The organism is Ignavibacteriales bacterium, assembly GCA_020635255.1.
Lineage (GTDB): Bacteria > Bacteroidota > Ignavibacteria > Tepidaquicellales > Tepidaquicellaceae > JAEYVS01.
In genome coordinates this window covers 346,029-403,699 of sequence record JACKAC010000002.1, presented here as the reverse complement: position 1 = coordinate 403,699, position 57,671 = coordinate 346,029, and the positions used below count along the sequence as shown (strand labels likewise).

The window sequence follows — 57,671 nt, the reverse complement described above, 5'->3', positions numbered from 1 at the left end:
TTCCTATTCTGGAAAGAAACAAACTCTCTTCAGAGTATGCAGGGTATTTATGGGCAGAAATTCAACGCATCCGGCGTTCGCCAGTGGACCGATAACGGAAAAGTATTTCTTCCAATTGGAGGCACTGAAGTAGTAACAGGACTTAGCACGTCACTCGATACAAATATCTTTGTTTACTATAATATGAATCTTGGAAGCAGTACTAACAATATAACCGCGTTTAAAACCGGTCCCAGCGGAGCAATGCATTGGGGTGGAATTATAACGCCCGCAAGCTCATCCAGCGGTAAAGGCAGTCTCGTCGGTGTGGTTACCGGCAATGGCATGTCCATAGTCTCCTGGTATGACAACAGGCTCGATGGGGGAGGTATCTATGCCCAGAATATCAATCAAAACGGGACTTTCGGCGTTCCAACCGGAGTTATAGGTAATAACTCAAATCCGGACGAGTTCAGTCTTTCACAAAATTATCCGAACCCGTTCAATCCCGAAACTGTGATCGGGTTTGCTTTACCGCAAACGTCCGATATCCTTTTCACTGTATATAATTCTCTCGGACAGAAGGTATACTCCCTGACACAGAGAGGAGTATCAGCCGGCTCTCACCAGCTTAGCTGGAATGGCGCGGGTTATCCTTCGGGTGTATATTTTTATAAGCTTGAAACGAATGGTTTCTCGGAAACAAAAAAGATGTTGCTTGTTAAATAGCGTAGCGATTGACAAGAAATCCCGCTATAGCGGGGCTGTTAGTAAAATAGTTAAATAGATTATAAGCCACTCTAGCTTTGAGTGGCTTATAATCTATATTTGGCTAACAAAATTCTTTCCATTTCAGAAATAAATATTTTCATCTTTAATTTAATCTGTATGTTATTTCCTGGGTGTTTAATATCGTCTTTAGGAATATGTAATGAATGTACTCCATTTCCCCCTTTTCGTTGAATAATTACACAATTGCCAATCTGAATATTTCCTCTAGTTGTAAAACTAATTTCTTTATTTATCTTCTGAAGAACTTCCTTCATAGGATAAATTAAAAAGGATCCTGTCTCTTGCTCAAATAAAACTAAAATTTCTCTACTTTTCTTATAGGAAAATGACCAAGATAAAATTTGTCTTGAGATCGGTTGAAATATGGAAATAAGATGGGACTGAATATTATCTGGAAAGGTTTTGGTTCTTGAATTTCTGGACTTTTCTAAAAATAAATCTGTTAATGTGCTTTTTAATTCTAGTAAATTAAATATTTCACAAAATTTTGAAATTGTGGTTCTAGTGATTTGATTAAAGGCAGGTCCAGAAGCCTTAAATGCTTTTATGTTTGCATCAACATTTCTACCATCCGAAAATCCCATTTTGATGTCTGACTTCTCTCCGTGGATACCAGTACTTAACGCTCCTTCAAAAACACCTTTAATTTTGAAATGTGAAATGATTTTACCAAGAATAGAGGATTGATCGCCAATACTATTTTTAAATAATTGCTCAGCATTTCTGCCTATAAAGGCATTACGGTTCATGAAAAGGATATTGATTCATAAACTTTTTGAATCATTGTAGGGATAACTGCGTTTCCTAATTGTTGATAACCTTGAGTCCCTTCGGTAACATAATGGCTTTCTGAAAAACCCATTAACTTTTTACATTCATTTTGAGTTAGTTTTCTAACCCTGTCTCTTACATAATATAAACCAGTTCTAGCACCAACTCCTCCACCATAAGCTGATAAAGTTACTGAATGCCCTTTAGCACTATATATTCTTTCGCCCTGACCACCTTTGTTTACTATGCCGATTCGTATAGGTTTTAAACTATAATCATGATCTTTCTTATTAATATGAATGTCCTTTCTTTTAATATACATTTTTTCGTCAACATCCGGTTCTAATAAATTTTCTAAATATATTTTTTCGTTTAATTCCTTTGGAGCATTGTAAGTTGCTAAAATATCTCTTCTCAGCCCAACAAAATATACTCTCTCTCTCCTCTGTGGAACACCAAAATGAGAAGAATTTAAAATGTTTACATGTAATTTATATCCAATTTGATCAAGTTTTTTCCTAATTATTTTAATTACATTACCGTTATCTACTGTTAAAATATTTTTTACATTTTCAAGTATTAGAATTTGTGGATTGTGGTATTGTGCAATTCTAACTATCTCGTAAAACAATCTACCCCTATTATCATCTAAACCTTTTCTATCGCCTGAAATGCTAAATGATTGACAAGGAAAGCCAGCGCATAGAATATCATGAGTCGGAATTTCTCTTTCATGTATTGAGGTTATATCCCCCTCGGGTTTCTCTGAAAAATTTTGTTCATACGCATCTTGAGCCTTTTCATCTATGTCTGATGAAAAAACACATTTAAGACCCTTACTCTCTAATGCAACTCTAAAGCCGCCGATACCACAAAATAAATCGACAAAGGTCTTCATTTCTTAAATTTATTTATAATTTTTTTTATACCTTAATAATATAAGGGATATTATTTAATTCTTCAATTGATTTCACTTAATTTTTTACGGTTTTCATTATATTTTGAAGAATGAAGAAAGAAAAATCCCAAAAAGTCTCTCCTAAAAGAAGTGCTACCATGAAAGCCGTAAAGTCCCAAGATTCTAAAATAGAGAAAGAAATTAGAAAGCGATTATTTGGTTTAGGATATAGATATAGAAAAAATGATAAAGGGTTGTATGGAAAACCTGATATTTCTATGAAAGGGAGAAAAGTAGTAATTTTCATCGATTCATGTTTTTGGCATGGGTGCAAAAAACATTGTAGAATGCCAAATTCAAATAAGCAATATTGGACAAAAAAAATCGAAAGAAATATTCAAAGGGATAAGGAAGTAAACAGATACTACCGTAAAATTGGATGGAATGTCATTAGGATATGGGAGCATGAATTAAAGAAAATAGATATTCTAATGAATAAGTTACAGAAAAAAATAAATTTGAAACATTAAAAAGCCCTCCTTCCGGAGGGCTTTTTTTTTATTCGATTGTTATCCTCACATCCTCGCCCTTGCCCGTCTGAAGGTCCATTATTGTCCCCTCTGCCTCACTCTCTATCGCCGCGGCAAAAGCTTCCATATCTACCTTATGATCGTTTACATGCCCTTTAATATCCACCGGCAGCTTGCCAAATGCCTTCACGCTTGCCTTGATGAATTTCAACGGGAAGTTTATGTTGACGTCTTCACCGTCTTTTTTCTTTACCCTGATCACCAGCTTCTTACCCGCCTTCGGAGTTGTTTCTTCCGTTGACTCACCGCTCTTTAAAACGTCTATCATCTCGGCGGCTTTTTCGGAGGACAGCTTGCCTTCCTCCACCATTTTCAAAATACGCTTGATGCTTTCATCCATTGTTAGTTATCTCCTTGAACTAAGTTTTTTAGATTTTTGTAAATTATTATTGTCATGACGTTATTTCTTTTTGATCTTGTTTAGAGCCTCATCGGCATCTATCTCGCCCTTCTCGAGCTTGTCTAATATATCATCCACGTCCTTGCTTACCGGCTCACTCTCCACAGTGTAACCCAGAGCTCTTACCACGTCGTCCAGTTTTGACCTGACCGTAGGATATGAGATCCCCATCTCCTTCTCCACGTCCTTTATACTTCCCCTGTTCTTCAAAAATATCTCTGCGAACTTTAACTGCTCATCATTCAGCGACTCGAATTTTGAGAATGAAAAATCGCTCTCCACCACAGTCCCGCACGTATCACACGACAATTTCACTACCTTTAGCTGTGAACTGCAAACAGGGCATTTATTTAATAGTTTATATGACATTTATTGTGTTTTTAATGATTTACTTAATATTCTTTAGTATTTTTAATTTCAATATTAATTTTCTTAATATATAACTTAATTTATTTAAGTGATACGGTCAATACAATTAATAAGTTTCATCCTGGAATAAATTTTTTGTGGGGAAACTTACCTTGAGCCAAACCCCTGCCTTACTATGACGTAAACCTAATTGTCTTTAATATCAAAACGTTTTTCAATATTTTAAAAAATTAAGGAATTATATAGTATTTGCAGAAAGAACTTATAAATACGGCACAAGAAAGAGAGAGGACCGTACTGGTCTGCTTTTCGGTAAAAGGTGACCCAAAACACTATCATCCGGAGGATTCCCTCGATGAACTGAAATTTCTCGCGGAGACCGCCGGCGCTGACGTGATAAAAACATTTTACCAGCAAAGAGAAGGATTCGATTCTGCGTTCCTAATCGGTAAAGGTAAGGTGCAGGAGATCGCGGACTACGTCGATTCTCACGAGGTCAAGCTCGTCATTTTTGAAAACGAACTCGGCTATTCACAGCTCCGTAACCTCGAGCAGAAAATAAAGTGCAAGATCATCGATAAGTCTAATCTTATCCTCGACATCTTCGCGCAAAATGCCCGCACCTCGCAGGCGAAGCTCCAGGTCGAACTCGCGCAGCTGGAATATTTACTTCCGAGACTGACACGGCAATGGACTCACCTGTCAAAACAATACGGTGGTATTGGTACGAAAGGTCCCGGTGAAACTCAGATAGAGACTGACCGTCGAATGATCCGCACGCGCATAGCTTCATTAAAAGAAAAGCTACGCAAGATAGATACGCAGGCTAAAACACAATCCGCCGAGAGGAAAAATTATTTCCGCATCTCGCTCGTCGGTTATACTAACGTGGGTAAATCCACTTTACTGAATACGCTGACGAATTCCGAAGTCTACGTCGAGAATAAACTATTCGCGACGCTCGACACCTCGACCAAGACGCTCCGGCTCAGCGATGTAAAAACACATGGTGAAACGAAATTCCCAAAGAAGGTACTCATCTCCGACACGGTAGGGTTCATCAAAAATCTCCCGCACGGGCTGATAGAATCTTTTAAATCTACGCTGTCCGAAGTGGTGGAGTCCGACATACTGCTCCACGTTATTGACGTTTCCAATCCGCATTACGAAGAGCAGATAGAGACCGTAGAAGATACATTAAAACAGATCGGCGCCGATAAAAAGCCTGTCATAAGAGTTTACAATAAAGTGGATAGTTTCCACGATCCCGAACTTTTCGCTCACATAAAAGAGAACTATCCCCGCTCGGTATTTATCTCAGCGGAGAAAGGCATCAACGTGATGGCGGTTATCGAAATGATAAAGTCGATCCTCACTTCCGATAACAAGCTCCGTACAATAAACATAGAACCGGGCGACTACAAACGTCTGAGCGAGATCTATGAATCGGCTGAAGTGCACGACGTGAAGTATCATCCCGACAGCATCGAGATAAAGCTCCGTACCAACAAGGAAAATTTTAAAAGATTAGCTAAACAAAATTAAATATAAAGAATGCAGGACGTTTCAGTTTACAACGGAGTGGATTATTATCTGCTCGACGATCACTTAACAGACGAAGAAAAAGCAATAAGGGACACCATTCGTGACTTCGTCAATGAAGAGGTGCTTCCTATAATTGAAGAATATAACCAGGAGATGCAGTTCCCTGCCCAGCTCATTCCAAAGATGGCTGAGCTCGGTGTTTTCGGACCTACTCTCCCGGAAGAGTACGGCGGCATGGGCGTTAATAACGTCGCTTACGGATTAATAATGCAGGAGCTCGAGCGCGGCGACAGCGGTGTGCGAAGCTTTGCATCGGTGCAGTCATCGCTCGTTATGTATCCTATCTATTCTTTCGGAAGCGAAGAACAGAGAAAGAAATATCTTCCTAAACTCGCGCGCGCTGAAATGATCGGATGCTTCGGTCTTACCGAACCGGATTACGGTAGCAACCCCGGCGGTATGATCACCAAAGCGGAAAAAGTTGACGGCGGATACCTGCTAAACGGCGCGAAGATGTGGATCACTAACGGTACCATTGCTGACGTTGCCGTGGTATGGGCTAAGCTCGATGGAAAAGTCCGCGGCTTCCTCGTAGATAAAGGAACTAAGGGCTTCACCGCTCCCGAAATGAAAGGAAAACTTTCTCTCCGCGCATCGATAACGTCCGAACTCGTTTTTGAAGACTGCCTCATCCCTGAAGAGAACATTCTTCCCGAAAGCAGCGGACTTAAATCTCCGCTCTCATGCCTTACGCAGGCACGCTTTGGTATAGCGTGGGGTACGCTCGGCATGGCAATGGAATGCTATCACACTGCATTAAAATATACGCTCTCACGTAAACAATTTTCAAAACCGCTCGCAGGTTACCAGATCACACAGGAAAAACTCGCTTACATGCTGACGGAAATAACAAAAGGACAGCTCCTTGTTTGGCACTTAGCCAAGCTGAAAGACGATGGCAAGATGCGTCCCCAGCATGTATCCATGGCTAAGAGGAATAATTGCGAGATAGCAAAGAATATCGCCAGCATGGCTCGTGAGATGCTCGGCGCGAACGGGATACTCGACGAATACCCGATCATGCGTCACCTCAATAATATAGAGTCGGTAAAAACATACGAAGGTACTCACGAGATGCATACGCTTATACTCGGTGAAGACGTCACCGGTTTAGCGGCATTCGACTCATAAATAGCTTTAGCTTGATTGCGATCCAATCACAAAACGTTTCCAAATCTTTCGATGGCAAAACCCTCGTCCTCGATGACATTAATTTCGAGGTACCGCAGGGCGAGGTCGTCGGTTTTCTCGGACCTAACGGCGCCGGTAAGACAACTACAGTCCGCCTGCTGAACGGTGTCCTCTCTCCCGATAAGGGAAAGATGTTCATACTCGGCGAAGAGGTAGACCCGGAAAAACCCGACATACACCGCGAATGCGGAGTTATGACCGATACCGCGCACTGCTACGAAGACCTCACAGGCACGGAAAATCTCGTCTTCTTCGGACAGCTGTACGGCATGTCAAAGAACGAAGCGCTCGACCGGGCAAACCACGCTATGAAACTTTTCGAGATCTTCGACTCCAAAGACCGGAAACTGAAAGAGTACAGCACCGGGATGAAGAAACGCCTCTCACTCGCGAGAGCTTCCATCCATAATCCGAAGATCCTGTTCCTGGATGAACCTACATCCGGGCTTGATCCCGAAGCCGCGAAGAAGGTTAACCTGCACATAAAAGAAATTGCATCCGAGGAAAAGGTAACCGTCTTCCTATGCACGCACCAGCTAAAATATGCCGAAGAGATATGCACATCATATGGATTTATCGATAAAGGAAAGATACTCGGTTTCGGCACGTTCGATGAACTGCTCAGCAAAAAAGACCAGTCGGTGATACTCGATATACGAGGCGAAAACATTCCTCCGATATACCGCTCTGAATTTTCCGACGGCAGATCTTCACGCATAAAAATAAAAACCGACACGGAAGCAAACGACATCATCTCCTCCATTCTGCAAAACGGCGGAAAGATATATGAAGCAAAACAGACCGGCTGGGACCTGGAAGACCTATATTTCGCTTACCAGAAGGGGGACAACAATTGAAGGGACTGTATAAAATAATCCTCCGCAAAGACCTTAAGGTAGTCCTCGGCAATAAGATGATATGGCTGCCGATGCTCATTCTTCCTGTTATATTTGCTGTGATATTTCCTACAGTCTTCTTTATTATAGCGCAATTCCCCGACAGCACAAACGACCTCGGAGGTCTTGCGTCGAAGCTCGGCATAGATACGGGGCAATATAATGACTCCCAGCTCCTGCTCCTGTTCGTTTTTAATTACATGATGCCGACGTTCTTCCTGCTCATTCCTATTCTCTCGGCAAGTGTACTGGCGGGAAGCAGTTTCGTCGGTGAGCGAGAGAATAAAACTATCGAGACACTGCTTTATTCTCCGATAAAAGTGCGCGACCTCTTCCTTGCAAAGATATACGGCTCGTTCATTCCTGCATACGCGGTAACTTTATTCTCGTTCATTTTGTTTTCAATAGTTACAATGATAGGACAGGGTTTTTACTTCGCGGAATGGTTCTTCCCGAATCTCAAATGGGCAGTGCTGATACTTTGGGTAAGCCCCGCGATATCAATATTCGCAATTCTAATAATGATAATTTCGTCAGCAAAGTCGAAAAATTTTCAGGAGGCACAGCAAAAAATTGCGCTCATAATCCTTCCCGTGATAGCGCTCACGATAGGACAGGCGACGGGATTATTCACGCTTGGGACTCTCGTGCTTATAATTCTCGGTTTGGTTATATTTATAGTAAATTATCTTTTATTGACCGCCGCGGCAAATAGCTTTGTCCCGGAAAAGTTAATTAAATAGAAACGATTAAATGAAATCATTCGACATACCGATTTTCTACAGAAGCCCGCTGATTACGCAGATAAAAAATTCGCGAAAGGTCACCGATCCGCGTAAAAAAGATTACTCCCCGACGGAACTCGACTTCGGTCCGGTAAAATTTTACATCGCCCGGCACTTCGGATTTTGCTATGGTGTCGAAAATGCCATCGAAATTTCCTACAAAGCCGTCGAGGAAAATCCCGGCAAACGGATATTTCTCCTCAGCGAAATGATACATAACCAGCACGTAAACGCCGATCTTAATAAACGCGGCGTGAAGTTCATAATGAAAACCACCGGCGAGCAGATAATCCCCTGGGACGAACTTAAACCCGCCGACGTTGTCATTATTCCTGCTTTCGGCACGACACTGGAAACCGAGAAGATCCTTTCGGACATCGGCGTGGATACCGTTAAATACGACACCACGTGCCCATTTGTGGAAAAGGTATGGAACCGCGCTTCCGGGCTCGGTGAATCCGGCTACACAATTGTCGTTCACGGCAAATACAAGCACGAAGAAACGCGCGCAACTTTCTCGCACAGCAAGGAGAACGCCCCGACAATAATCGTCCGCGACATTAATGAAACAAAGGTACTCGGCGATTACATGCTTGGCAAGATATCGCTCGATGAATTTAATGCCATTTTTAAAGACCGCTGTTCCGCTAATTTCGACCCGGTATCATCGCTCGACCATATAGGCGTCGTTAACCAGACCACCATGCTTGCCACCGAAACACAGGAGATAGCAAATTACCTCCGCGACATTATGGTTCAAAAATACGGTGAAGAAAATATTAAGGATCATTTCGCCGATACACGCGACACGCTTTGCTACGCAACGCACGATAACCAGCGCGCCACATACGGCTTGCTCGAACAGAATGCGGACCTTGCGATAGTGGTAGGCGGTTATAACAGTTCCAATACGTCTCACATAGTCGAGCTTTGCGAAGAGAAGCTTCCGACTTACTATATCTCTTCCGCCGATAAGATACTTAGCGATAATCTTATCAGCCATTTTAATTTCCACACGCACGAAGAGCTCACTACGGAGAACTTTCTCCCGGACAAAACACCCGTTAAGATTATACTCACCAGCGGGGCATCATGCCCGGACGCACTGGTCGAGGAGGTCATGATGAAGATCCTCTCCTTCTACGATAATGTCCGTCCCGCAGAAGAATTACTCAAAGAATTTAAATAAGGATCTTAACTCTATTTCCCATTTTTTCAATTTCTCTGTATCAAAGAATACCGGGAATTGATATAGAAATTGATTGGATTTCTATACATATTTTTTGATACAATTTACCACATCCAAAAAAACAGAAATGGGATCTTCTACTAAAATTCACCTAAAAAAGCTATTATCCTTTCTGTCAAACCCGGGAATGGATTCCGATGCCTTAAATCTTTTGAGGACAAGACAGCGGATTGCTTGCGAAAAAACGGCTGCATACATTGAAGAAAAGCTTCCTCTTGCAAAACCATTTAAGAATGGAAAAGATCTATTAGAATATGCTCTTTCCAGCACACTAAACGATGGACTTTATTGTGAATTTGGGGTATATAAGGGTGAGACTATAAATTTTATCGCGGATAGGATTAATGGCAGAACAGTTTACGGCTTTGACTCATTCGAAGGTCTCCCGGAAAACTGGAAATTTGATATGCCGAAAGGAACATTTAAGATCGATGGACCTCCCAGAGTGAGAAACAATGTAAAGCTGATTATCGGCTTATATGAAAACACTCTTAATGATTTTTTTAGCCGGCAAAATGATGATTGTGCTTTCGTACATATCGATTGTGATCTATATTCCTCTACCAGGACAGTATTTGAATCTCTCGGAGACAAGATCAAGAATGGAACAATAATAGTTTTCGACGAATATTTTAATTATCCGGGATGGGAAAATGGCGAGTTTAAAGCTTTCCGAGAATATGTAAAGCAAAAAAATATCGAATACGAATATCTTGGTTACTGCTATTTATGGCGGCAAGCTGCGGTGATAATAAAATAGCGAATAAAAAAGGCGGGTAAACCCGCCTCAATTGTCTTTCCCGCGAAAGCGGGAATCCATATTCAAATTAATAACTACGCCGTCGTCACTTCCTTCAGGAACATCTTCTGAAATTCCCTCTTCTTCCTATTCTTCCAGTTACCCTTGTGGTAAGCGTAACCTGATATCAACGGCATCGCCAGCGTGGCTTCAGAATATACCATCTGCTCATAGGTCATATCTACCTTGCCCCATGAACTCGCTTCCTTGAGCGTAGATCCAGAAAGCGCGCCGTCCCTGTCGTCAGCCACTGTGATCTGAACCGCGTACTTATGCATCGGCACGTCCTTATCCAGTATCTCCGCCGCGACTACTATGTCCTGTGCAAAGTTCTTCGGTACGCCTCCGCCTATCATGTATAGCCCAGTCTCGAACGCTTCCAGCTTTATCTTCGTCAGTTCCAGGAAGTCCTTCGCCGAATCGAGTGACACATGTGAGTCCGGATTATTATACTGGTGATGCACGAAGCCGAATCCCGCCGAGCAGTCCGAAAACGCCGGGCAGAAGATCGGCACGTTGTTTTCGTAACACGCCAGCACTATCGAATCCTTGTTCTTACCGTGTTCGGAAAGATACTTACCCATTTCCCAGATGAACTCGCGGGAAGAGTAGGGTCTCCTCTCCAGAGTGTCGCAGATGTTCGCGATGGTCATATCGCACTCGCGCAGGTCTTCCTCGTCGATGTATGTATCGTATATCCTGTCTATCATCAGCTCGCGCAGTTCGTTATCGTCTGCGAACTGTGACCCCTTGTAATGCTTATATCCCAGCCCTTCGAAAAAATCCTGGTCCACTATATTCGCGCCGGTCGATACGATAGCATCCACCATATTATTCCTCACCATGTCCACGATGACGTTCTTCAGCCCCGCGGAGATCAGCGATCCCGCCAGGCACAATATCACGGAGCATCTCTCGTCGCTCAGCATCATATCATAATACTCAGCCGCCGTAGCCAGGTCTCTTGCCGAAAAAGCCATGTTCTTCATGTCGTCCACTATAGGCACAACATTATGTTTTTTTATGTCTATATGTTCGATGGTCTCCTTTAGATAATCCTGTTTCGTTGCCATAATTTGTCCTCTTTTTATAATTTATTTTGGACTCACAATATAAATAAATTCGAGGGGTTTTTAAATGGGATTTAAATCCTCAGTAGCTCTGAATGAATCCACCGAACTCCACTTGAGTTCATTCTATGTGGCATTACAATTAATAAACACAGGTATAGTATTGGAAACTTCTTGATTAAGTCCGGGATTTCATCACCGTTTGATTCAAAAGCTTCATTTTTTAAATCGCTCCATAAGTAAGTTGGCTTGATTAATTTTGAAACTTCGGTTCCTTCTTTACATCGCCATAAATAAAAATGCCATTTTTTATTATACTTAAAATATTTCAAAACCATTTTACTGTAATCATCCCAAAATGGTTTGGTATGCTGTTTCCAATTTAACCTAACGAAAATATGAAAGATGCCTTCAAGAGTATAAGAACTGCCCGAAAAATCTTCTTTAATCTTTTCATCTTCAAATCCGAATAATTTAGGTAAAACTGAATAATCATAATACGGATTAGGAAGATTATCTTTCTTTGATCTGATTTTGTTAAATTTAAGAATGCTTCTAATCAATCTATACAAAACTAAAAAATCAGGTCTTGGTGTTGCATCTAGCTTTCTATAGAACAAATAAAACGCAAATAACTGAGGAACATTGTATTCACCCCATAATCTTAATTTATTAGAATTCGTTAGACAAAATTCTTTAACAAATTCATCATGATGACTCGTTTCTTTTAAAATAATTTCCATGTCTGTTGAGGTTCCATCTAATCTTCTCCATAAACCATAAATACTCATTAAACCTAACAATAGTGTCAATCTCATTCGGTAAATAAAAACTTCTTCCAAACTATGAGAATATCTATCCACTCCGTCGGGATTTTCAATTAAGTCATTACATAAATTGGAAAGTGTATTAAATATGGATATCTTAATTAAATTTAATTCCCCACTAATATGCCTTAAATTAATTGAATATTTCTCACATAATGATAATGCATGACTCCAATATATTATCCAAGCTTCAAATTCAGCGAAGTAGTTTTTCTGATTTGAATAGTTCAATATAGCCGACGAGCAAATTAAAGCAGTTGACGATAAGGATCTTTTGAGATTTGCTATTGTTAATCTTGATTGTTCAAAAGGTAACGACGAGTATATAAGTTTGCAAAATTTCTCTTTATTGAGTAAATCGCTTCCATTACTTATGTAGATTTCCAAATAATTCTTAATGTTAGTTAAGTTATTTGGCCATAAATTCTCGCGAAGTTTTAAGAATTTATCAAGTAAAGCCCCCCTATTTATAACTTCGACTTTATTTTTCCCTTCTCTTTCTAAAACTACATTGAAGTTATTAATTTCTCTTTGAACATCTTCATCAAGATCACCATTAATTACAACAACAGGTATATGTGGCTGTCTTGTATTTAAGCCCGGATGGTCTATTGCGGTGTAAGCTAAGGGTATTAATTGATTCTGCAAATCCCTCCTATACTGACTAATTGTGAGTCTTCTTCCAGTAACATTTTTTAATTGGTATGCGTAAGGTATTCCATTTTGATTTACCGCAATAATATCTTTACCCATTTCCATTGAACTGTGCCTCGTCATATGCAAAACTTTATAACCTTCATCTATAAGGGTATAGCAAAATGGAATTTCGTAAGATCTTTCAATGGCATTATCCAACCAATTTTCTATGACTCTCTCTATCATGATATTCTATTCTCTTTTTTTCAATGATTTCATCATGTTTTTTTAACAATTCGGGTGTATCCTCAATAGTTTTTAAGATTTCTAAAATTTTTTGTCCTGTATTAGGGTCAGCCCAAAAACCGGGTTTAATAGGATTATCCTTCTCGTCAAAATCTATTTGAACTTTTTCAAGCATTTCAAATATATGCTCTGGGCCAAGAACATTTTTGTATTCTACAATATTGCCAACTTTTTCAACAGCCTTATTTATTATATTTCTAGCAAAATTTGCTTGCTCTGAACCTAATCTATAGCCTATATCAAAAACCTTTTCTTGGAATAATCCAACATTTTCATTAATTATTTCCTTCTTATCAACCGTAATTGTATCGGCAAACTCTCCTATTTCAATAATTTCAATTACTCCGTTTTCTCTCTCAATTGCTGATCTGTCTCCTTCATGGTGCAGTGTGATTTTTATTTCAGGCATTCCCTTTTCTCTAATATTATCAATATAGTCTATTACTCCATTGACTATTTTGGATCTTATATTTGACATTCCAATTAACATAAGTTTTTTCATCAAATATATATATTTCAGTATAATGATTAAATGAATAATAGTTTTAATTTTTTAATAAAAAGTATAGATACGTATCTAACCCTTTCTTCATTTAATCTATACCGGCATTATGAAAATCGGCGTTTAAAAATTTCCCGCTTCAAGCGATTCCGGCGAAGCCGGAACGAAGAAAAACTGTCTGAGCGAGGTCTTTTCGAGCGAGTTTTTTTCTTCGAGCGAAGAACACGGGGAATTTTAGACAATTTTCATTAAGCCGGCGCGTTTTGGTACTTTTGCGCGGTCAAAAGTACATACATTCTAAAAGAAAATAAAAAGTATAGATACGTATCTAACCTTTTCTCCATTTTAACTAACTTGACTACATCCTATCTTACATCAGTTATTATAATAACTAGTTCATTGACTTGAACCCGGAACCGCGCAGAAGCGGAAGATTCACACGCCCGCGGTAATGCGTTATCCCCTGCTGTGACGCCATAGCCAGCCATTGCTAATTTGTGGAGAGATACCCCTAAGCCCATGGTTATAAAGATTATGGATCACGACCCCTTACTGATGGAAGCATTGTATGAAGGGATAACGGGTATAAACGGGAGCAGACCTGTCTTTTTTCGTCCGCATGGTCAGGGAAGGCACGGAAACTTAACCGTTATGTCACTCGGCAGTACCAATGGGATCACACCTGCACCTCCACGTCGTATGTACACAGGTGGCGTAGGACCGTTGCGCCTGAATTCCCGTATGATGGCGTGTAATGGCGTGTTGCATGAAAGGTCCGATTTTTAATTCGGACCGCGCTTCATGACGTGCTTGCTTGGTTCACCGGAAAATCTATAGTGCATTGCCTAAAATCAGGCTAGCCTGTTTATATTTGTCATTCTGAGCAAAGCGAAGAATCTCATAAACTAAAAACGAGAAAAACAAAACACAAACCCGCTGCCACTACAAAATATTGCCAATAAAAAAGGCAGCCGAAGCTGCCCTTTAAACCCGATGTGACTCGATGAACTCTACTTCACCAGCACCATCTTTCTAGTCTGCGTGAAGCCGTCCGCCTCGATCGTGTAAAAATAGACTCCCGCGGAGAAATTCTGCGCCTGCCAGTCCACCTCGTACGTGCCCGGCGAGAGCGGTTTCTTCAGCAGTTCGCTGACCTTTTGCCCGAGAGCGTTATATACATTGAGCCTTACATAGCTCGACCTCGGCACAGCAAACCGTATTTTGGTCGAAGGATTGAACGGGTTCGGATAGTTCTGCGAAAGCTCGTACCCGTCCGGTATTTCCGACGATATGTTATTTATTCCTATCGATGTTGGGGTTACATACACCGCGTATATATTTCCGTTTGTGGTGCTGTTACCAAAGTTAGCGGTATCGGCGAGGATACCCCCATAGAAATAGCCGACGAGTGTCCTGCCCGTGAGCGATGCAAATTTTATTACCCAGTTGCTGTAGTTCGGAACCGTCGAGTCGGTTATCACGCGTGCTTCCGTGCCAAGCAGGTCCGGCATTCTTACGGGAAGTATGTTCTGGTTAGATGTACCGTCCGACAACCTGGTAATGTAAGTAATATCATGCACGAAAGGAACAGCCGAGTCCTGCACGACCTGGCTTATAACGGTGTCATAATAGTAATAGCTAAGTCCGCCGAAAAATACCGTGTACAGACTTCCGTTAGTGCTGTCGAACATCGTCAGCGTACCGCAGTCGTACTGCTGGAATAGTTGCGAAAAACTATTATCCACGGCGTACCCGGTATCATTCACGTAAACGGGGTCCAGCCACGGCAGTGTGGATTCGGTAAACACCGCGCCGTAATTCGCGAAGTAGGGCGAACCGTCCGGGTAGATCGCGTCCAGAAAATTAAGATCGCGCCGCCGGAGATTTGCCGTATCGGTGTATAAAGTAAAGTTGGTTATTCCTATAGCCGACCCGTTATCGGTGACCTGGAATTTGGAGTAAGTGTAATTGTAATACTGAACACTGTACGGGCTTAGATAGTCGCCGTAAAACCTCTGCCCGGCATATAGATAAAGATAACCATCCTTGTATTGCAGCTCACCGCCGGTATTTATAAGCCGTGAATCCTCTACCGTTCTTATGTGAGATGCAATAGACTGGTTATTGATAACAGCGTCGATGGTCTCCTGAATATCTATCACCGTCATACATCCGAATGTCGTGATCGAATCAGCCGTGCTGTCGAGCCCGTAACCGCCCGCGATATAGAGCTTATTCCCAACCTGCTCGTAATTTGCGTTTGTAGAGCTGAGCCGGTCCGCCAGGTCGAGCGATAGATCCTGGTAAACGCTCCTGGACCAGACCTGACCCGTTGCAACGTCATACACATACATCGTTCTATTCTGGAACCATGACGGAAAAGACGGTGACGTGGTAAAACTGTGAAGACCGTTAGTCCTGCCAGCAAGCAGGAGCCACTTCCCGTTCGATTTTGCATAACAGAATGACTGGAGCGTCGGCACATTCATCACAGGTACCTGTTCCAGTTCGATGGTAAAGGGATCAGTACCGGGAAAGGCATCTTTTACGAATAAAAAAGTAAGGGAAATGAAAAGAATAAATTTAAAAGCAGAGTTCATGGGGACCATATTTCCTCAGGGTTAATTAAAAAAACTTTTTCCGACTATGAAATACTTTGTGTGTAAGTCCTCCAGGATATACTCGATGAAATAGGTCCTCATCTTGTGATACTATTATAAAAATCAACAATTCCAGCAAGATATGCAATGAATTACCGAGTGAAAATAAAAAAGGCAGCCGAAGCTGCCCTTAATCTATAAACTCAAAGAAACTTATTTCACTACTACCATTTTCTTTGTTTCGCTGAACGATCCTGTTTCCAGACGGTAAAAGTAAACACCGCCGGCGATGTCGCCTGCATTCCACGTGACTTCGTAGCTTCCCGCGGAAAGTTCTTTGTTCACGAGCTCGGCAACTTTTTGTCCGAGTGAATTGTAAACCGCAAGCTTGACGAAATCCGGTTTCGTTATATCGAATGCGATATTGGTCGACGGGTTAAACGGGTTCGGATAGTTCTGTGAAAGTTTGTAACCCGATGGGACCTCGCCGGATATATTATGTATGTCAACCCATGACGGTCTAATATAAACTTTTAAGATCACATCACTGGCTGAAGTACTTCCCATAGAGCCTGTTCCGGGATTTGGATCGGTAGCTTTTATTCCTCCGAATATGTATCCTGCCAGGGTAAGTGAATTTAGCGATCTGAACTTGATCACGCCGTTATCATACGTAGGAAGGTTCGGATTCGGGATGAACTTTGCATTCGAGCCGAGAAATCCGGGCATACGTACCGGGTATCGCGTTTCGGAATAATTTCCGGCAACGTTCCTGGTCATAAGTGTAATATCTTTCGTAAACGGTACCAGTGTGTCCATCTCTATCGAGCTTCCAGCCGTATCATAATAGTATAAGCCCATTCCTCCGAAGATCATTGTGTACATGTCGTTCGTTGTACTGTCAAAAAGATTCATATTAGCAGTCGTGTACTGATTTAGCTGTTCCTCGAATGAATCGACAGTAGCCCCGGAATTATCGAGTTCGATCGGCGTTTGGAACGGACGGTTAATACCATATTTGAATACACCGCCGTAAACTATTAGATACTCGGAGCCATCGGGTTTGATAGCAGGAACAAGATTGTAATCCCTTCTATGAAAATTGACCGTATCGACGGTTTCCACATAATCGGCAATGCTCACGGTACTTCCGGCTACATTAACGTGGAATTTTTTGTAAGCATTCGTGTAAACCTGGTTATTATTTCCCTGTCCTGTATTGAAGTAAACGCCGTTGAAATTATGACCGCCAACAAGGTATACAAATCCGTTCATGTAAGCCATCTCGCCGCCGGTCACACGGACACGGCTGTCATTGAGCTGTTTTACATAGGGTGACATAGTGGTGCCGCTAACAACCGCATTGATCATACCGTCGACATCTATAACAGAAAGTTTTCCAAACGTAACAAGCTGTCCGCTATTACTGTCGAGTCCATAACCCCCGGTGACATAAAGATTATTTCCAACCTGCACATACTGCTGATTCGTCGAGCGAAGCGGGTCAGCTTGAGAAAAGCTCAGATCCAGCGCAAGCTCTCTCGACCACACCTGTCCCGAACCGGGATCTATTACATAAGCGTATTTATTTTGATATTGCGGCGGAAAAGCCGTCTGGGGCGTAAATCCATGCAGCCCGTTAGTCCTTCCGCCTATAATGAGCCACTTACCATTCGACTGCGCGAATACAAATGATTGTATATTCGGCGCAGAAGGTATCGTGACCGATTCAAAGATTAAAGCGTAGGGATTGCTCCCTGCAAATGAAACCCCCGAAGCAAGAACAATGAATAACAATACAGTGAATAATTTCCTTACCATAACCTGAATTTTATATATTTACTTTAATTAATAAAAATCTCTTTAGGCGGCCGGATCTATCCAATCGCCGTTATCTTTTATAAGACCAATGAGTTCGTCGAGTGCGTTTTCGGAATTAACGCCTCTTTTTACGACCTCTTTCCCCTTGTACAATGTTATTTTTCCCGGACCGCTGCCGACATACCCATAATCAGCATCTGCCATTTCACCTGGTCCGTTCACAATACATCCCATGATAGCTATCTTCACTCCCTTTAGATGGCTGGTCCTGCCGCGGATCATAGCGGTTGTCTCCTGCAGATCGAATAAAGTTCTCCCGCATGAGGGACATGAGATATATTCTGTCTTTGAGATGCGGGTGCGCGACGCCTGCAAGATACCGAATGCTATCCTGTTTACTATTCCCGGAGAAGCGGCGGATGACTCAAGCCAGATACCATCACCGAGCCCGTCGACAAACAAACCTCCCGCGTCGGTGGATGCGTAAAGCACAAACTCATCATCGCCTGTTTCATAAGAACGTTTTATAATTACCGGGGCATCTATAACTTTTTCATTAAGTTCGATAAATGCTCTTCTCATTTCGGGCATTGCATGCTCATTGTCGGAGCTCAAAATAAGAACAACATTACCGGTGGATCTCAATGCTTCGATCAGTGTGGTGTTGTAAACATCATCCGCATTTATGGAGACGAAATTTATTTTTTCGGAACGGGCTCCGATATCGAGGAATTGCCCCGATGTAAAGAGCGGGAACGAATCAGTTTTGTTTTCGAGTGAATTCCATTTATCAAAGTTGTATATCCTTTTTAAGGAGCCGGGCAGTTCAAACTTTATATCACGATCTCCCAGGTAAATATAATCGGGCGCCATATCCCCGATGTTCCATTTGTCGAGAGCCGGATCGTAATCGTATCCAATAGCGGAAAAATTTTCCGGGCTTTTCAAATCTTTATCCGGCGGGGTAAGTACCACAACCGGTACGTGCGTACCGCCGATATTATCAATTGCATTGGACTTCCTTCTTGTATAATTAAACGGGTCGAGATCGTAATTAACGACCGGCGGGATGTACTTATGGCCGGCGCGTTTTTCATACCTGTCGACGAGTTCACGGCAGACGGGAATCTCAAACTCCGGCTCCTCGGTAAGCGAAACGCGAACCGTATCCCCAATGCCGTCTTCCAGCAAAGTACCTATACCGAGCGCGGATTTAACCCTTCCGTCCTCGCCGTCACCTGCCTCGGTAACGCCAATGTGGACGGGATAATTCATACCTTCATCGAGCATTTTATTGAGCAGAAGGCGGTATGCCTGCACCATAACAATCGGGTTACTAGCTTTCATCGAGAGAACTATCTCATGATAATCATTATCCTCACAAATACGAACAAACTCCATCGCGGACTCCACCATGCCAAGCGGGGTATCACCGTAACGGCTCATTATCCTGTCGGAGAGCGAACCGTGGTTTGTCCCGATACGCATGGCTGTGCCGTACTCTTTACATATCTTTACGAGCGGTGTGAACTTTTCCCGGATGCGGTCGAGCTCCTGTTTGTAATGATCGTCAGTATAATTATATACCTGAAACTTCTTCTTATCGGCGTAATTGCCTGGATTGACTCGGACCTTTTCCACGATGCGCGCGGCTATCTCCGCGGCGTTAGGCGTAAAATGTATATCAGCGATGAGCGGTGTATCGTAACCGCGTTTGCGGAGTTCGTTTTTAATATTGAGAAGGTTTTCGGCTTCGTTTTTGCTGGGAGCGGTAATGCGGACATACTCACTTCCCGCCTCGATCATTCGTATGGACTGCTCGACGGTGGCAATAGTATCCATCGTATCGGTGGTGGTCATCGACTGCAGACGTATCGGGTTATTTCCGCCGAGAGGCACGTTTCCTATACGTACTTCACGTGTTTTAAAGCGGGAATAAGATGTAAGGTCGTTGCAGTATTTTTTGGAATTCGATATTGTTTCCAGTTCCATTAAAACCTATCTGAGCTTTTTACTTTCCTGAAATAAAACCTTCTTCTCCTCCTCGGTAAGGCTCTGGTATCCACCTTCGCTTAGCTTATCGAGTATAGCATCAATTTTCTCCTGCGCAGTTTTTTCATTGTCGTCGATCTCTTTTTTATAATCGTGCTCTTCTACTTCACCATAATCATCTTCTTTAATATGCACTTTCCTGGAAGTCGTACCCCCATTCTGCCAATTTCCGAACGTACTCTCCTTTTTTTTGCCGGACGAGGAAAACTGCGAAGAAAACCTTCCGGACCCTCTATTAACATCAGTAAAGAAATTTCCCCTGGACGTCTTTCTTGTAATTAAAAGATAAATAATACCAACTACCGCGCCGCCAAGGTGAGCAATGTGAGCAATACCCGTATCCGCCTGTCCTATCACCGATACAAGATCCATCACCATATACAAAATTATAAGATACTTTGCCTTTATCGGGATAAAGAAATAAAGATAGATCGGTCTATTGGGAAAGAGGAATGCGAACGCGGCGAGCACACCGTATATCGCACCGGAAGCACCGACAGTCGGGGCAACAGTCGTAAAAAGCGGGGCGATCAAAAGATTAGCAAGACCTGCTCCCACTCCACACATCATATAGTACCAGAAAAACTTTTTAGAACCCCATACAGTCTCAAGTTCAAATCCGAACATCCACAGCACGAACATATTGATAAAGATGTGCATAAAACCGGCATGCATGAACATATACGTTACTAACTGCCATGGTCTGAATAAGCCGGAGCTTATCGGCCATAGAGCAAAATTCTTCATGAACGCTTCACCGAGATTTACATTCCCAACGGAGAGGTTTGTAAAGAAGAAATTATCGAGAATAAAAATGGTAATGTTAGTAACAAGAAGGTACTTGATCACCTGCGGTAGGAGTCTGCCGCCGAAGCCTCTGCGTTTATACATTTTCGCGTAAGTTAAATTGTCATATTAACATAATCTATAAATCCAAACAAATCTCCCCTAAAACCTGTTCCATCCATAAAGGTGAGAATATTCGGACTTTAAATATATAAATTATATATAATAGAATATATACAGAAATCGGTTTAAAATCCACTAATTATCTCTAAATACGGTATTTATATGCTAATGTTCCGGTGAATCGGAATGGGCTAAAGCGAATAGCTATAGAGTTCTTTTTCCAGGTCGGTGATCTCACGAATCTGATAAAGGAACCAGCGGTCGATCTTTGTGGCTTCGTAGATCTGCTCTATATCTACTCCGAGGAGGAAGGCATACCGCAGATAGAAGATATTATCGTTGCGGGGAATCTTTAATTTACCGAGAACTTTTTCGATGAGATCCTTTTTTTCGTCTCCTTTTACTTCGAGCAGGTATTCGGAAGGGTAAACATCTTTTCCATCAGCGCCGAGGCCTCCCCTTCCCGTTTCGAGCGAGCGGATAGCTTTTTGGAATGCTTCTTTAAAGTTACGTCCGAAAGACATAGCCTCGCCTACAGATTTCATCTGCACGCCAAGCACGTCGCTATCGGGGCTTGTCGATTGGAACTTATCGAAATCCCACCGGGGAATTTTTACGACGACGTAATCTATCACGGGTTCGAAGCAGGACGGCGTGGTCTTTGTGATGTCATTGGGAATTTCATCGAGCGTGTAGCCGACTGCAAGTTTAGCGGCGATGCGCGCAATAGGAAACCCGGTTGCCTTAGACGCGAGAGCGGAGCTTCGAGAAACACGGGGATTCATCTCGATGATAATGATGCGTCCCGTCTCCGGGTGAACTGCAAATTGTATATTTGAGCCGCCCGTCTCCACGCCGATCTCGGAAATAATTTTTTTAGCGGCGTCGCGGAGCTTTTGATATTGCTTATCGCTGAGCGTCTGCGCAGGAGCGACGGTAATGGAATCTCCCGTATGCACGCCCATAGGGTCGAAGTTTTCGATAGCGCAGATAACAACGAAGTCATCATTCTTATCGCGCATTACCTCTAGCTCGAACTCTTTCCAACCGATGAGTGATTCCTCGATAAGAACCTGTGTTACAGGTGATGCATTAAGCCCGCGGTTTACGAAATTCTCAAACTCTTCTATATTGTAAGCTGTACCGCCGCCTGTACCGCCCAGAGTGAACGACGGGCGAATGATAACGGGGAAACCGATCTCTTCGACAAACTTTTCCGCCTCCTCGAATGAATGAACGAACTTTCCTTTGGCGACCTCGAGCCCGATCTTTATCATGGCGTTATTAAACTCTTCGCGTGATTCGGCTTTTCGGATGGCGGGTATCTTCGCGCCGATGAGTTCGACACCGTATTTATCCAGAATGCCTTTTTCGTGCAGGTCCATCGCGGCATTGAGCGCAGTCTGTCCGCCCATTGTGGGCAGTATGGCATCGGGTTTTTCTTTCTGGATTATCTTTTCTATGAAGTAAGGTGTAATGGGTTCGATGTATGTCGCGTCGGCAAGTTCAGGATCGGTCATTATGGTCGCGGGATTTGAATTGATGAGCACTACGCGGTAGCCTTCTTCTTTAAGGGCTTTTACTGCCTGAGTACCGGAATAATCGAATTCGCAAGCCTGACCTATAACAATGGGTCCGCTTCCTATAATGAGAATGGATTTAATATCGGTTCTTTTGGGCATAAATCTAACGGATTTAGACAATTTAATGGAAATAATCGTGATGTTCTATGGAAAAAGAAGGGAAAATTAGTAAGTGAGGCTGATTATGTTCTGTTTTTTTCTTTTCCTCATATGCTCGGGGATAGCGGAGACTATCTCGCCGGACAGGGCTTTTAGCAGACGTGTTTTGGCGAAGCTGCGGTGAGTGACCATACTGATCTCACGGACGGGCGCCGGCGCTCGGAAATGACGGACACGCTGGAGCTGTTTTTTGGTAAGGTCATTGAGCGCGAGTTCGGGAAGTATGGTTATTCCTTCGTTGAGCTCAACCATTTTCATAAGCGTCTCGATACTTCCCGCCTGGTACTCTATGTTCTTAATTCCGCCGGATTGTTTACGGAGCTCGCATAGGTTAAGTATTTGAGAGCGAAGACAGTGTCCCTCTTCGAGGAGCCACAGGTGATCGAGGTTCAGGTCTTCGGCAAGGAGGTATTGTTTTTTGTAAGCGGTCTCAGATTTAGAGGTGTACACGACGAACTGTTCATAAAAGAGCGGGTACTCCTGCAGTGATGAATCATTGAGCGGGGTAGCGAGCACCGCAGCGTCGATGAGATTTTTTTTGAGCTTTTCTATTATGACGTCGGTGGTAAACTCGTTAACGACGATCTTTACCGCGGGATATTTCTTTACGAACTTCTGCAAGAAAAGCGGGAGCAGATACGGAGCTAGAGTAGGTATGATGCCGAGCTTAATCTCTCCTTCCAGGATGTTCTTTCCTTCGCTGATGATCTCTTCCAATCTGCCCGTCTCCGCGAGGATAATGCGCGCCTGGTCGACGATCTGCCTGCCGATATCAGTAACGATCACGGGCTTTTTAGTGCGGTCGAATATTTTAACGCCGAACTCCTTTTCCAGGCTGAGTATCTGCATGCTGAGTGTAGGCTGTGTAACGAAGCATTTTTCGGCGGCAAGCTTAAAGTTTTTGTATGTATCTACCGCGATAATGTAAGATAGTTGCTGAATGGTCATAATTATAGATAATATCTATCGTTTTATAAATATAATCAATTTGAATTATAATATGAATGCCTGTATTTTAGTATAAAGGAAACAAATCAAATTAAGACTATGTCAGAGAAAAAAAGAAAACTAACGACGGCATCGGGAAAGCCATATACAGAAAACGAGAACTCGATGACGGCGGGTCCAAGGGGACCGATATTACTGCAGGATTTCATACTTCATGAGAAGATGGCACATTTTAACAGGGAGAGAATCCCTGAGAGAGTGGTTCACGCGAAGGGAACGGGGGCATACGGCACTTTTACTGTAACAAACGACATTTCAAAATATACCAGGGCGAAGATCTTTAACAAGATCGGGAAGGAAACGAAGCTCGCGATACGCTTCTCGACTGTTGGTGGTGAAAAAGGAAGCGCGGATTCGGCAAGAGACCCACGCGGTTTCGCGATAAAGTTTTATACAGAGGACGGAAACTGGGACCTGGTAGGCAACAACACACCGATTTTCTTCATAAAAGATCCAAAGAAGTTCGGAGATTTCATTCACACCCAGAAGCGCGATCCAAAGACGAATTTAAAGAGCCCGACGATGATGTGGGATTTCTGGTCATTAAACCCGGAGAGCCTGCACCAGGTATTGATACTTATGAGCGACAGAGGTACTCCTTTTAGCTACAGGCACATGGATGGATTTAGCAGTCACACCCTGTCGATGATAAATGACAAGGATGAGAGGGTGTGGGTGAAATTCCACTTCAAGACAGAGCAGGGAATAAAGAACTTCACCGACAGCGAGGCATCTGAGATGGCAGGTAAAAATCCCGACCATGCACAGGAAGACCTGGTAGAAGCAATCGAGAATGGTGATTTTCCAAAGTGGAAGATGTATATACAGGTAATGACCGAAGAGCAGGCAAAGAATTTCGAATTCAACCCGTTCGATCTAACCAAGGTATGGTATCACGATGAATACCCGCTGATAGAAGTTGGGGTGATGGAGCTGAACGCGTTACCGAAGAATTACTTTGCAGAGGTAGAGCAGGCAGCATTTGCACCGGCACACGTGGTAGACGGTATCAGCTATTCCCCGGACAAGATGTTACAGGGAAGGCTATTGTCTTACCCGGACGCTCACAGGTACAGATTAGGAGTGAACTATGAACAGATCCCGGTTAACAAATGTCCATACATGGTGGCAAATTATCAGAGGGACGGACATATGAGAGTGGACGGTAACGGCAATGACAACCCGAACTACTTCCCAAACAGTTTCGATGACATCTACGTGGATGAAAGCTACAAAGAGCCGGGAATGAAGCTGGACGGCGATTACGCAGACTGGTACGACAGGAATTCACCGGGTGAAGACGATCATTATACGCAAGCCGGGCTGTTATTTACCAAAGCGATGGATGACGAGCAAAGAGCTCACCTTATCTCAAACATTGTCGGACATATGAGCGGAATAAAGGGACCGAAGAAAGACGAAATCATAATGAGACAGCTATGTCATTTCTTCAGAGCTAACGAAGAAATGGGGAAAGGAATTGCAGAAGGACTAGGTGTGAACATGGCAAACATGAACATGGAACCGGCTCATTCATAAACGAAAAAGTATAGATCATGGAACAAGAAGAAGTAAAAGAAAAACAGGAAAAACAGACACCCGACGACGCAGAACTTTGCAAGTCGATGTATGAGAAGCTGGTAGCAATGGATGAACGGTTAAAGAAGATAGAGGAAAAACTTAACAAGCCGCTAATAGGTTAATTTATATTTATTTGTTTCCCCAAACGCAAGAAAACCGGAATGTTTGTAAGAATTCCGGTTTTTATTTATGGTATAATAAATAGACATAAAGAGGAATTTTTATTAAATTGAAACTGAGGGCAAATTAAATTAAAACCATGAAAAAACTCATCTACTAGTATTAATATTGACATGGGGGGGAATAAATGTATATTCACAGGACGGAATTCCTGTAAGGAGAGTATTTTTTGAAGCGCTGACAAACGCATCATGCGGACCGTGCGCAGCGAATGACCCGGCACTTCAGAGCTACATCACATCAAAGGGAGACAGTATAGTTGCGTTGAAGTATCACGCAAGTTTTCCGGGATTCGACCCGATGTACAGCGCAAATCCAACACAAAATTCAGCACGCTATTCAACATACTACGGAATGAATGCGACACCATGGCTGGACGTAGATGGAAAGACACACCACGACGTATGGCCGTTCTCGATGGCTAACCTCGACAATGCATATTATGACAGGATCGCGGTTGCACCGAAGGTACAGATATTCGTAACGGATACCCGAATCGCCGGCGATACAATACAGGCTGACATAACGGTAAGCGTTTTGGAAAACCTGGCGGCAGGCGACTACAAGCTAAGGGCTTACGCTGTCGAGGGTGTAATAGATTACGGAACACCTCCCGGAAACAACGGAGTAAGCTTATTCAAGTATGTATTCAGGAAGGCATACCCGGACGTAGGCGGAACAACAATTCCGACGACAGTGGGCAATTATAACTTCACTATAAAATACCTGAGGGAGTCAGCTTGGGTCGACGCGAACGTTTATACGATAGCATTCGTACAGAATGACGGCGCTACAAACAGAGAAGTATTAAACGTTACTAAAGCGGGAGACAATCCTACATCGATCGATCCGATAAGCAATAACACAACTCCGGATAAATTCACTCTGCATCAGAACTATCCAAATCCATTCAATCCATCGACGAGCATAATGTTTGACATACCTAAATCGTCAAAGGTAAAGCTATCGGTTTACAACACACTGGGTAAAGAAGTGGCAGTGCTGGTAAACGAGGAGCTTGGTGCCGGACAGTATAATCTTGCATGGAACGGAGCAGGACAATCAAGCGGTGTTTATTATTACAGGCTCGAGACGGAAGGATTTACAGAAGTCAGAAAGATGATGCTGATAAAATAGTTCATAAAGTTATGGATTCCCGCTTTTCGCGGGAATGACACACTCCAGGGCGGCGATTGCTGCCCTTTTTTATTCCTTGCCATTATCGGTATTAAACATTAAAATATTAATGCACTACCAGATAAAACACAACAAACTCAAAAAAGTAAAAGCCATGAGAAATATAACAAATTTTGTACTTTTACTTACAGCAGGACTTCTTTTGTATTCCTGTTCAAATGATCCCTTGACAAATACAACACAAAGTACAGATGGATACCGCCAGGTTTATTATAAAAGCGGTATACAGGACAGCATAACATGCGCTACGATGATCATTGATTATCTGGACCTTGGAAACATGGATTTAACAAACTCCGATTCAGTGAGGATATCATTTGATTACATTGCACATAATACTACAAATTACAGAATCTATGCTTATTACGAAGAAAATCTTATAACACCAGTATACTTTTTTGATCTGAATGTAACCGGGAGTCAAAATTCCTATAAACACATAGAATATACAACAGCATCACCATCAATAAGTGTATTTTTTAAATATTATATGAGATCATCCGGCGACAATTGTTATTTTAATACAAAGAATTTTAAAATAGAAAAGAAATAACCCAAGGTTTTTAGAATTAGTATACTTATGGGGCGGCGAATTGCTGCCCTTTTTTATTCCTTAAAATCGACCGGGAAAATCCCTATTTTCCAGTAATTCCATGAAATAAATCAATTGTAATGTATAAACAATTCCAACCACAGCTAGAGAATGAGCTAAAATCCATCGAAGAAGCAGGATTATTTAAAAAAGAAAGAATAATAGAGACGCCGCAGGGAGCAGAGATAACCGTAAACGGAAAGTCCGTGTTGAACTTTTGCGCAAACAATTACCTCGGACTTTCATCGCATCCAAAGGTAATAGAAGCGGCGCATAAGACACTCGATCAGTGGGGATATGGTATGTCCTCAGTAAGATTTATATGCGGTACGCAAACGATACATAAAGAGCTTGAAGCAAAGATAGCAGAGTTTTTGGGAATGGAGGACACGATACTGTACGCGGCATGTTTCGACGCAAATGGCGGGGTGTTCGAGCCATTACTTAGTGACCAGGACGCGATAATATCGGATGAGCTGAATCACGCGAGCATTATAGATGGGGTAAGGCTTTGTAAGTCGATGAGATTCAGATATAAGAATAATAACATGGAAGACCTCGAACGATGTCTGAAGGAAGCACAGGAAAAAGGAGCAAAGAATATTCTTATATGTACGGACGGCGCTTTTTCAATGGACGGGCATATAGCTAACCTGGAAGGAATATGCGACCTCGCGGATAAGTATGGGGCGCTTGTACTGTCGGATGAGTCTCACTGCACGGGATTTCTCGGGAAGACCGGACGCGGCGCAATAGAGCATTGCGGTGTAATGGGCAGAGTAGATATTGTTACGGGAACACTCGGAAAGGCATTAGGCGGTGCGATGGGAGGATTTACGACAGGTAAAAAAGAAATAATAGAAATGCTGAGACAGAGAAGCAGACCGTATTTGTTTTCCAACTCACTTTCCCCGGTGATAGTAGGCGCCTCGATAGCGGTGTTCGATATGCTTAGTGAGACGACCGAGCTGAGGGATAAGCTGGAAGAGAACACGACGTATTTTAGGGAAAAGATCACAGAGGCGGGATTTGACATAAAGCCGGGAGTTCACCCGATAGTTCCCATAATGCTTTATGACGCGAAGCTGTCGCAGGAAATGGCAGCAAGATTATTGGATGAGGGTATATATGTGATAGGATTCTTTTACCCGGTAGTACCAAAAGACCAGGCAAGAATAAGGGTGCAATTATCGGCAGGACATACAAAGGAGCAGATAGACAAGGCGATAGAAGCATTTGCAAAAGTAGGACGTGAACTAGGCGTAATTTAACCTCACCCCTAGCCCCTCTCCTTAGTAAGGAGAGGGGAACTCAGAATTATTAAATTTAAAGAATTGTTAATATATTGTGAGGCACGAAACAAAACTATATAACCCTGATCATCTATAGATACATACTTAAAGCTCATGTAGGACCGTTTATACTGGCGCTGTCGGTGCTGATGTTTCTTTTTCTATTCCAATTTCTCATAAAATCCATAGACAGGCTTGTAGGCAAAGGTTTAAGCATCTGGGTAATAACAAAGCTCATTTCACTGAATCTTGCATGGATACTCACGTTAGCCGTTCCAATGGCTGTGCTGGTCGCCACGTTGATGGCGTTTGGCGCTCTTTCATCCAATAACGAAATAACGATAATGAAGGCAAGCGGTGTGAGCCTTCCAAAACTGATGCTCCCCGTATTACTGGTGTCCGGGGTATTATGTTACGTGATGATATGGTTTAATAATGATATACTACCGGAGGCAAACCACCAAGCGAGAGTACTATTCGGGGATATATCGCGGACGAAGCCGACGCTCATATTGGAGGGAGGAAAGTTCAGTGAAGACATTGGGGGAGCGAAGATACTTGTGCAGAAGACATTTCCTAACAGCAATAAGCTGGAGGGAATTTACATTTACGACTACTCCACACCGCCGATAAAGAACCTCTTTATTGCGGAGAAGGGGGACATAGGATTTTCGAGCGATTTTAAGAACATTATAATGAACCTCGAGAAGGGAGAAATACACCAGCTGAACGCGGACAACCCTTCACAAAAATACAGGAAGATAGAATTTGACAAGCACAGGATAGTTCTCAGCGCAGAGAATTTCGGATTTCAATCAACGGATGAGAATTTGCTGACGAGGGGCGACAGGGAGTTGTCAGCCGATTCCATGTCGAGCATTGTGAAGAACTTCATAGACAGCAAACAGCTCGCAATGGATAATTACTTTACAACGCTCGATCAGGACGTAAGGAATTTCGTAACGCTGGATTTTAAAGATACAACTTTTGAGAGACCGCCTCCCGTGCCGGACTCGGTAGCAGCAAAATTAGAAAGCGATCAACAAAGCATTGGTAAAGCTCCGGGGTTAACAACAAACAGACTCAGCGCTTACGACAGCCTCAAGACCATACATGACAGGCTCCTTAACAGAATGCAGGCATACGAATCGGTAAAGAAAGCGCAGATGTCATTACAACAACAGGCTGATTCATATTCGGTAGAGATATATAAAAAGTTCTCTATACCCTTCGCGTGTATAATATTCGCGATGATCGGCGCGCCTCTGGGTTACAAGGTAAAGAAAGGAAGTTTTGGGATAGCGGCGGGGCTATCGCTTTTATTCTTTTTGATATACTGGGCATCTCTCATCGGGGGTGAAAAACTCGCCGATAGGGGCGTTATCACCCCATTTATCGGGATGTGGCTGGCAAATATTGTGCTTGGGATATTCGGATTGTATTTAATGTTTAAATCATCCTGATTATATTGAGATAAGTTTATGTCAAGCCCCGAACAATATGGTGTTACCCAACCCCGTCAGGTTCGGAAGAAAGCAGCGGCAAGTAATTGCTATATGTGATTCGGGTGTCTTGGCATTAAATAACTGTCTTATCAACTCTCTCCGTTTTTGAATTCTCCATTATTTCACGTCTATTTTGTGTATATTAATGCTTATTGGAACGATAGGATAACAATTTCTTAACAATTTGGTAACAATGTTTGGATAAATTATGAGTAAAAAAAGAGAGATGAAAATTAATGTTCTGGTAGTTGACGATGAAAAAGACATTGTCGATCTTATTAAGTACAACCTGGATAAGGAAAACGAATTTGATGTAATAACAGCTTACGACGGAAGAGATGCACTGGAAAAAGCGGCTGAGAAAAAACCCGATGTGATATTGCTGGATATAATGATGCCGGAAGTAAACGGCTTCGACGTTTGTAAAAAGCTAAAAGCAGAGAAAGAAACTTCATCTATACCGGTAATATTTTTAACCGCTAAAGGTAATGAGATCGATGAGATAATAGGGCTGGAGCTTGGCGCAGACGATTACATACAAAAGCCTGTTTCACCGAGGAAAGTGATCGCAAGAATTAAGTCCGTTATAAGGAGGTCATCCTCAGAAAACGGCGCCGTGTTTAAGAAGGATGAGGTGCTTAAATTCAAAGGGCTGGAAGTGGACAGCATAACTCACAAGGTAAAGATAAACGGTAAGGAAGTATTTCTGCCGAAGAAGGAATTCCAGCTGTTACAATTTTTACTTTCGCATAAAGGCAGAGTTTTTTCACGAGAGATACTGCTGAATCAGATATGGGGCGAGAATGTATTTGTGATCGACAGGACGATAGACGTGCACGTCGCGAAGGTGAGAGAAAAACTGGGTGAGTATTCCGATTACATCGAAACCATAAAAGGGCTCGGATACAGGTTTAAGGACGAGTAACGAGCGAGTATAATTTTTAATTTCCGATCAAAGTGAAGAGGTTAAGTTTAACCTTCAAATATTCCCTGTTCTTTTTCCCATTCCTGATAGTAACCGGAATAATCCTGTATTTTCTTTATCCCGATCCAATCGTAACCGTAATAACCTGCGGGCTTCTTTTAATTTCATACATAGTTTCAATCGCTTTTATCCGGCTGGAGGTAGTAAAGCCATTGCGCGACACCGCTGTTATTGCGGACGAAATCTCACACCCCAGGATAGAGGAATTCCATGATGAGGATTTTTCGGTAAAAATCGCAGAGCTTAAAAGGATCTCGGATAAACTGGAGGAGATCATTGGCAGAAAGTACACCGCAAAAGAAATACAGGAAGTTTACAATTCTATGTTTTCAGTGAATAACAGGCTGATAACTGAGCTAGATACAGCTAAGATATTTAAGGTGAACAGGAATGAATTTTTCGGAAACGTGGCGCATGAGCTAAGAACACCAATCTTTGCGATACAGCTTTCGCTGGAAACACTCATAGACGGGGCGATACATGATAAGTCGGTGAACATAGATTTTCTCCAGCGCGCAAAGAAGCAGTCGGAACGGCTTAAGGATCTGGTAAGTGACCTGATGACCATATCAAAGTATGAATCGGGAGTAAAACTAAGCAAAAGATATTTTTCGCTTTCCGAGCATATACAGGGAGTAATCGGAGAGCTGAAAGGAATCGCGGAGAACAGGCATATTGCAATAAACTACGTGAACGAACTCAGGAATGGAGTACAGGTTTTCGGCGATTCGGATTCCATAAAGCAGGTTTTTATAAACCTTGTAGAAAACTCCATAAAATATACACCGGAGAACGGCCATATAGTGATAAGCACAACTGACGGAGGGAAAGATGTAAACGTCACGATAGAAGATGACGGTATTGGGATTCCGGAGAAAGATCTGCCGAGGATATTCGAGAGATTTTACAGAGTAGATAAGAACAGGTCACGGGACAGAGGAGGCACAGGACTCGGATTATCGATAGTAAAACATATACTGGAAGTTCACGACAGCAAAATAAACGTAGAAAGCGAAGTGGGTAAAGGTACCAAATTTAATTTTACGTTAAAGAAGTAATTATATTCTTGCCTTCGGCAGTTCGACAAAGAATTTCGCTCCTTTTCCGAGCTCACTCTCACACCAAACTTTTCCTTTATTTATATCGACCAGCTTTTTCACAATAGACAGACCTAACCCAAAGGATTCCTCGCCGGCAGTCGGTCTTGCACTAAGTTTTGCAAATCTGCCAAAAAGACTCTTTTTATCATCTTCAGTCATGCCGGGACCCTCGTCATCGATCTCAAAGCGCGCGACGTTTTCACTTTCCGATATGCTTATGTAAACGTTCTTTCCCGGTTCGGTATATTTTATCGAGTTTGAAATAAGGTTAGAGAGTATCTGTTCAACAGACCTCCTATCACCATAAAACAGCACGGGCTTTTCTTCGGTAAAGTGCAGGTCAATATTTTTTGCTTTAGCTTTTTCCGTATAAAACTCGAGGGCTTTTTTTGTAATCTCTGTCAGGTTATTGTTCTCAAAATCCATTTTTAATCTACCTGTCTCGATCGCATTTATATCGAGCAGTGTCTGCAGGAGCTTGATCACGCGTCCGGCGGATGTTTTGATATCGGTTACAAAGTCTCTCTTATCCTCTTCCGAAAGACTGCTGTAGTCCGCAAGTATCAGATCCGATATGCTGTAGATACTCGAAACCGGATCACGCAGGTCATGTGAAACGATACCAATAAAATTATTTTTATCCTCGTTTATCTCATCGAGTTTTTTAACGATCCTGGTTAGTTCCTCATTCTTTACCCTGTTCATCTCCGCCTCTTTTTGGTGGCGCTCTGCTTCATGCTGTATCATAAGGCTCCTTGTAACCATTTCAGTCTGGCTTTTAAGAAGCTCTTTGTTGAGTTCATTGTATAGTTTTAAATACTCGATCGCCTTCATGTAATTTCCCACTGCCTCATAATAGGCAGAGAAGGTTGGATAGAAGCTGGCAATAGAGCTTTTATCTTCTATCAGCTTTGAGTGTTCAAGGCCTTTTTCAAGAATAGAGATACATTGGTCATATTTTTGGGTACGAAGCATAAGTTTGCCAATATTATGACAGATATTGGAAATAAGCACTCTATCCTTTATATCCTCGGCTATTTGCAGACCGTTGCCAAAACACTCTATGGCTTTATCATAATCCCCTTTTGCTAAGTACATCTCACCGAGCCCATCGAAATTATCGGCTTCACTTTGCCTGTTGCCCATTTTTTTCGCAATATCCAAAGCCTCATTGTAATATTTCAATGCAACATCAGTATTTCCAAGCTTCTTATTACAAAGCGCGATATTGCCAAGTATCACAGGTTCGTTAGTACGCTTACCGAATTTTCTCAGGAGTTCAAGCGATTTGGATGCATACTCAAGTCCTTTTTCATAGTTTTCCATTATAACATAGATATTACCGATATTGGAGAGAGTGTTGTGAATGGTTTCCTCATTTCCAAGGGACTCTTTTATTTTGAGGCTGTCCAGGTAATATTCGAGGGCAACCTTGAAGTTACCAAGAATCTTAAACACAACTCCGATATTATTCAGCAGGTGAGATTCGGTTTTATGGTCATTCAAAGACCTGCTTATTTCAAGGCTTTCGAAATATGATTCGATAGATTTAGAATAGTCGAAATTTTTGTAAACGATACCAAGATGCAGGAGAGCATTTGCTTCGAGTTTTTTATCACCGAGGGAGCGGCTAAGCAAGAGCGCGCTATCGAGATGATCTATAGCGGTTTTGAAATCCGCATTATGTGAATGACTCTGTCCTATAAACTTATGGCTTTTGGCTATGCCAAGCTTATAGTTTATCTTTTGTGAGATATCGAGAGCCTGCCCGGCATAAAAGTTGAGTTTTTTAGGCTCCTTCTCTTTTACAGAATCACAAAGTGATAAAAGGGCGTCAACTTTTTCCTTTCCATCGAGCATACCCATCAAGCTATTTTCAAGCTTTTCAATAGAAGTATTTTCAGAAGTACTTTCCTTATTTGTATCCATATTCCGACATAGAAAATGAAAATAAAGAGGCGATATTAACCCTATAAAATGTTAATATCGCCCCCGGTTTAAAGCCTTACGTACTAAGTATTACTTCAGAAGTACCAGTTTCTTGATAGAAACAAAATTCTCAGTTTCCAGCTTATAGAAATAAACTCCGCTGGCAAATTGTGAAGCGTTCCAAGCTGATTCGAACCTTCCGTAATTCAGGAACCCGTTGTATAATATTGCAACCTGTTCACCAAGAATATTGTAAACCGCCAGTTTTACGTTACCTGCTTGCGGAATATCAAATTTAATCTTTGTTTCGGGGTTGAACGGATTCGGATAGTTTTGATACAGTTCATAGCTGTCAGGAATTTCACTTCCTAACTGGCTAACTGCAGTTACAGTATCGAATATAGCAACTTCACTAATGAAATTATCCATAGATGAGATCTGGAAGCTTGAATTAGTACCGGTATATGAACCGCTACCACCACCTATCCAGTTCTTGAAATAATACATCTGACCGTTGTACATGACCTGTGTAGGCGTAATTGAAACATCCACGACAGATCCTGAATCGATAAATTCACCTGCATGTGTAATGGTTACCGGTAGTCCACCCGGACTCGTAAAGCCGGTAAATTTAAACTGTGTGTTAAAGTTAGCAGTGTAACCATTAGTGCTTGAATTTACAGTTACTGTTTGTGTAGGTGTATTTACACCGTTGCTCCAGTCTTCAAATACATATCTTGTATTTCCAAACGTCTGTGGAGTTGTAACACTAAGATCATGGTTTGATGATATGTCCCAGTCAAATAACCTGAGTGAACTGTAATTTGTATTATCAACCGAGAATGCAACTAATGGCCTATTTGTACCAACGCTTACATAGCTCTTACCAACCAAGTATGAAACAACTATTTTATGTTCATCATTGCTTGCATTTGTACCTGTGACAATAACTTTATATATACCTGTAGGAACTGCCGAAGTAGAATTTACTCTTACAGTAACCTGACCCGGGAATGAGCCAATCGTGTTTCCACTTGGGAATGAAACGGTTACGCCAGGGTTGCTAGGTTGAACTTCAGCACTCAGGGTAACTGTTTCATTATAACCTGCAGCAACCACGGGAACACTGATCTGGAAATCGCCGGAAGCATTCTGCCCCTGGTCAACAACTTTGTATGCCAGGTCTGAGAGTAATGTATAATCATATGTCGGAACACCGGCATTAAGAATCTCTTTGTCGTTAGCCTGTACAAATATCAGCGGTCTTAGATTGCCCTGAACATAAGAGGGGTCAATATAAAATGATCCTTCAAGCACATATGTTGTACCAGGGAATAAAGTTACTTTTGTTCCACTGGAATTAGGATACATTTTTCTCATAACATCAAGGAAATGAGACTCACCGTTAGTTCCGGGAGGACCCGGATATTGTATTGGTTTTTCAAGCAGAGCCATATGAACAGTTACATTAGGATCGGCAAGGAGGTCTTCGCAAAATATCTTTGCTGTGACTTTCATACTATCGCCAACAATATTATAAGTAGTAATGATAGTGATCGGACTGATAACGCCAGTTCTACTTGCATATGAACTAGCAACGTTTCCAGTACTTACTTCCATCGAACCGTCTGTTCTCCAGTGAGGAATAGCATTCACGCCATAGTAATTCCTTCTTCCTGTATTGTCACCGGGATTAAAAAGAAACATAGGATCGTTACCCGGCGCGGGCCAGTTCATATGATATGAAATACCTGTAAGCTTAGACGGGTCTGTAGTATTTAAAAGCGCATCGAGAGTCGGGTTTGCAGACGCACACGGACCGCATGTCGAACTTGTATATCTCTCAATCAGAACAAGTCTGTCTCCCGCAAATGTGTTAACTGATACCAACACGCTCAGGAGTAAAACAATGGAAAATAGATTGTAAAATTTTTTCATGGTTTTGCCCATTTGAGTTTAATAAAGACTAATCACCCCCAAATTGTAATTTAACAATAAAATCAAAAAAAAATAATGAAATAGTAAAAAAATCCGGACTCAGAGTCTGAGTCCGGATCGAGTAAGGGTAATAAATAAGTAGGGTAAATAAAGAAATGAAAGAACAATCACTTAATAAGGATCATCTTCTTTGATCCGGAAAACTCTTTTGCGCCGTTTTCGCTTGTCACCTCAAGCCTGTAAAAGTACACTCCGCTTGCGAGGTTGCCGCCATCAAACTCGGCGGAATATATGCCTGCATTTAATACCTGCCCGTTCAGCAATTCCGAAACCAGTTGTCCGGCGGTATTATAAACTTTTAAATTTACTATGCCCTTTTCGGGAAGTTCAAATTTTATTTTCGAGACGGGGTTAAAGGGGTTCGGATAATTTTGAAGCAAGCTATAACCTTCGGGGATTATAGTTGTGTTGCCGGAGATGTTTACCGATCCTCCGTCGGATATTGTAAGCGTGAAATTAACGTCCAGCAATTGTTGTCCGCTCGAGAGTACAACATTATTTTTAACTTGTGTTGTGTATCCTAACCTATTGACAATAAGCTGGTATGTTCCTGCAGGAAGGTTGCCAAGTGAATACTGGCTAAATCTATCCGAGATACCGAATGATTTCCAGCTGTCTCCCACGCGGGCATATACTATAGCGCCCTCGTGTATATCGAGATTATTGCCTGTCGGGTAACCGGGCGGCGTATAATCCAGGAATACCTGCCCCGATATTGAGCCCGGATTAGTGGTGTTCGTTATCCGCTCTACTTCGACATCGAACCCGGTGCCATTGGTCGATTGATTTATTACAGTTGCGTTTTCCCAGTAGATAGTAGCGGGGTAATATGTCGGTATATAACTGTATGTAGGGGCATCCTCATCTTCAGCAATAATAATAATATGAGTTGGTCTATCCTTTGGAACTCTTACCTGGTAACTGCCATCAGGCTGCACCTGGGATGAATCATAGTAAATGACTCCTCTAGTATAGGTATCATATCTTAGGGATTTTGCTACGCCACTAATAACATTAGGACCCCCAACATAATGTACATTACCGGAAATAACTATCGTCTGGATAGTATCCCAATAGGCAACATGATTTACAGAATCTCCTCCTGCCGATATAAAGCCGCCGACGGCATATAATTTATTATTATCCGTGAGAAGCGAGCGAACATCGCTGTTCATCCCTGTTCTCAATCCTGCCCATGATGAGCCGTTCCACAATGCTATACCATTAACATATAAACTGTCTGCCGAAAGCCCTGCATACCTAAAACTGCCGCCAACAATAAGGTCACTCTGGTAGCTTCCAAAAGATTTAACCGTATCACTGACTCCGTTTCCAAGAGTCTGCCATGAAGTAGAATTCCACCTGGAGACATGTCCCTGGAATTCACCACCTGCTACTATCTCACTATTAAACTTTGTGAGCGAATAGACATTACCGTTAAGACCATTCCCAATTCTCTGCCACTTGCCATTATTCCACCGTGCAACATGGTTTACCTGCGCGGTATCTGAGGAAGAAAATTTGCCTCCCGCAATAATATCGCTTCCATCGGAGGTCATGCACATGACTTCGAGATCGAGCCCGTCACCTAGATTATCCCATGTATTGGATTCCAATACGGCAACATTGCTTGCTCCGCCGGAAGTAAAGTTAAGCTTAAAAGAACCGGCAGCATATAATTTACCATCATGAACGAGGAGCGACTTTACAAACTCATTTGTCCTGTTAACAAATCCCTTTCCGAGAGGCTGCCAGGACGAGCCGTTATAACTGAAAATGCGCGCAGTATCGATAGAGTTAACAAACAGGTATTTGCCGGCTGCTATCAGATCGCCGTTGAAGACGGCCAGCGCATAGACTTCATCGGTGAATCCGGTTCCAACCGGCTGCCAGTTAGCGCCGTCCCATTGAGCAATGTTATTAGCAGGGACGCCTCCTGCCTGGGTAAAACTGCCTCCGATAACAATCTTATTATTATAAACGGTAATGGCATTCACAACGCCGTTAGTGCCGTTTTCAATCGAAGACCAGTCATATATACCCTGGGCAGGACTTGTCCTTGTGCTTAGGGGGAAAAGTAAAATCGTTAAAAGTAATATTTTAAATATTTTCTTTTTCATTTTTTTTTAGCTTTTTTCATATTCTCCGATCGTCATGGATCTATCCCAATAATAATCAAACAGATCTTTCATTGCAGTAGCATATTTTTCATTATCAATTATAAGATCACTCATGTTGTATTGCTCTAAAGATTCATCAACTATGTTTAAAAAAACATAGTTTTCATCAAAAACAAAAAAACTTTGAGGTAATGAATGTGTTAATTTAATTTCGACTTTGTCTGTTTCAAAAGTCTTTAATAATTCGATCAACTTTTCCTTATTAATTTCCCTCCAACCATCATCAAACTTTATCTTTACACTCCCTCCAAGCTGATAAAGAGTCTTAATCTTTCCCCCTTTTTCCAGGAATTTATCAACAACTTTATCAACATCTGTGGAAATTCTATCAGGTATCTTATTTGCTATAAGTAATTGCCTTTTAGTTTTTTTCATCAATTCTAGAAACTTCAGGTGTCGGTGTTTATTGAATCCTTTTAGTAGTTCGATCTTCTCACTCGAGTCCTTTTGTGCTTTTGATTTATAAAAGCTCTTAAGTGTTTTAAAAGAACTATCGAGCTCATTAAGCTGGTTTTCAAAAGATTTTTTAAATCCATTCTTTAGCTTATCCTCTACGATGTCGGGGTCGATCATTTCGTAGCGGAGCTTGCTGGGAGTTTCAATTTCGTTGCAGATGCCTTTCTGGGCAAATGACTTTAGGATGTCGTAAACTGATGTGCGTGGTATCTTGGCTTCTTTTGCTATCTCAGCGGCAGTCATATTATGACCCTGCATAAGGACCATAAATACCTTTGACTCGTAATTTGTAAAACCGATAGCCTCTAGCTGTTTAATAAGGTCCTTCATAAAAGAGTTCTAAGCCGCCGTTAGGTTATTTTTTCTTCTTTTGAATTTAGAGGATATCTCTTCATCGATGAGGCAAAGCCAGCTTTCCTCGAGTTCCTTGTAATGAGTATGCGCCCAGGTAATTATCTCCTGTGTGATCTCAACCGGCACCTCCCCTTCGATTATGCGCATGTCTATTGAAAATTTAACTTGTGAATGGTCATGGTCTATATCATCCCGCTCTACTATAAAATGCGGATAATAAGTATCGGCTATTTTTCCAAAATCCATAAGAATCCTGTAACCGTGTTCCCTATTATTCCTTAATACTACCATGTTACCCTTTTATTTGTGGAAGTTCTGCTTACCGAGCATATGCAATTGCAACATAAAGCAACTGCATATGCGGGTTTTAAAAAAATATTATGCCGGTTAACTGATTATCATTACCACAAACATAAGTATGGTAAGAACCAGCATCACTGCTAAATACGTTTTCCCCGTCCGTGCAATGTTTTTTGATGTTAGCTGTGTCATTTTGTCCTCCTCGACAAAGTATTTTCTAAGCTGTCGTAGTTAAAGCTACAACAAATTAAATGGAATCATCATTATTGTCAAGCTATATTTTGTATAATAAAAAGCCCTGATTTCTCAGGGCTTTTGTTTAGGAGAAAAAAAGAAAAAATAAATGTTTTTTCTTAACTTAGCTTTAGCGTGTTGCCTTTAGCTTTATCCTCTAACTAGCTTCGGTTACTTTAATACAACCATCTTTTTGGTCAATGAAGTTTCCGCTGTTACAAGTTTGTAAAAATATACTCCTGATGCCAATCCACTAGCGTCCAGGCTAAGCTCATAGCTTCCGGGGGTATAAGTCTCATTATTAATCATTTTTCTGACCACCTGCCCGAGGGAATTATATAAATACATCGTCACGGATGATTTCATTTTTATATCGAACCTGATCTTCGTCGTCGGATTGAACGGGTTAGGATAATTCTGATATAGCGTAATATTGTCCGGTATATTGTTGCTTATATTCTGCACGCTGACATTGTTATCCATTGGATTGATCAGGAAGTTCACATTATTGACCGTTCCTCCATTAGATAAAGTTACAACCATTGTGTCCGATTCATATCCGAGCCGGTTAACGATAATGTTATAGGTGCCAGCCGGGAGCGATGATATGGTGAAGTTAGTAAAGTTGTCACTTATGTCGAAATTTTTAAATATGCCGTTTAGCTCCGCGTACACATTCGAACCTCCGGTGAACTCTTCACCCTGTCCGGATAGAAATCCTGTCGGAAGATAATTAAGTTCAACTCTGCCATTGATCGTGCCTGTACCGGTTGGATTATCCGATGGCTGGGCATCCATCACGTCTATATCTATTCCAGCTGTGTCAGTGTGCAGTAAGATAGATGCCGATCCTTCCCAGAACATCGTACCATTATGATAAGTAGGAATAAAATCCTGTCCCTCAACATCTTCTGGAAACGCTATAATATCAACGGTATCTCCTCTTACGGTGTTTAATTTATATGTTCCGTCAGTTGGATTTATTTGAACAGAATCAAGAGTTAGATATTCGCGAGTGGCTAGCTCAAGTCTTACCGCTTTAACATAGCCTCCGTTTACGGGCTGGTTATTGGAGGTATATCTCACTGTACCTTCTACGGTATAAGTCATAATAGTATCATTCCAGACAGCAATATGATTAGCTGGCCTTCCGCCGGCAAAATTAAACTCACCGCCCGCATATAGAGAGGTATCCGTCGATGTAGCATATGTAAAAAGTGAGCTTACCCTCTCATCCATGCCGGTTTCAAACCTGTCCCACTTGGAACCATCCCAGCGTGCGATACTATATACTGTCAGGGTAGCAGAATCATTCTGATAAACATGTTCAAATTGACCTCCTACAACGAGTTCATTTTTATAAACAGTTAAAGCATTAACTTCTTTATTATCTTCAACACCTTTTCCGACTCTTTGCCAGGTCGTGCCGGAGAGTTTTGCTATCGATTTTAGGGTTGGATCTGTTCCAATTTCATCAAATTTTCCTCCGATATACAATGTATCATTCAGAACACCCACTGCAAAAACCCTGTCATTTATCACCTGATTGCTGACTGCAGACCATGAACTTCCATTCCAACGGGCTACTCTGCTTGCCGAAACACCTCCTGCCATGACAAATCTACCAACTGCCACAAGATCCCCCTGCCAGATCGTAAGACCATGAACATCGTCGCTCATCCCGGTTCCCATTCCAGACCATGAAGTGCCGTTCCATTTAGCAATATTATCACCGGCATTACCAAAGCCTCCTCCAACAACAAGTTCATTACTATAAACGATCATAGCTCTAACGTCACCGTCCAGCCCGGGGCCCATTGCGGTCCATGTTGCTCCGTCCCATTTTGCAATGTTGTTAGCGGGACTACCCCCGGCTGTTGTGAATGTTCCTCCAACATAAAGATTGCCGTTAAAAACAGCCAAAGCATCTACAGGTCCATTAACGCCCTGAGCCAGTGAAGACCATTGCATCCCGTCCCATTTGGCAATATATCCTACATTTACGCCACCGGCTGTGGTAAACTCTCCTCCGATTATAATATCACCATTGTATTGAACTATGGCATTAACTTCAGTTCCGTTAACACCGCTGCCGAGGTTTGACCAGCCTTTTATTAAAGGGTTTCCATCTGCAAAAATATTGGTAATCCCGATTCCCCACATTAATAACAAAAAGAGTAATTTCTTCATACTTGGTACCTATTGAAATTTTTTCTTAAAATCTTCAAATGTTTCTGAGTTTTCCCAGGTTGAAAGAAATAAGGAGACCATACTTTCAGCATAATCCTTATTCCGTATTATTAAATCAGTCGTTTTATTTTTTTGTTTGGTCTCATCATTAAGACTTATGAATACAACCTCCCTGTCAATAATAACCATGTTTTGCGGTACTCTTTTAGATAGCCTTATCTCTTCACCATGTGATTTAAATTCATTGCATAATTCTATCAAATCTTTTTCAGTTGCGCTAACAGTTTTACCGTCCTTCATTATTTTAAAGTCTGTACTTTCCTCATAAATTGATTTGACAACACCACCTCTTTTGTAGAATTTCTTGCCTTCGGTTTCTAGTTCTTTTGAAATTCTTCCGGTGGTAATTCTATTCATCAATAGCATCTCTTTTTTTGCTTCTTTTAATAAGTCAATAAACTTCACAAACCTGTATTTATTAAATCCTCTAATGAGCTCAACATCCGTTACCTCCTCGCCTGCCGTAGATTTAAATAACGGAGTCAGCTTATCGAAGGAAGAATCAAGAAGGGCTTTCTTCTTATCGTATTCATAAGTTAGCTCATTGCTGATCTTTCCTTTTACTATATCCGGGGCGACTATTTCGTATCTTATTTTGGAGGGCGTCTGAATCTCATTACAGTAGCCTCTCTCTGCAAATATCTTTAAAATATCGTATGCTGAACTTTTAGGGACTTTAGAATCTTCAGCAACTTCCGGCGCTGACATATTAAAGCCCTTCATCAAGGAAACAAATACCTTTGCCTCGTAGTTCGTGAACCCCAGTCCTTCCAGCTCCGATATTAATTCCTTCATTATTATAAGTTTGTTTGATTAACCTTTGTATGACTCATCATATATAACCACTTTTCTTCGAGCAGATCATAATTCTTCCTTGCCCAATCCATTATTTCATGGGTTTCTTTAGGAGGAAGTTTTCCCTCCGTCATCTTCATATCCAATGCAAATTTTGCATATCCCCCATTATAATATGCAATAAAGTGCGGGTAATAAACGTTATTAATTTTACCACTTTTGATCGCAACTTCTATTTTATTCTCTGCTATAGTCATCTTTTTTCTTTTAAGTAAGAGCGCCTCACTCATGAGAGAGACGCTCTTTGGTTATGGGGGAAGGTACTAGGGTTGTCCGTTTAAGTCGTTATCTATAAATATATGTCTAAAAGCACTCTTAATATTGTCATCGATCGTATTTTCATTACTACTGCTCGATGGATTTATATAATCACCGTTAGCAAAGAACCAGCTATACGGGTTTAGTGAGATCGTCATGTTGACCTTTTGACCTGCTGAGATAGTTACAGGATTTGAAAAGGTCATTTCCATGTTGATCGATTTCCTGGACTTGTACACGAAAGAAGAACCGTTGAATGAACCCTTTGCAATAACCGAATATCTTTTGCTGCCGCTTGTTCCTTCCTTGAAATCCGGATCCGGAACAGTTTCAAAATCTTCTACTTTATGTACTTTAAATCTTAGCCTGTTATAAGTACCCGCAGGAATGCTTCCGGATGTTGCAACGGTAACTCTTCCTGTAAGATCCAGATATACAACAACCGGGGCTATCCTGACTTCACCTTCTGTGTTATCGGGTCTTCTAAAGTAAACTTCAGTTATAAGAAACTTTGCCTCGCTTAAGGAAAGAGTATTTGACGGATTATCTGATTGTGACACTTTCATTGCTACAGAAACGTTGTCGTTTTCATTTTCATTCTCGTTCTGGCCTCCAGCTACGTTTTCAAGATTACATCCTGAGAGTAGAAATCCCATTATAAGGAGAACGCTTAATACTCCTATCAGGTATACCATCATCCTTGAATATGTTCCGTCCGTGTATTTTTTAAGATTAAAGTTCATTTTTATTGCTCCTTGTTATAAAATTATTTTTTATTTATTTAATTAAGGTCATTTTTTTAGTCTGTACAAACTCACCTGATTGCAGTTTGTAAAAATATACGCCTGAAGATAGCTTAGACGCATCAAAATTGTACTTATATTGTCCGGCTGACAATTGTCCGTTTACAAGATCAGCAACTTCCTTTCCGGCAAGGTCAAATACCTTTAGAGATACAAGGCCTGTAGAAGGAAGATTGAATTCTATTGATGTCGATGGGTTGAACGGGTTTGGAAAATTCTGAGAAAGCTGGTATTTTTCCGATATTGAATTACCTATCTGAGAAATTGACGTTGAAGTATAATTCCATGCAGCTATTCTGTTAATAATTGTTCCTCCTGAATGGAAAAACTCACCCCCAGCAATCAAAGCGTTCCCAACAACCGTTAATGCTTCAACTTTATTGTCTAATCCCTGTCCGAATGCTGACCATTGAGTTCCATTCCAGCGTGCTACTCTATTGGCAGGTACCGAATTACTTGATCCGGCAAACTTGAAGTGCCCTGCTGCTACGAGTTCATTATTATATATAGTGAATGCGTAAACTCTATCTTCGACGCCACCACCGTAATTAACCCATGAAGATCCGTTCCATCCGGCAATGTATCCAACTGATGTACCACCTGCTTGAGTAAATTCTCCTCCTGCTATCAGCATGTTATTATAAGTCATAAGAGCAAATACCCTGTCATTAATACCACTACCTAAAGCACTCCATGATGAACCGTTCCATTTTGCAATACTGTTTGCGCTATTACCGCCTGCCGAACTGAATCTACCACCTGCTATTAATGCTCCGTTATAAACCGTGACCGTAAAAACCTGGTCGTTCATTCCGCTACCAAGCGCTGACCAGCTTGTGCCGTTATACTTAGCAATATAATTCGCGCTATTTCCGCCTGCACTCGTAAATGAACCGCCCGCTACCAATGACGCACTATATATACCCAGTGTCTTCACTTCATCGTTCACTCCGTTGGCAACCCTAACCCATCCTGTTCCATTCCACTTTGCAATGTAGTTAACAAAGGTACTTCCGGAGAATGTAAATTCACCGCCAGCATATAATTCGTTATTATATACAGCGAGTGCATAAACCGTATCATTAAATCCATTTCCCATTGGCGACCAGCTTGAGCCGTTCCATTGGGCTATATAGTTAGCTGATACTCCGCCGGAAGTTGTGAATTCGCCTGCGGCAATAATCTTTCCGCTATATTCAACAACTGCGTTTACATCTCCATTCATTCCGCTTCCCAGGGGGGTCCAGTTAGCGGCTGATAAAGTCCCGCTTATTAACAGAACCGGGAAAATTATCATCAAAAAAAGTTTTAGGTTTTTCATGTCGTATATCCTTTATAATTTGCGTTTCAAAATGTCGTACTAAAAGGTACGATAAAATTATACAGAATTATTGCAAATGTCAATACCCTAAATGAGGAAAATTTGCGATTTTCCTAAATAGTTGATTATACATACAAAAAAAGCCTCTTTTGGAGGCTTTTTTACACTTTTAGAATATTAATACTAATTATAGATGAGATATTTTTTTCTCTTCTTCTTGAATTGGTCAAGAGATGGCTGATATGAGGATATTATGTCAGAGTAGGAGGACCCGTTCGAGATCATCTGTCTAAGTTGTTTTGTTCCGGCGAGTTTATCTATATAGTTATCTTTTCTCCAGCTAAAGCCGGGGAAATTATTATTGAGTTCTATGAGGAGCGCGATGCCAACTTTAACCGGTTCGAACTTTGTCTGATCGGTAACATTAATAAATACTCCACCGCAATTTTTGTCCACATATTTTGGCGGGTTGGACGGGCTGGTAATAGATGATGGTGTGAATTCTATAGCTTCAAATGACACGCCTTCGAAATTATATTTATCCATTGCTTCTTTTAATACATTTCCGTCACAGTATGGTGCGCCAACATATTCAAAAGGACGGTCGGTTCCTCTTCCTTCCGCGAAGTCCGTTCCTTCCAGAAGACATGTACCCTGATACGTACCGGCAGTGGAAGGGAAGTACATACTGGGTGAAGGCTTCACCCACGTGATCCCGAGGTCATCATATTCCATCGAGCGCGAATAGTTTTTCATCTGTACGACTTCAAGGTCACATGATCCGCCGAGGTATTCCGCATTGATATATTGCGCCAGCTCGCCGCACGTCATTCCGTATGCTATCGGAATATCAAGTAAGCCCACAAATGACTGAACATTATCGTCGAGCATAAATCCATCTACATAGTTCGCATCGGGAATGAGAGGTCTATCACAGACTATAAACTTGACTCCATTTTGCGAGGCGGCTTCCATACAATAGTACATAGTATTAATGAACGTGTAAAACCTTGCCCCAACATCCTGTATATCATATACCAGTACGTCTATCCCGGAGAGATCACCGGAGGAGGGCTTTTTCTTGTTTCCATAGAGTGAAACTACATCAAGCCCTGTTCTTTTATTTACATGACTCACATCGCGATCATCTATTTCAAATCCATGCTCAGGGCTATAGATTTTAACCGGGTTCAAACTTTCATCAGCTAAGAGCAGGTCAACAAAAAGTCTCCCATCAGAAACTACACCACTAGTATTAGTAATAATACCAATGTTCTTTCCTTTTATGAGATCTACCTTTTCTGACAATAAAACCTCATTACCGAGCGTGAATCCATCTTTGTGAAATGATAGAGTCCCGGCAGTTCCCTGACTATTGCCGGAAAAAAGAAACACTCCTATAAATAGACACAGACCGACTATTATTGTCGCGAGTATTTTCGAATTTATTCTTTTCATTACTATAAAATAAAAAAGGTTTATCTATAATTAAATAGATAAACCTTATATACTAAAAAACCGAAATCAATTGTCGTTTCTGATCAGGTCTATCAATAATCTCACACCCACACCTGTCGCGTGTGAAGGAATATATTCAGTCGGTTTTGCATTCATGGCAGTACCCGCTATATCCAGATGGGTCCATTTATAATCTTTTACAAACCGTTTCAGGAACATACCTGCAACTATTGAGCCTGCCTGTCTACCTTTTCCTACATTAGTTACGTCGGCAATGTCCGAATCGATCAGCTTGTCATATTCATCCCAAGACGGGAGTTCCCACACTCTTTCATAAGTTTTTTCACCTGACTTAATTAATTTCTTCGTCAATTCATTGTCGTTAGAAATAGCTATGGTGGCGTAGTGTCCTAGTGCAATCACAGCGGCACCTGTCAATGTTGCAAGATCAATCGCATATTTGGGCTTGTATTTTGCTGCATATGATAGAGCATCTGCCAGTATCAATCTTCCCTCAGCATCAGTATTTTGTATCTCAACAGTAGATCCGTTAAGCGCAGTTAATATATCTCCCGGTCTGAAAGAATTACCATCCGGCATATTTTCGACAAGCGGAATCAGTCCGACGAGATTTACTTTTAACTTGAGCCTTGCTGCGGCATCAAACGTGCCTACGACAGCAGCCGCTCCGCACATATCCATCTTCATCTGGTCCATCCCGGAAGGTGGTTTTAGTGATATACCCCCTGAGTCGAATGTTACTCCTTTACCTATGATTGCATACGGTTTATCAGTTGCTTTTCCACCTTTATATTCCATTACCACGAATTGAGGTTCGAAACTGCTTCCCTGGGCAACCCCAAGAATGCACCCTGCCTTCATTTTCTCAAGTTCTTTTTTACCGAACACCTTGACGGAATATTTTAGTTTCGCGCCCTGCTTTTTTATAAAATTGGCGATATACTTTGGACTGGCAATATTCGACGGTTCGTTACCAAGGTCCCTGGCAAGGTTTGTGGATTCACCGAGGATATTACCTATTCTTACACCTTCAGCAAATTCTTTGTGGTGTTTACTTTTGCTGTCGGAAAAAAATATTAACTGCTTTAATTCTATTTTTTCATAATCCTTATATGTGTAGTATCTATCAAATCTATATAATCTCATAATACAACTTTCTGTTTGAGCGATTGCAATATCCTCATAACTGCACCCGCTAAAATCTTCATCAAAAATCTGGATAGCTACTGAATCTACTTTAAGCGCGCCAGCAATTTTTATACCCCTGGAACAGGCTTTCCTGAGCTTTTCCAGATCACATTTACCTTTTGGACCAACTCCCGAAATTATAATCCTCTTTCCACCGGCATATAGAAGATCATTCTCAGTCTCCTTGCCTTCAAAGTCTTCGATGCTTTCTTTTTGAAACTTCACTGAAAGAAGTTTTTCAATTCCTTTCAGCCTTTCACTAATTTTTTTCCCATCTTCGAAACACAGAAACATGTATGCATCTGCTTTCGGCAGCCCCTTACTATAAGTAACTTTCATTTCAAAAAAAATTTAGATTTATATAATTTTATTTAAATATCCTCTGGTGACAGATAAAACTTTTGTTTTTAGCTCTGACAGATCGCCTTTGAAATATGATGCGCCCGCGGCATTTATATGACCTCCACCGCCAAACTCTTTTGCAATCTCATTGACTTTTATTACTTCACCTTTTGATCTGAGTGATATCTTTATGCTGTGCGGCAACTCAACCAGCATAATACTCATTACAATCCCTTTTATGCTCATCATTATACTCGAAAACCCCTCGATGTCCGTTTGGTCTGCCTCTGTTTCAAGAAAGTCTTTATCGGTTATCATTCCAAGTCCAACTTTATTATCGAAATGAAACTCAAAGCTTTCTAGATACTTTGCCATGAGCCGGATCTTATTTATACTGTTCTCGTTATAAACTCTCTCATATATTCCGACAGGATCCGCTCCCCGTCTCACGAGTTCTGCGCAACTCAAGAATGTCTCTTCAGTCGTCCGAGGATATCTGAAAGAACCAGTATCTGTTATTATACCCGTATAGAGAGCTTCGGAGATATTTTTATCTATAGTATCCGGGTGCTCGGTGATCAGATAGTCATATAGTATCTGACAGGTTGAGGGAGATTCGGGGTCCGAGATCGCAAAATTAAAATTTTCAGGCTTAATATCCTGATGATGGTCAATACAGATCTTTTTTGCGTCCGAGTTAATTAAACTTTGCTCCATCGAGCGAGTGCGGGAATATTCATTTGTATCAAGTATTACAATCAGGTCGGCATCGGTTATTAATTCCTCGTTTTCATCCCTATCGTTTTCAAAGACCCTTATCGAATCATCTTTATCGAGGAATTTTAAATTACCGGGAGTCTGTGAGTGGTTGATTACTTGGGGATTTCTATACTTTTTTTCAAGGAACCTCTTCAGAGCCATCTCACTCCCAATAGCATCGCCGTCCGGAATTACATGAGTAGTAAGTACTATTTTACTACTCGAATCAAATATATCGTTTAGCTCGGCGTATTTTACACTCATAAAAAGCAAAGGCTAAAATTAACACAAATATAACACGTAAACAATGGAATTATCATAATTTATTAATTGCGCCGAGTGGTTTAAAAACTGAAATTACTGTGTTTACTCGTAGCTTTCCTCTTTAGAAGGAAAATCCCCGCTTTTTATGTCTTTAATGTAGGATTTAAGCGCTCCCCGCAAGTCTTTCGCAAAATCCATATAACGTCTGACAAATCTCGGTTTGAATTCTTCATTCATACCCAGCATGTCGTGAAGCACCAGCACCTGTCCGTCACAATAAGGTCCCGCACCGATACCTATAGTTGGGATAGAAATGGCTTCCGATATTTTTTTGCCAAGATCCATAGGAATCTTTTCAAGAACTATTGAAAAGCATCCGGCTTTTTCCAGTGCTAATGCGTCTTCATAAATCTGCTCTGCTTCTTCTTCCGACTGTCCCCGGGTTTTATAAGAACCGAATTCATGTATTGATTGCGGCGTCAATCCTAAATGTCCCATTACAGGAATACCAATCTCGACAACCCTCCTCACCGTTTCTGTAATATGCCTTCCACCCTCCATTTTAATAGCATCACATTCAGTCAACTTTAGCATCTTCCCACAGTTTCTAATTGCGTCTTCCGTACCCACCTGGTAGCTCATAAAAGTCATATCTCCAACTACAATTGCATTTTTCACTCCCTTCTTTACGATCTTAGTATGGTATATCATCTCCTCCAGGGTAACCGGGATAGTTGTCTCATAACCCTGGATTACATTACCAAGTGAATCACCCACAAGGATTATTTCTATTCCGCTCTCATCGAGAAATTTCGCAGTAAGGTAATCGTATGCTGTAAGCATAGCAATCTTTTCACCGCGCTCCTTCATCTGTTTCAGGACTTTAGTGGTAATGTGTTTATTATCTTTACTGGTGGCTGACATTATTGAATTGTTTATCCGCGAAGGATACCGCGGTTGCTATTTTCGATGAATTTCAATATCTCGTTTACTTCATCAGTCATCTGCATTTCCAATTTTATTTTCTTTACGGCATCCGATACATTAAGCCCCGACCTGTATATCGTATCGTATGCATCCCTTATATTACCTATCTGCTCGTTGGTAAATCCCTTCCGTCTCAATCCGACGATATTAACACCTTCATATTTTAGCGGCTCACTACCGGCAAGTATGTATGGAGGAATATCCTTCACCGCTTTACATGCCGCGCCGATCATTATGTGTTTGCCTAGTTTTATAAATTGATGAAGTGCTACAAGACCGCCTACAAAAACCTGATCGTCTATCTCTACGTGTCCCGCCATATTCACCGCATTTGCGATAATGACGTTATCGCCTATCACACAATCGTGAGCTACATGCACATAGCTCATAATGAAGCAGTTCTTCCCGACTTTTGTTGTACCGCTGTGTTTCGTCCCGCGGTTTATCGTTGTGTATTCTCTGATAGTAGTACCTTCACCAATCTCGACAGTAGTCATCTCGCCTTCGAACTTCAGGTCCTGGGGTACTCCCCCAATGATAGTACCATGCCCTATCTTTACATTATCGGCAATTCTTGCGCCATTCTCTATCACTACGTGATTTCCAATTTCACAATTATTGCCGATCTCGACGTCGTCGTTTATAATACTAAATTCCCCAATGCTTAGGTTTTCACCTATCTTTGCCTTATCACTGATCTTCGTTAATTCCATAGATATTTGAGTATTCACTTGAGTATTAAATAGAAGAGTAATTAAGAATTAGCTATAGTTTAGATTCGATGAGATAATCTTCCTCTCGTGAGGCAGTCTTAGTGATCATTTCCGCTATTAAACCGAGAGATAAAAATTGTACACCTACAATTGTAAATAAAATACCCACCAAAAATAATGGGCGGTCGCTGATCGACATTCCCTCGACGTACTTCATAAATGTAAGGTACGCCATTATAATGAATCCGCAGATAAAGCTCAAAAATCCCAGTATTCCGAAAAGATGAAGCGGTCTGCTCATGAACTTCATTGTAAATGCAACGGTCATCAGGTCAAGGAATCCGTTTAAGAAACGGCTGGGACCAAATTTTGTTACCCCATACTTTCTGGCATGATGTTTCACAGGCTTTTCAGTAACTTTAAATCCCGAAAGGTGAGCCAGTGCCGGTACGTACCTATGCATTTCACCGTATATCTTCACGGATTTCACAACATCCTTTTTGTATGCTTTCAGACCACAATTGAAGTCATGGAGTTTAACTCCCGATACTTTAGACGTCACAAAATTAAAAAGCTTTGAAGTGTGCTTCTTAATGAATGGGTCGTAGCGGACTTTTTTCCAACCGGTCACAAGGTCATAGCCTTCATTCAGTTTTTGTATCAGCTCGGGAATTTCATCCGGGTCATCCTGAAGATCAGCATCCATTGTAATAACGATGTCGCCTTTTGCCTCCTTAAACCCGGCAGCCAAAGCGGCAGACTTGCCGTAATTCCTCCTGAACCTTATACAATGAAAACGCGCATTCTTGGAATTTATCTCTTTAATTTTCTTGAACGAATCATCCGTACTGCCATCATCTACGAATATGACCTCATAATTGCACTGAAGCCTGTCCAGCACATGATATAGCTTTAACGAAAGCTCCATTAGGGATTCTTCTTCGTTGTAGAGTGGAATTACAACGGAAACCATCTGGTTGGAGGGAACAAGTTTACCGTAATTTACACGACTTTCCTCATTTGTGTCTGAAGTTTTTTCATCCGGTTTCTGAACATCTCTCTTCTTATTTACATTATAATGACCGCTCCTACGGCGTCTGAATGTAGGCTGGCGTCTCTTTCCTTGACGTCCATTGGAGGGAGTCTTTTTATCGTCTGAAGATGTATTTTTCTTTTTCTCTTCGCTTGTTAAATTATTGTTTTTCCTTTGCATAAAGTATGCGTAGTTCTCCTAATATAATTTTAATACAATTAACTAAACTAACTCTATTTTTAGCGAAAATCAATGAATTAGGCTTTGTTTGAAATGACCTTTAATGATCTTGCAATTAAAATTCCTTTCGAGATGTTTATATTATTTTAACAATTAGTTGGTATTTTTAATTTATGAAAAACACTCTCGAAGAACTAATACATAAGCGTATATCACGCAGAGATGCGTTAAAAGGAATGGCATTTCTAACTGCCGGCGCTATACTACCCACAGCTTTTTTTAATTCCAATTTTACTGATACTAAAAGTATACCAAAAGCTCCGGCTATACTCGATAAAGGGTCAGGCGTTTTCTTCAATCCTATACCGCCCTCCGACATAGATGCCTTAGTCTTACCGGAAGGTTTTAAATACAGCGTCGTGCGTCAATGGGGTGATAATATCTCCGATACGGAGATGTTCGGATTTAACAACGATTTTGTTGTTTTTTTACCAATTGATAAGCTCCAGGGAGGTAATAGCTCCACAGATGGGATCCTCTTTGTTAATAATGAATATACTCATCCCGTTTTTGTTAGTGATTACCCTGACAGTGATTACAAAGCCAAAAAGGCAAAGACGAAGGACCAAATCCTTGCAGAGAAGATGAGCGTCGGTATTTCGATATTCCGCGTCAAACGAACCGATAGCGGATGGGAATTCGTAAATGATTCGGTTTACAATAGGCGAATAGATGCTACAATGCCCGTTATACTCTCCGGCAAAGGAGCCGGCACTCCCGAAATGGGAAACTCGTTCGAAGCCATGGGAACACTTGCGAACTGTAGCGGAGGAGTAACCCCGTGGGGCACCGTATTAAGCGGTGAAGAAAATTACCAGGATTGCATGCCGGACGGTTCCTACAGATGGACCGGATATGGGGAAGACATGATACCCGAGCATTATGGATGGGTGGTAGAAGTAGATCCATTCGATAAAAGTAAGCCCGCAAAGAAGCGCACTTCGCTGGGTCGTTTCCACCATGAAAATGTTGCTGTAGGAATTACAAAAGATGGAAGAGCCGCAGCATATATGGGAGATGACATCATTAACGAATGTGTTTACAAGTTCATCTCCGCAAAAAAATACGATCCGGATAATCGCGAAGCAAATATGGACATACTCGATGACGGCGATCTATATGTGGCAGATTTTGAGAATAACAAATGGCAATTACTGGATTATGAAAAGAGGTCTGAGCTTAAAAGTGAATTCAAGTCACAGGCTGATGTGCTGGTAAATTGTGAAAAGGCTGCAAAACTAGTTGGCGGTACAGAGTGCAACCGTGCGGAAGATATAGAAATCAGTCCAGTTGATAATTCGCTATACGTATCATTCACAAATAATTCCAAAAAGAAAGATTACAACGGAAGTATAGTAAGAATAGTAGAGGATAATGATGACCACGGAAGCGGGTCGTTTACATGGGAAGTATTCGCAACGGGAAGCGTAGAAAGCGGGTTTTCATGCCCGGACAATCTTACATTCGATAGTAAAGGAAATCTCTGGGTACTCTGCGACATATCAGAAAGCAGTATGAACAAGGGGGTTTATGAGCCATTTAAGAATAACTCGCTATTTATGATACCGACACAGGGTGAAAACAAAGGGGAAGCATTCAGATTTGCCGCAGCTCCTAAAGATGCAGAGATGTGCGGAGGAAATTTCACCCCGGATGAATCTACAATGTTCATTTCCGTCCAGCATCCAGGCGGAGGATCAGAAACGAAAGAAAATCCAACAAGCCGCTGGCCAAATTACGGGGATGATATTCCACGACCCGCTGTAATTGCAATAACCGGATTTAAGTAGGTTACGGGAATATTCCCAGGTCCATATATGAAATAGCTATTTTGTTAATCGCATTAATGAACGCCGCAGTTCTTAAGTCACTGACGTTATATTTTCTTTTTACATCCAATATCTGATGATAAGCAGTGACCATCACCTCTTCAAGTCCGGAATCGACAAGGTCAGCCTCACCAGCGCCTTTTACAACGTCGGAGAGCTGGCTCTGAGTAAACTGTATGTGTGATGCATCTTCAATAAGGTGAGCCATACGCGCGTTTGCATATTCGGCATAACGCTTACCTATTCTACCGAAAGCCACATGAGAAATATTTTTCAGCCATTCAAAATAAGAAACCGTCACACCGCCGGCATTGAGATACAGGTCTGGAATAATAAATACTCCTTTGCCAAGAAGAAGATGCTCGGCTTCCGGGGTTACGGGACCGTTAGCAGCTTCGGCAATTATTTTGGCATTTATATTTCCTGCGTTGTGAAAATGTATCTGGTTTTCGAGCGCGGCTGGCACAAGTATGTCGCATTCTATTTCAAGTGTTGCGGCTGTCGGCTCTATATTTTGCGCATTCTTAAAATTCAAAATGGAACCGGTTTCTCTGCGATGTTTGGCAACCTCCTCAACATCCAATCCATTCGGATCGAAGATACCGCCTTCATATTCAGCTATTGCTATTATAACGGCACCGTCCTGCTGTAAATACTTAGCAGAGTAATAGCCTACATTACCCAATCCCTGCACTACTACCCTCTTATCGGCAATCCCCGGAGTAAGTCCAAGTTTTTTCATAGTATCTACATCGGCAACGGCTTCTCTGACACCAAAGTAAACGCCTCTTCCGGTTGCTTCAGTTCTACCTCTTATTCCATGCTGTGAAAGCGGTTTACCTGTAACGCATGCCATAGTGTCAAGCTGTCCGTGACTAAATGTCATATACGTATCAGCTATCCATGCCATTTCGCGTGAACCTGTACCGTAATCGGGGGCGGGTACGTCTATACCAGGTCCGATGAAATTCTTATGTATCAATTCGACTGTGTAACGGCGCGTTATCTTTTCCAGTTGCTCTTCAGTATATCTCGACGGGTCTATTTTAATTCCCCCTTTGGCTCCACCAAAAGGTACATCAACCAGAGCGCATTTGTATGTCATGAGCGCGGCGAGTGCTTTTACCTCATCTTCATTCACCAACAAACTGTATCTTATACCACCTTTAACAGGAAGCTTATGATGTGAATGTTCAACTCTCCACGCCTGAATAACCTCATATTTCCCATCCGATTTCTTAAGGGGAAATTGAAACCCATACACACTGTTGCATAGATTTATTTGCCTGAGCAATCCTTCGGGATGATGAGTTAGCTTAGCGGCATTATTGAAATAATTATTTACATTGTCAAAAAAATGCGGTGCCTTGGATGGTAAAGCCATGGATAGTCGTTTTATTAGTAAATTAAGTGAAAAATAAGGTTTTTGAGAGAAGAAATAAAGTAAGCAATTATTAAATATTCATAAATCTAAGATGCTATAACGTCATACATTCTGAGTAATCCAGCTTCGTCGAATTTCCTTCCCATCACCTGCAGACCGAATGGAAGACCCTTACTGTCATTACCTACGGGTATTGAGATTGCGGGAATTGCGGCGAGATTGACCGAAGCAGTATATATGTCATTCAAATACATTGCGAGCGGATCGTCAACCTTGTCACCCATTTTAAATGCTGTAGTTGGGGTAGTCGGAGAAATTATGTAGTCCACTTCCCCGAAGGCCTTTTCAAAATCTTGTGTAATTAATCTTCTGACTTTCTGCGCTTTTTTATAATATGCGTCATAGTATCCAGCCGACAGGACATATGTCCCAAGCATAATTCGCCTTTTAACTTCTTCACCGAATCCTTCCGTTCGGGTATTGACGTACATATCTTCCAGATTAGATGAATCCTCCGAGCGGTAGCCGTAGCGTACCCCATCATAGCGTGCGAGATTGCTTGAAGCTTCAGCAGAAGTAAGTATATAGTAAGTTTGTATCACATACTTTGAATGCGGGAGTGACACCTCTTTTACCTCAAAGCCGGCTTTTTTGAGATCATCTATTTTCTTTTCGATACTCTGTTTTATTTCAGGATTGAGACCTTCACCGAAGTATTCTTTTGCAATGCCTATCTTAATATCACCCGGCTTTATTTTATTCTCTATCGTATTAGTGTAGGTCTCAACTTTTTCTTTTGACGATGTTGAATCCCTGTCATCTTCGCCGGCTATTACTTCCAGCACAGCGGCAGTATCATAATTATTATTGGAAAATATGCCAATGGAATCAAACGATGATGCAAAAGCCGTAAGTCCGAACCTCGATATCCTACCATAAGTGGCTTTTAATCCTGTTACTCCGCAGAACGATGCAGGCTGCCGAATTGAACCACCTGTCTCCGAACCCAATGATACAAGACACATACCGGCTGCGACAGACACTGCGCTTCCTCCGGAGGAACCTCCCGGAACGCGGGTTTTATCGACCGGATTCAAAACCGGACCGAAATAGGAATTTTCATTGGATGAACCCATAGCGAACTCGTCGCAGTTTACCTTACCTATTATAATAGCATCTTCCGCTTCCAGCCTTTTTATGACAGTCGCGTCATACAGGGCAATAAAATTTTCGAGTATCCTGGAGCCACAGGTGTGGCGTTTATCTTTTATTGAGATCACATCTTTTATGGAAATGACAAGCCCCGCAAGCTTACCGGCATTACCGGATTTGATCTTTTCGTCAATTGCTTTTGCACGCTCTCTGGCTTCATTATCAAAAACAGTTATAAAAACATTAAGGTCTTTTTGTTCACCTATCCTCGCCAGGTAATGATCCACAAGGGCAGAACAGGTAAGTAAACCTGACTTAAGATCAGTTTGTATGTCTTTTAGGTTTGAGGGAATTGTCATATAAAATCCAGCCATCCCGTGAAAACAGGATGGCATTATTTCGGAATTTTAAATCTAGTTTATTTTGGAGTAGTGGGATTCTGCTCAGTAGGATTTTTATCCTCGGTAGAGCTTTTTATGTCCTTTTCTATTTCACTCGTAGCTTTTTTGAATTCCTTAACACCTTTTCCAAGCCCCTGCATGAGTTCAGGTATTTTCTTTGCTCCAAATAATACCAAGATAACAATAGCTATCAGTACTATTTCCGGCGTTCCTAAACCAAACATAATGTTTCTCCTTAAAGATTTTTTTATTACAAAACCGATTCGGCTATACTCTGCAAAATGCGTCTGCCGTCGGTATTCCCGAGTATTTCATCGGATGCCCTCTCAGGGTGAGGCATCATTCCCATTACATTCTTACTTTTATTCTGGATTCCCGCGATATCCATGTATGAACCGTTCGGGTTATCGTTATATGTAAATAGAATCTGATCATTGTTCTTCATCTCGTCGAGTGTTTCTTTACTGCAAAGGAAGTTTCCTTCTCCGTGCGCGATGGGCACCTTAATATCTTCTCCTGCATTGTAATACTTGGTGAAGATGCTATTAGTATTCTCCACATGCAAGGATACCGTCGTACAAATAAACTGAAGATTTGCGTTTTTAATTAAAACTCCGGGAAGAAGACCTGCTTCACACAATATTTGAAAACCGTTACAGATACCAACGACAACACCGCCGTTATTAGCAAACCGGATAACGTCCTTCATTATATTAGAGAACCTTGCAATCGA

At 41.5% G+C, this 57,671-nt stretch carries 51 protein-coding genes and 1 other RNA gene (2 of these 52 cut by a window edge); 19 read left to right on the top strand and 33 right to left on the bottom strand.

From position 1 onward, the window contains the following. Positions 1-708, top strand: the 3' portion of a protein-coding gene (locus tag H6614_09685) for a T9SS type A sorting domain-containing protein (protein ID MCB9243934.1). The gene continues 1,008 nt to the left of window position 1, outside the view; only the last 708 of its 1,716 coding nucleotides appear in the window; its start codon lies beyond the left edge, outside the window; the stop codon is at positions 706-708. 86 nt (positions 709-794) lie between these two features. On the opposite strand, the gene H6614_09680 is transcribed toward H6614_09685, so the two are convergent. Beyond that, positions 795-1,520: a hypothetical protein gene (locus tag H6614_09680; GenBank protein ID MCB9243933.1), complete on the bottom strand. Its 726-nt coding sequence runs from the start codon at positions 1,518-1,520 to the stop codon at positions 795-797. Then, positions 1,517-2,440 carry a DNA cytosine methyltransferase gene (locus H6614_09675; GenBank protein MCB9243932.1) on the bottom strand — a complete coding sequence of 308 codons (924 nt, stop codon included), beginning with the start codon at positions 2,438-2,440 and terminating at the stop codon, positions 1,517-1,519. The genes H6614_09680 and H6614_09675 overlap by 4 nt, the downstream gene beginning before the upstream one ends. A 110-nt stretch (positions 2,441-2,550) precedes the next feature. Here H6614_09675 and H6614_09670 point away from each other — a divergent pair, with 110 nt between their 5' ends. Next, positions 2,551-2,970: a very short patch repair endonuclease gene (locus H6614_09670; GenBank protein MCB9243931.1), complete on the top strand. Its 420-nt coding sequence runs from the start codon at positions 2,551-2,553 to the stop codon at positions 2,968-2,970. 28 nt (positions 2,971-2,998) lie between these two features. On the opposite strand, the gene H6614_09665 is transcribed toward H6614_09670, so the two are convergent. Next, on the bottom strand, positions 2,999-3,370 hold the full coding sequence (locus tag H6614_09665) for a hypothetical protein (GenBank protein ID MCB9243930.1): 372 nt from the start codon (positions 3,368-3,370) through the stop codon (positions 2,999-3,001). 60 nt (positions 3,371-3,430) lie between these two features. Further along, on the bottom strand, positions 3,431-3,799 hold the full coding sequence (locus H6614_09660; GenBank protein ID MCB9243929.1) for a DUF2089 domain-containing protein: 369 nt from the start codon (positions 3,797-3,799) through the stop codon (positions 3,431-3,433). A gap of 249 nt (positions 3,800-4,048) precedes the next feature. Between H6614_09660 and hflX the strand changes: the two genes are divergently transcribed. The 6 genes from hflX (at position 4,049) to H6614_09630 (ending at position 10,285) form a co-directional block, all read left to right on the top strand. Next, positions 4,049-5,344 (top strand): GTPase HflX, encoded by a 1,296-nt coding sequence (gene hflX, locus H6614_09655; GenBank protein MCB9243928.1) that lies wholly within the window; start codon positions 4,049-4,051, stop codon positions 5,342-5,344. 9 nt (positions 5,345-5,353) lie between these two features. Then, complete coding sequence (locus H6614_09650) at positions 5,354-6,535, top strand: acyl-CoA dehydrogenase family protein (GenBank protein MCB9243927.1); 1,182 nt, start codon at positions 5,354-5,356, stop codon at positions 6,533-6,535. A gap of 11 nt (positions 6,536-6,546) precedes the next feature. Further along, the gene (locus H6614_09645) at positions 6,547-7,452 is read left to right on the top strand and encodes an ABC transporter ATP-binding protein (GenBank protein MCB9243926.1); all 906 of its coding nucleotides are present in this window, start codon (positions 6,547-6,549) and stop codon (positions 7,450-7,452) included. Then, entirely contained in the window at positions 7,449-8,234 is a 786-nt protein-coding gene (locus tag H6614_09640) for an ABC transporter permease (protein MCB9243925.1), read from the top strand. Before H6614_09645 ends, H6614_09640 begins: the two co-directional genes overlap by 4 nt. Positions 8,235-8,244: 10 nt before the next feature. Next, entirely contained in the window at positions 8,245-9,465 is a 1,221-nt protein-coding gene (locus H6614_09635; protein MCB9243924.1) for a 4-hydroxy-3-methylbut-2-enyl diphosphate reductase, read from the top strand. A 127-nt stretch (positions 9,466-9,592) separates the two neighbouring features. Then, positions 9,593-10,285: a class I SAM-dependent methyltransferase gene (locus H6614_09630; GenBank protein MCB9243923.1), complete on the top strand. Its 693-nt coding sequence runs from the start codon at positions 9,593-9,595 to the stop codon at positions 10,283-10,285. Positions 10,286-10,359: 74 nt separating this feature from the next. Here the strand turns inward: H6614_09630 and H6614_09625 are convergent, their stop codons facing one another. The 3 genes from H6614_09625 to H6614_09615 form a co-directional block, all read right to left on the bottom strand. Next, positions 10,360-11,397 (bottom strand): deoxyhypusine synthase, encoded by a 1,038-nt coding sequence (locus tag H6614_09625; GenBank protein MCB9243922.1) that lies wholly within the window; start codon positions 11,395-11,397, stop codon positions 10,360-10,362. 71 nt (positions 11,398-11,468) lie between these two features. Next, a complete protein-coding gene (locus tag H6614_09620; GenBank protein MCB9243921.1) occupies positions 11,469-13,103 on the bottom strand; it encodes a hypothetical protein in 1,635 nt (544 codons plus the stop codon). Then, positions 13,069-13,665 (bottom strand): hypothetical protein, encoded by a 597-nt coding sequence (locus H6614_09615; GenBank protein ID MCB9243920.1) that lies wholly within the window; start codon positions 13,663-13,665, stop codon positions 13,069-13,071. The genes H6614_09620 and H6614_09615 overlap by 35 nt, the downstream gene beginning before the upstream one ends. Before the next feature lie 534 nt (positions 13,666-14,199). Between H6614_09615 and H6614_09610 the strand changes: the two genes are divergently transcribed. Then, the gene (locus H6614_09610) at positions 14,200-14,451 is read left to right on the top strand and encodes a hypothetical protein (GenBank protein MCB9243919.1); all 252 of its coding nucleotides are present in this window, start codon (positions 14,200-14,202) and stop codon (positions 14,449-14,451) included. Between the two features lie 224 nt (positions 14,452-14,675). Here the strand turns inward: H6614_09610 and H6614_09605 are convergent, their stop codons facing one another. From H6614_09605 to H6614_09580, 6 genes are all read right to left on the bottom strand, one after another. Then, positions 14,676-16,265: a T9SS type A sorting domain-containing protein gene (locus tag H6614_09605; GenBank protein MCB9243918.1), complete on the bottom strand. Its 1,590-nt coding sequence runs from the start codon at positions 16,263-16,265 to the stop codon at positions 14,676-14,678. A 213-nt stretch (positions 16,266-16,478) separates the two neighbouring features. Then, on the bottom strand, positions 16,479-18,086 hold the full coding sequence (locus H6614_09600; protein MCB9243917.1) for a T9SS type A sorting domain-containing protein: 1,608 nt from the start codon (positions 18,084-18,086) through the stop codon (positions 16,479-16,481). Positions 18,087-18,128: 42 nt separating this feature from the next. After that, positions 18,129-20,078 carry a (E)-4-hydroxy-3-methylbut-2-enyl-diphosphate synthase gene (gene ispG, locus H6614_09595; GenBank protein ID MCB9243916.1) on the bottom strand — a complete coding sequence of 650 codons (1,950 nt, stop codon included), beginning with the start codon at positions 20,076-20,078 and terminating at the stop codon, positions 18,129-18,131. A 6-nt stretch (positions 20,079-20,084) separates the two neighbouring features. Next, a complete protein-coding gene (locus H6614_09590; protein MCB9243915.1) occupies positions 20,085-21,029 on the bottom strand; it encodes a rhomboid family intramembrane serine protease in 945 nt (314 codons plus the stop codon). Positions 21,030-21,238: 209 nt separating this feature from the next. Further along, on the bottom strand, positions 21,239-22,729 hold the full coding sequence (carB, locus tag H6614_09585) for a carbamoyl-phosphate synthase large subunit (protein ID MCB9243914.1): 1,491 nt from the start codon (positions 22,727-22,729) through the stop codon (positions 21,239-21,241). A gap of 66 nt (positions 22,730-22,795) precedes the next feature. Further along, the gene (locus tag H6614_09580) at positions 22,796-23,737 is read right to left on the bottom strand and encodes a hydrogen peroxide-inducible genes activator (GenBank protein MCB9243913.1); all 942 of its coding nucleotides are present in this window, start codon (positions 23,735-23,737) and stop codon (positions 22,796-22,798) included. Between the two features lie 99 nt (positions 23,738-23,836). On the opposite strand from H6614_09580, the gene H6614_09575 reads away from it, so the two are divergent. From H6614_09575 to H6614_09535, 9 genes are all read left to right on the top strand, one after another. Next, positions 23,837-25,336 (top strand): catalase, encoded by a 1,500-nt coding sequence (locus tag H6614_09575; GenBank protein MCB9243912.1) that lies wholly within the window; start codon positions 23,837-23,839, stop codon positions 25,334-25,336. Between the two features lie 17 nt (positions 25,337-25,353). Next, positions 25,354-25,500, top strand: a complete 147-nt coding sequence (locus tag H6614_09570; protein ID MCB9243911.1) for a hypothetical protein — start codon at positions 25,354-25,356, stop codon at positions 25,498-25,500. 166 nt (positions 25,501-25,666) lie between these two features. Then, positions 25,667-26,695, top strand: coding sequence for a T9SS type A sorting domain-containing protein (locus tag H6614_09565; protein MCB9243910.1), 1,029 nt, complete (start codon positions 25,667-25,669; stop codon positions 26,693-26,695). A gap of 34 nt (positions 26,696-26,729) precedes the next feature. Then, positions 26,730-27,308, top strand: coding sequence for a hypothetical protein (locus H6614_09560; GenBank protein MCB9243909.1), 579 nt, complete (start codon positions 26,730-26,732; stop codon positions 27,306-27,308). 119 nt (positions 27,309-27,427) lie between these two features. Then, complete coding sequence (kbl, locus tag H6614_09555) at positions 27,428-28,618, top strand: glycine C-acetyltransferase (protein ID MCB9243908.1); 1,191 nt, start codon at positions 27,428-27,430, stop codon at positions 28,616-28,618. 98 nt (positions 28,619-28,716) lie between these two features. Next, positions 28,717-30,102, top strand: coding sequence for an LptF/LptG family permease (locus H6614_09550; protein MCB9243907.1), 1,386 nt, complete (start codon positions 28,717-28,719; stop codon positions 30,100-30,102). Between the two features lie 19 nt (positions 30,103-30,121). Beyond that, positions 30,122-30,220: signal recognition particle sRNA small type (gene ffs / locus H6614_09545), an RNA gene on the top strand. Between the two features lie 150 nt (positions 30,221-30,370). Beyond that, the gene (locus H6614_09540) at positions 30,371-31,069 is read left to right on the top strand and encodes a response regulator (protein ID MCB9243906.1); all 699 of its coding nucleotides are present in this window, start codon (positions 30,371-30,373) and stop codon (positions 31,067-31,069) included. A gap of 32 nt (positions 31,070-31,101) precedes the next feature. Next, positions 31,102-32,187 (top strand): ATP-binding protein, encoded by a 1,086-nt coding sequence (locus H6614_09535; protein MCB9243905.1) that lies wholly within the window; start codon positions 31,102-31,104, stop codon positions 32,185-32,187. Here the strand turns inward: H6614_09535 and H6614_09530 are convergent, their stop codons facing one another. The 16 genes from H6614_09530 to H6614_09455 all read right to left on the bottom strand — a co-directional run bounded on the left by H6614_09530 (position 32,188) and on the right by H6614_09455 (position 52,112). Further along, positions 32,188-34,158 carry a tetratricopeptide repeat-containing sensor histidine kinase gene (locus tag H6614_09530; GenBank protein MCB9243904.1) on the bottom strand — a complete coding sequence of 657 codons (1,971 nt, stop codon included), beginning with the start codon at positions 34,156-34,158 and terminating at the stop codon, positions 32,188-32,190. A 90-nt stretch (positions 34,159-34,248) separates the two neighbouring features. Further along, a complete protein-coding gene (locus H6614_09525; protein MCB9243903.1) occupies positions 34,249-36,096 on the bottom strand; it encodes a T9SS type A sorting domain-containing protein in 1,848 nt (615 codons plus the stop codon). Positions 36,097-36,263: 167 nt separating this feature from the next. Then, positions 36,264-38,276 carry a carboxypeptidase regulatory-like domain-containing protein gene (locus H6614_09520; GenBank protein MCB9243902.1) on the bottom strand — a complete coding sequence of 671 codons (2,013 nt, stop codon included), beginning with the start codon at positions 38,274-38,276 and terminating at the stop codon, positions 36,264-36,266. A gap of 6 nt (positions 38,277-38,282) precedes the next feature. Then, positions 38,283-39,122 (bottom strand): hypothetical protein, encoded by an 840-nt coding sequence (locus H6614_09515; GenBank protein MCB9243901.1) that lies wholly within the window; start codon positions 39,120-39,122, stop codon positions 38,283-38,285. A gap of 9 nt (positions 39,123-39,131) precedes the next feature. Next, complete coding sequence (locus H6614_09510; GenBank protein MCB9243900.1) at positions 39,132-39,392, bottom strand: DUF4160 domain-containing protein; 261 nt, start codon at positions 39,390-39,392, stop codon at positions 39,132-39,134. Between the two features lie 459 nt (positions 39,393-39,851). Beyond that, complete coding sequence (locus H6614_09505; protein MCB9243899.1) at positions 39,852-41,870, bottom strand: T9SS type A sorting domain-containing protein; 2,019 nt, start codon at positions 41,868-41,870, stop codon at positions 39,852-39,854. 9 nt (positions 41,871-41,879) lie between these two features. Next, positions 41,880-42,725 (bottom strand): hypothetical protein, encoded by an 846-nt coding sequence (locus H6614_09500; protein MCB9243898.1) that lies wholly within the window; start codon positions 42,723-42,725, stop codon positions 41,880-41,882. A gap of 2 nt (positions 42,726-42,727) precedes the next feature. Continuing rightward, positions 42,728-43,015: a DUF4160 domain-containing protein gene (locus H6614_09495; protein ID MCB9243897.1), complete on the bottom strand. Its 288-nt coding sequence runs from the start codon at positions 43,013-43,015 to the stop codon at positions 42,728-42,730. Positions 43,016-43,048: 33 nt separating this feature from the next. Continuing rightward, positions 43,049-43,786: a hypothetical protein gene (locus tag H6614_09490; GenBank protein MCB9243896.1), complete on the bottom strand. Its 738-nt coding sequence runs from the start codon at positions 43,784-43,786 to the stop codon at positions 43,049-43,051. A 34-nt stretch (positions 43,787-43,820) separates the two neighbouring features. After that, positions 43,821-45,167: a T9SS type A sorting domain-containing protein gene (locus H6614_09485; protein ID MCB9243895.1), complete on the bottom strand. Its 1,347-nt coding sequence runs from the start codon at positions 45,165-45,167 to the stop codon at positions 43,821-43,823. A 183-nt stretch (positions 45,168-45,350) separates the two neighbouring features. Further along, positions 45,351-46,625, bottom strand: a complete 1,275-nt coding sequence (locus tag H6614_09480; protein ID MCB9243894.1) for a DUF1343 domain-containing protein — start codon at positions 46,623-46,625, stop codon at positions 45,351-45,353. 66 nt (positions 46,626-46,691) lie between these two features. After that, a complete protein-coding gene (locus H6614_09475; GenBank protein MCB9243893.1) occupies positions 46,692-48,173 on the bottom strand; it encodes a leucyl aminopeptidase in 1,482 nt (493 codons plus the stop codon). Positions 48,174-48,191: 18 nt separating this feature from the next. After that, entirely contained in the window at positions 48,192-49,199 is a 1,008-nt protein-coding gene (locus tag H6614_09470; protein MCB9243892.1) for a bifunctional oligoribonuclease/PAP phosphatase NrnA, read from the bottom strand. A gap of 102 nt (positions 49,200-49,301) precedes the next feature. Further along, positions 49,302-50,123: a 3-methyl-2-oxobutanoate hydroxymethyltransferase gene (gene panB, locus H6614_09465; protein MCB9243891.1), complete on the bottom strand. Its 822-nt coding sequence runs from the start codon at positions 50,121-50,123 to the stop codon at positions 49,302-49,304. A gap of 11 nt (positions 50,124-50,134) precedes the next feature. After that, on the bottom strand, positions 50,135-50,899 hold the full coding sequence (gene lpxA, locus H6614_09460) for an acyl-ACP--UDP-N-acetylglucosamine O-acyltransferase (protein MCB9243890.1): 765 nt from the start codon (positions 50,897-50,899) through the stop codon (positions 50,135-50,137). A gap of 52 nt (positions 50,900-50,951) precedes the next feature. Beyond that, the gene (locus tag H6614_09455; protein ID MCB9243889.1) at positions 50,952-52,112 is read right to left on the bottom strand and encodes a glycosyltransferase family 2 protein; all 1,161 of its coding nucleotides are present in this window, start codon (positions 52,110-52,112) and stop codon (positions 50,952-50,954) included. 173 nt (positions 52,113-52,285) lie between these two features. Between H6614_09455 and H6614_09450 the strand changes: the two genes are divergently transcribed. Then, a complete protein-coding gene (locus tag H6614_09450; GenBank protein ID MCB9243888.1) occupies positions 52,286-53,962 on the top strand; it encodes a DUF839 domain-containing protein in 1,677 nt (558 codons plus the stop codon). Position 53,963: 1 nt separating this feature from the next. Here H6614_09450 and H6614_09445 read toward each other — a convergent pair whose 3' ends face one another. The 4 genes from H6614_09445 to purQ form a co-directional block, all read right to left on the bottom strand. Then, entirely contained in the window at positions 53,964-55,385 is a 1,422-nt protein-coding gene (locus H6614_09445) for a Glu/Leu/Phe/Val dehydrogenase (protein ID MCB9243887.1), read from the bottom strand. A gap of 86 nt (positions 55,386-55,471) precedes the next feature. Next, positions 55,472-56,896, bottom strand: coding sequence for an Asp-tRNA(Asn)/Glu-tRNA(Gln) amidotransferase subunit GatA (gatA, locus tag H6614_09440; GenBank protein ID MCB9243886.1), 1,425 nt, complete (start codon positions 56,894-56,896; stop codon positions 55,472-55,474). Between the two features lie 59 nt (positions 56,897-56,955). Continuing rightward, a complete protein-coding gene (locus H6614_09435; GenBank protein ID MCB9243885.1) occupies positions 56,956-57,162 on the bottom strand; it encodes a twin-arginine translocase TatA/TatE family subunit in 207 nt (68 codons plus the stop codon). 26 nt (positions 57,163-57,188) lie between these two features. After that, positions 57,189-57,671 carry the 3' portion of a phosphoribosylformylglycinamidine synthase subunit PurQ gene (gene purQ / locus H6614_09430; GenBank protein MCB9243884.1) on the bottom strand. 186 nt of this gene lie beyond the right edge of the window, so 483 of the gene's 669 nt are visible here — the last part of the coding sequence; its start codon lies beyond the right edge, outside the window; it ends in the stop codon at positions 57,189-57,191.

Coding starts and splice junctions, on each gene's coding strand:
- H6614_09680 (MCB9243933.1), bottom strand. CDS start 1,520: ATGAACCGTAATGCCTTTATAGGCAGAAATGCTGAGCAATTATTTAAA.
- H6614_09675 (MCB9243932.1), bottom strand. CDS start 2,440: ATGAAGACCTTTGTCGATTTATTTTGTGGTATCGGCGGCTTTAGAGTT.
- H6614_09670 (MCB9243931.1), top strand. CDS start 2,551: ATGAAGAAAGAAAAATCCCAAAAAGTCTCTCCTAAAAGAAGTGCTACC.
- H6614_09665 (MCB9243930.1), bottom strand. CDS start 3,370: ATGGATGAAAGCATCAAGCGTATTTTGAAAATGGTGGAGGAAGGCAAG.
- H6614_09660 (MCB9243929.1), bottom strand. CDS start 3,799: ATGTCATATAAACTATTAAATAAATGCCCTGTTTGCAGTTCACAGCTA.
- H6614_09650 (MCB9243927.1), top strand. CDS start 5,354: ATGCAGGACGTTTCAGTTTACAACGGAGTGGATTATTATCTGCTCGAC.
- H6614_09635 (MCB9243924.1), top strand. CDS start 8,245: ATGAAATCATTCGACATACCGATTTTCTACAGAAGCCCGCTGATTACG.
- H6614_09630 (MCB9243923.1), top strand. CDS start 9,593: ATGGGATCTTCTACTAAAATTCACCTAAAAAAGCTATTATCCTTTCTG.
- H6614_09625 (MCB9243922.1), bottom strand. CDS start 11,397: ATGGCAACGAAACAGGATTATCTAAAGGAGACCATCGAACATATAGAC.
- H6614_09620 (MCB9243921.1), bottom strand. CDS start 13,103: ATGATAGAGAGAGTCATAGAAAATTGGTTGGATAATGCCATTGAAAGA.
- H6614_09615 (MCB9243920.1), bottom strand. CDS start 13,665: ATGAAAAAACTTATGTTAATTGGAATGTCAAATATAAGATCCAAAATA.
- H6614_09610 (MCB9243919.1), top strand. CDS start 14,200: ATGGATCACGACCCCTTACTGATGGAAGCATTGTATGAAGGGATAACG.
- H6614_09605 (MCB9243918.1), bottom strand. CDS start 16,265: ATGAACTCTGCTTTTAAATTTATTCTTTTCATTTCCCTTACTTTTTTA.
- H6614_09600 (MCB9243917.1), bottom strand. CDS start 18,086: ATGGTAAGGAAATTATTCACTGTATTGTTATTCATTGTTCTTGCTTCG.
- ispG (MCB9243916.1), bottom strand. CDS start 20,078: ATGGAACTGGAAACAATATCGAATTCCAAAAAATACTGCAACGACCTT.
- H6614_09590 (MCB9243915.1), bottom strand. CDS start 21,029: ATGTATAAACGCAGAGGCTTCGGCGGCAGACTCCTACCGCAGGTGATC.
- carB (MCB9243914.1), bottom strand. CDS start 22,729: ATGCCCAAAAGAACCGATATTAAATCCATTCTCATTATAGGAAGCGGA.
- H6614_09580 (MCB9243913.1), bottom strand. CDS start 23,737: ATGACCATTCAGCAACTATCTTACATTATCGCGGTAGATACATACAAA.
- H6614_09575 (MCB9243912.1), top strand. CDS start 23,837: ATGTCAGAGAAAAAAAGAAAACTAACGACGGCATCGGGAAAGCCATAT.
- H6614_09570 (MCB9243911.1), top strand. CDS start 25,354: ATGGAACAAGAAGAAGTAAAAGAAAAACAGGAAAAACAGACACCCGAC.
- H6614_09560 (MCB9243909.1), top strand. CDS start 26,730: ATGACACACTCCAGGGCGGCGATTGCTGCCCTTTTTTATTCCTTGCCA.
- kbl (MCB9243908.1), top strand. CDS start 27,428: ATGTATAAACAATTCCAACCACAGCTAGAGAATGAGCTAAAATCCATC.
- H6614_09540 (MCB9243906.1), top strand. CDS start 30,371: ATGAAAATTAATGTTCTGGTAGTTGACGATGAAAAAGACATTGTCGAT.
- H6614_09530 (MCB9243904.1), bottom strand. CDS start 34,158: ATGGATACAAATAAGGAAAGTACTTCTGAAAATACTTCTATTGAAAAG.
- H6614_09525 (MCB9243903.1), bottom strand. CDS start 36,096: ATGAAAAAATTTTACAATCTATTTTCCATTGTTTTACTCCTGAGCGTG.
- H6614_09520 (MCB9243902.1), bottom strand. CDS start 38,276: ATGAAAAAGAAAATATTTAAAATATTACTTTTAACGATTTTACTTTTC.
- H6614_09515 (MCB9243901.1), bottom strand. CDS start 39,122: ATGAAGGACCTTATTAAACAGCTAGAGGCTATCGGTTTTACAAATTAC.
- H6614_09510 (MCB9243900.1), bottom strand. CDS start 39,392: ATGGATTTTGGAAAAATAGCCGATACTTATTATCCGCATTTTATAGTA.
- H6614_09505 (MCB9243899.1), bottom strand. CDS start 41,870: ATGAAGAAATTACTCTTTTTGTTATTAATGTGGGGAATCGGGATTACC.
- H6614_09500 (MCB9243898.1), bottom strand. CDS start 42,725: ATGAAGGAATTAATATCGGAGCTGGAAGGACTGGGGTTCACGAACTAC.
- H6614_09495 (MCB9243897.1), bottom strand. CDS start 43,015: ATGAGTGAGGCGCTCTTACTTAAAAGAAAAAAGATGACTATAGCAGAG.
- H6614_09490 (MCB9243896.1), bottom strand. CDS start 43,786: ATGAACTTTAATCTTAAAAAATACACGGACGGAACATATTCAAGGATG.
- H6614_09485 (MCB9243895.1), bottom strand. CDS start 45,167: ATGAAAAACCTAAAACTTTTTTTGATGATAATTTTCCCGGTTCTGTTA.
- H6614_09480 (MCB9243894.1), bottom strand. CDS start 46,625: ATGAAAAGAATAAATTCGAAAATACTCGCGACAATAATAGTCGGTCTG.
- H6614_09475 (MCB9243893.1), bottom strand. CDS start 48,173: ATGAAAGTTACTTATAGTAAGGGGCTGCCGAAAGCAGATGCATACATG.
- H6614_09470 (MCB9243892.1), bottom strand. CDS start 49,199: ATGAGTGTAAAATACGCCGAGCTAAACGATATATTTGATTCGAGTAGT.
- panB (MCB9243891.1), bottom strand. CDS start 50,123: ATGTCAGCCACCAGTAAAGATAATAAACACATTACCACTAAAGTCCTG.
- lpxA (MCB9243890.1), bottom strand. CDS start 50,899: ATGGAATTAACGAAGATCAGTGATAAGGCAAAGATAGGTGAAAACCTA.
- H6614_09455 (MCB9243889.1), bottom strand. CDS start 52,112: ATGCAAAGGAAAAACAATAATTTAACAAGCGAAGAGAAAAAGAAAAAT.
- H6614_09450 (MCB9243888.1), top strand. CDS start 52,286: ATGAAAAACACTCTCGAAGAACTAATACATAAGCGTATATCACGCAGA.
- H6614_09445 (MCB9243887.1), bottom strand. CDS start 55,385: ATGGCTTTACCATCCAAGGCACCGCATTTTTTTGACAATGTAAATAAT.
- gatA (MCB9243886.1), bottom strand. CDS start 56,896: ATGACAATTCCCTCAAACCTAAAAGACATACAAACTGATCTTAAGTCA.
- H6614_09435 (MCB9243885.1), bottom strand. CDS start 57,162: ATGTTTGGTTTAGGAACGCCGGAAATAGTACTGATAGCTATTGTTATC.